This is a genomic window from Ramlibacter sp. AN1133 (genome assembly GCF_037890035.1).
In the GTDB taxonomy this organism is placed as follows: domain Bacteria; phylum Pseudomonadota; class Gammaproteobacteria; order Burkholderiales; family Burkholderiaceae_C; genus Ramlibacter.
In genome coordinates, this window is the sequence record NZ_JBBKTQ010000007.1 from 1 (window position 1) to 56,708 (window position 56,708).

The window sequence follows — 56,708 nt, forward strand, 5'->3', positions numbered from 1 at the left end:
GGGGCCCGGGGGGGGGGGGGCGGGGGCCGCGCCCCCCCCCCCCCCCCCCCCCCCCCCCCCCCCCCCCCCCCCCCCCCCGCCCCGGCGTTTGCCGCCTCCCTGGAGCGCCCCCCTCCCAGCCTCCCCCCAAAGGGGGGAGGAGCGAAACCTAGCCCGCGGCCGGGCCGAAGCGCCCTCCCCCTGCCGGCGCCTCGATCTTCCCCAGCTTGATCAGCCGCTGTTCGACCGCGAAGCCGGTGCGACCCAGTTCCTGCGCGACCTGCCTGAGCGGGATGCCGGCATCGAACGCTGTCTCCAGCGCGGAGTCTTCCTGCGGGGACCAGCGCTTGCCCGCGTTGGGCGGCGGCGCCGGCTTCGGACGGGCGCCCTCGGACGGCTCGCCGCCTGCGGACTCCAGTGCGCGCGCGACGGCGTGCAGCGCCCGGATCACCGGCGGGGCGTTGTAGGGGCTGTCTTCCGGCATGACTTCACCGGTGACGGGATGGATGCCCTGCGCCAAGGTGTCGATAATCTGGCGCGCGACCTGCAGTTCCATGCTGTCCTCCTGGTTCGTTGCTCGCTGTATTCACGTACAGTTCTTCCGCAACGCGCCGGCCCCGTTTAGGTTTCTCATCCCGATGGCCGATCCCGACCACCCCTGCCTGCGCTGCGGCGCCTGCTGCGCCGCCTTCCGCGTCGACTTCGCCGTCTACGAGCTCGACGACCACGGAGGCACCGTGCCCGCCGGGCTCGCCGTCGAAGTGACGGGCAACACCTGGCGCATGCGCGGCACCGACCACGTGCCGATCCGCTGCGCGGCGCTGAAGGGCAAGGTGGGCGAGCGAGCCTCCTGCGGCATCTACGAATGGCGGCCCAACCCCTGCCGCGAACTGGAGCCCGGCAGCCACGGCTGCGAGAAGGCCCGCGCCCGCCACGGCCTGCCGCCGCTGGATGCAGCAACCCCGGCCGGATAAGAGTCCATCCGCGGCGCCACTCCAGCAGCGTTCCGCCCCTTCCCCCCCTCGGGGGGGAAGGCTGGGATGGGGGGGTTCCTGAAGCCGCAGCCAGACGAGGCGTCCTTGCGACTACAGTCGCAAGAATGCCTCGTCTCTGGGACATTTCGCCGCCGGTGCGCCCGGGCTCGCCCGTGTTCCCCGGCGATACGCCTTACCGGCAGGAGTGGGCCGCGACCATCGCGCCCGGCTGCCCCGTCAACGTCAGCACGCTGACGCTGTCGCCGCACGTGGGCGCCCACGCGGACGCGCCGCTGCACTACGACCCCGATGGCGCCCCCGTCGGCACCCTGCCCCTTCAGCCGTACCTCGGCGCCTGCCGCGTGATCCACGCCATCGCGCGCGGCCCGCTCGTCACCTGGGACCACATCGCGCACGCCACGCAGGCCCTGCCGCCGCGCGTGCTGGTGCGAACCTACGAACGCGCGCCGGTGGACCGCTGGGACCCGGACCTCGCCGCGTTCGCGCCGGAGACGATAGAGCGGCTCGCGGATGCCGGCGTGCTGCTGGTGGGCATCGACACGGCCAGCATCGATCCGGCCGCAAGCAAGGCGCTGCCCAGCCACCAGGTGGTGCGACAGCGCGGGCTGCGCGTGCTGGAGAACCTGGTGCTCGACGATGTGCCGGAAGGCGACTACGAGCTGATCGCGCTGCCCCTGAAGCTCGTGACCGCCGATGCGTCGCCGGTGCGCGCCGTGCTGCGGGAGCTGCCATGACCAGCCTGCAGGACTGCCGCGCGCTCGATGCGCAGGACCCCTTGCGCGAACTGCGCGACCTGTTCGCGCTGCCCGCCGGCGTGACCTACCTCGATGGCAACTCGCTCGGGCCGCTGCCGAAGCACGCGGGCGAGCGCATCGCGCGCGCCGTGCGCGAGGAATGGGGCGAAGGCCTGATCCGCTCGTGGAACAGCGCCGGCTGGTTCGAACTGCCGCAGCGCGTGGGCGACCGCATCGCCACGCTGGTCGGCGCCCGCGCCGGCGAGGTGGTGGCCACCGACAGCACCTCGATCAACCTGTTCAAGGTGCTCAGCGCCGCGCTGTCCATCGTGCAGGCCGATGCGCCCGCGCGCCGCACGGTACTCAGCGAACGCAGCAACTTCCCGACCGACCTCTATATCGCCGAATCGCTGTGCCGCGAGCGTGGCTTCACCCTGAGGTTGCTCGAGGCGCAGGAGCTCGCGTCCGCGCTGGGCGAGGACACGGCGATCCTGATGCTCACGCACGTCAACTACCGCAGCGGCGCGATGCACGACATGGCTGCGGTGACGCGGGCGGCGCAGGCCGCGGGCGCGCTCGCGGTCTGGGATCTCGCGCACAGCGCCGGCGCGGTCGAAGTCGACCTGCATGCGGCCCGTGCCGACTTCGCCGTGGGCTGCGGCTACAAGTACCTCAATGGCGGTCCGGGCGCGCCCGCCTTCGTGTGGGTGCATCCGCGCCATGCGGACCGCTTCTGGCAGCCGCTGGCGGGCTGGTGGGGCCACGCCGCGCCCTTCGCCTTCGCGAGCGACTACCGGCCGGCCGCCGGCATCGCGCGCTACCTGTGCGGCACGCAGCCGGTGCTGAGCCTGATCGCGCTCGATTGCGGGCTGGACACGGTGCTGGCCGCGCAGCCCCTGGGCGGCATGCCGGCGCTGCGCCGCAAGTCGCTCGCGCTCACGGACCTGTTCATCGCGCTGGTGGAGGAGCGCTGCGCGGGCCACGGGCTCGGGCTCGTGACGCCGCGCGAGCACGCATGCCGGGGGTCGCAGGTCTGCCTCACGCGCGACGAAGGCGCCTACGCGATCGTGCAGGCGCTGGTCGCGCGCGGCGTCATCGGCGACTACCGCGCCGGTCCGCCGGACATCCTGCGCTTCGGCCTGGCGCCGCTGTACCTGCGCTTCGAGGACGTGTGGAACGCGGTGGAGCACCTGCGCGAGGTGCTGGCGGGCGGCGAGTGGCGCCGCGCGGAATTCAACCGGAAGCAGGCAGTGACATGAGCGCCGCACGGCCGCCCGAAGGCGCTCGCCCCCGCCGCTTGCGGAGGGGGGAGGCGCAGCACGCAGTGCGGAGCCTGGGGGAGGTGATCCAATGAGCGGTGAAATGAATTACGGCGACTACCTGCAGCTCGATGCGATCCTGCAGGCGCAGAAGCCGCTCTCGCCGGACCACAACGAGATGCTGTTCATCGTGCAGCACCAGACCAGCGAACTCTGGATGAAGCTGATGCTGCACGAGCTCGCCGCGGCCAGGGCCTGCATCGCGCGCGACGAACTGCAGCCGGCGTTCAAGATGCTGGCGCGCGTGTCCCGCATCATGGAGCAGCTGGTACACGCCTGGGACGTGCTGGCCACCATGACGCCGGCCGAATACAGCGCGATCCGCCCCTACCTCGCCAGCTCCAGCGGCTTCCAGAGCTGGCAGTACCGCTGCATCGAGTTCATGCTGGGGAACAAGAACGCGGCCATGCTGCGGCCGCACGAGCCGCATGGCGAGCGCCTGTCGCTGGTGCGGGCCGCGCTGGAGGCACCCTCGCTCTACGACGAGGCCTTGCGCCTGCTGGCGCGCCGCGGCCTGCCGGTGCCCGCGTCGCACCTGGAGCGCGACTGGACGCAGCCCTACCAGGCCAGCCGCGAGGTGGAGCAGGCGTGGCTGGTGGTCTACCGCGAGCCGACCAGGCACTGGGACCTCTACGAGCTGGGCGAGGAGCTCACGGACCTGGAAGACGCCTTCCGGCTGTGGCGCTTCCGGCATGTGACGACGGTGGAGCGGGTGATCGGGTTCAAGCGCGGGACGGGCGGCACGGGCGGGGTGCCGTACCTGCGCAAGATGCTGGATGTGGTGCTGTTTCCGGAGCTCTGGCAGCTGCGGACGGATTTGTGATGCGGCCCGGATTCGTAGGCTGGTGGTGAGCGCGCGAAGCGCCGAACCCCAGCGCTTCGCGCATCGCTGGGGTTCGCGCAGCTCACCGCCAGCCTACCCGACTCCGCGACCCCTAGCCCCCTAGCCCCCTAGCCCCCATACAACCACGGCTGGTCCAGCAACCCGCTCCCCAGCATCTTCATCGCCGCATTCCTCGCCATGCGCAGCGGCCCGGTCGCATGGAAGACCGTGCCGTTGCGCCGCGAGCGCTCCTGCACCCGGGCGACGCGCTCCCAGCGATTGAGCGCATAGCGCCGCAAGGCGATCGGCACGTCGATCGTGCGCTCGTCCGCCACCGCCAGCACGCGCTGCAGCTCGCGCGCATCCTCGATCGCCATGCCCGCGCCCTGGGCGAGGTAAGGCCGCATCGGATGCGCGGCGTCTCCCAGCAACGCGATGCGGCCGCGGGCCATCGCGTCCGCCGAGGCCACCGGCGGGCGATCGTGCAGGATCCACAGCCGCCACGCGGGCAGTGCCGCGACGCGCTCGCGCACCTCGTCGCACACCGGCCCCAGCGCGGCCTCGAGCTGCGCCTGCGAAGCGGCGTGGTCCCAGTCGCGCGGATCGCCGCGCTGCGTGCCCTGCACCACGCACACCGCATTGAGCCATTCGCCGCCGCGCAGGGGATAGGTCACGAGGTGCATGCGCGGCGCGAGCCACACCGTCACTTCCTCGCTGCGCAGGGACGCCGGCAGGTCCTGCTGGCGCACGAGGGCGCGGTAGGCGAGATGGCCGGTCGGCTGCGGCGGGCCGTCCGCCGCCACCATCGCGCGCAGCTGGCTCCACACGCCGTCGGCGACGACCAGCGCGTCGCCCTCCACCTGCGAGGTGCGCGTGGTCTGCAACCGCACCACGGCATCGACCGGCTCCGCCGATTTCACGCGGCAGCCCGGATGCAGCCGGGTGCCTGCGTCCTCGGCGGCCGCGAGCAGCGCGGCCTGCAGGTCCGCGCGGTGCACGGTGAGGTACGGTGCGCCGTAGCGCCGGGCGATCGCGTCCCCCAGCTCCAGCACGCCGAGCTCGTCGCCGTCGGCGCCATCGCGCACGCGCAGGCGCGGGGGCGCGACGGCCTGCCGCCCGAGCTCGCCTTGCAGCAGCTCCCATTCGCGCAGGATCCGCGTCGCGTTGGGCCCGAGCTGGATGCCCGCGCCGACTTCCGAAAAGGCCTCGGCCTGCTCGAAGAGGCGCGCCTCCCAGCCGGCGCGGCGCGCCGCCACGGCGGCAGCCAGCCCGCCGATGCCGCCCCCGGAAATCAGGACTTCCGAGCTCACCCCGCCAGCAGTTGCCGCAGCACGTAGGGCAGGATCCCGCCGTGCCGGTAGTAGTCGGTCTCGATCGGCGTGTCGATGCGCAGCGTCAGCTTGACTTCACGGCAGTCGCCGTTCGGGTGCTTGATGATCAGCGCGGCCTGGCTTTGCGGCTTGAGCAGCGGATCGACCTCGATGTCGACCAGCTCCTCGCCGGTGAGGCCCAGCGACTGCCAGCTCATGTCGCCCGTGAACTGCAGCGGCAGCACGCCCATGCCCACCAGGTTGCTGCGGTGGATGCGCTCGAAGCTGCGCGCCACCACGGCCTTGATCCCCAGCAGCTGCGTGCCCTTGGCCGCCCAGTCGCGCGACGAGCCGGTGCCGTATTCCTCGCCCGCGAAGATCACGGTCGGCCGGCCTTCGGCGATGTACTTCATCGCCGCGTCGTAGATGAACATCCTCTCGGCGTTGCCCTGCGCGTCGCGGTGGATCGTCAGGCCGCCCTCCTCGCGCGAGCCGTCCGGCCCCGTGGGCAGCAGGAGGTTGCGGATGCGCACGTTGGCGAAGGTGCCGCGCATCATCACCTCGTGGTTGCCGCGCCGCGAGCCGTAGCTGTTGAAATCGGTCTTCTTCACGCCGTGCTCCACCAGCCAGCGGCCGGCCGGCGAGTTCTCCTTGATCGAGCCGGCGGGCGAGATGTGGTCGGTGGTGATGGAGTCGCCGAACAGCGCCATGATGCGCGCATCGCGCACGGCGATCGGCGCCGCCGTGCCCGCCGCGGCGCCGGCCTCGGAGGTCGGGGCCTCCAGCGTGAAGCCCTCGAAGAACGGCGGCTCGGCGATGTAGGTGCTCGTCGGCCAGTCGTAGGTTTCGCCGGTCGCGCCCTGGATGTTCTCCCACAGCTTGCCCGGGTCGCTCTTGACCTTGCCGTAGCTGGCGCGGTAGCCCTTCGGGTTCATCGCGTACTTCATCAGCTTGTGGATCTCGTCGCTGGTGGGCCAGATGTCGCCCAGCCACACGTCCTTGCCGTCCTTGCCCTGGCCGACCGGCTCCGTCATCAGGTCGCGCAGCACCGTGCCGGCGATCGCATAGGCCACCACCAGTGGCGGGCTGGCGAGGAAGTTGGCCTTGATGTTGGGATGGATGCGCGCCTCGAAGTTGCGGTTGCCGGACAGCACCGCGGCGCACACGAGGTCGCTCTGCGCGATGGCGTCGTTGATCTCGGGCGTGAGGTCGCCGGAGTTGCCGATGCAGGTGGTGCAGCCGTAGCCCGCCACCGTGAAGCCCAGCTCCTCCAGGTAGGGCAGCAGCTTCGCGTCCCTCAGGTACTCGGTGACCATGCGCGAGCCGGGCGCCAGCGAGGTCTTGATGTGCGGCTTGACCTTCAGGCCCCGCTCCACCGCCTTCTTCGCCAGCAGGCCGGCGGCTAGCAGCACGCCGGGGTTGGACGTGTTGGTGCAGCTCGTGATGGCCGCGATCAGCACGTCGCCGTTGCCGATGGTGACGTCGCCCCCCTCCACCGGCGGCACCGCCTTGGCGTGCGCGGACGGCAGCGTGGGCTTGTTGGCCTCCATCTCCAGTTCGAAGCGCGGGGCGGCCAGCGGCGTCGGCGGGCTGGCGGGCGTGCGGTCGTCGGCCGTGTCGGGCTTGTCGATCAGGTGCCGGGTGAGCAGCATCTCCTCGGGCTGGTTGAAACCGTTCTCGGACACGGGCCTGGAGAACAGCGTCTTGAAGGTGCTGGCCACCTTGCCGATCTCGATGCGGTCCTGCGGGCGCTTGGGGCCGGAGAGGCTGGGCACCACATCGCCGAGGTCCAGCCGCACCACGGTGGAATAGTCGATCTCGCCCGGCATGGGCACGCCGAACAGGCCCTGGGCCCGGAAGTAGGCCTCGAGCATCTTCACCTGCTCCGGGGTGCGGCCGGTGCCCTCGAAGTAGTCGAGGGTGCGCTCGTCGACCGGGAAGAAGCCCATCGTCGCGCCGTACTCGGGCGCCATGTTGCCGATGGTGGCGCGGTCCGGCAGCGCGAGGCTGCGCGTGCCTTCGCCGAAGAACTCGACGAACTTGCCGACCACCTTGTGCCGGCGCAGCAGCTCGGTGATGGTGAGCACCAGGTCGGTGGCCGTGCAGCCCTCGCGCAGCTGGCCCGACAGCTCGAAGCCCACCACGTCGGGGGTGAGGAAGTACACCGGCTGGCCCAGCATCGCCGCTTCGCCTTCGATGCCGCCCACGCCCCAGCCCACCACGCCGATGCCGTTGATCATCGTCGTGTGGCTGTCGGTGCCGACCAGCGAGTCGAAGTAGCAGACGCCGTCCTCCCGCTGGTGGATGCCGCGCGCGAGGTATTCGAGGTTCACCTGGTGGACGATGCCGAAGCCGGGCGGCACCACGCCGAAGGTGTCGAAGGCCTGCATGCCCCATTTCATGAACTGGTAGCGCTCCTGGTTGCGGGAGAACTCCAGCCGCATGTTGAGTTCGAGCGCATCGCGCGTGCCGTAGTGGTCGACCATGACCGAGTGGTCCACCACGAGGTCCACGGGCACCAGCGGCTCGATGCGGTTGACGTCCTTGCCCAGCCGCGCGGCCGCGCTGCGCATGGCGGCCAGGTCCGCCAGCAGCGGAACGCCGGTGAAGTCCTGCAGCACCACGCGGGCGACCGTGAAGGGGATTTCCGTCGTGCGCTCGGCATTCGGTTGCCAGTTCGCGAGCTGCGCGACGTGCTCGGCCGTGACCTTGCGGCCGTCGCAGTTGCGCAGCACCGACTCGAGCACGATGCGCATCGAAACCGGCAGGCGTTTCACATTGGGGAAATGGTGCGCGAGCGCGGGAAGGGAATAGAACTTTCCTTCGAGGCCGCGACCGGCCTTGAAGCTCTGGAGTGTGTCGGGGAACGCGTGCGCCATGCTCGTGACCTCTCGTTGTTGCTTTGCGGCATTGTGCCGCCAGAAGAGAGGTTGAGGTAAGGACGCGTCGCCGTCAGGCGACCGGCAGGTAGCGGACCGCCAGCACGCCCTCGATCGCGCGGATCTTCTCCAGCACCGGCTCGTCCACCGCGCTGTCCACGTCCACCAGCGTGTACGCCATGTCGCCGCGCGACTTGTTCACCATGTTGTGGATGTTCAGGCCCGCCTGCGCCATCGCGGTGGAGATCTGACCCAGCATGTTGGGCACGTTCGCGTTGGCGATCGCGACGCGCCAGTTCGATCCGCGCGCCATGCCCACTTCGGGGAAGTTCACGGCGTTGCGGATGTTGCCGTGCTCCAGGAAGTCGCGCAGCTGGTCGGCCACCATGCGGGCGCAGTTGTCCTCGGCTTCGCGCGTGGAGGCGCCCAGGTGCGGAAACGCGATCACCTTCGGATGCCCGAGGATGGCGGCGTTGGGGAAGTCGCAGACATAGCAGCCAAGCTTGCCCGCGTCGAGCGCCGCGACGACGGCGGCGTCATCCACCACGCCCTCGCGCGAGAAGTTCAGCAGCACGCCGTCGGCGCGCAGCAGGCGCAGGTTCTCCGCGTTCACCAGGTGGCGCGTGGCAGCGAGCAGCGGCACGTGCACGCTGACGATCTGCGCGTTCTTCAGCACGTCCTGCACGCTCGCGGCGCGCTGCACCTGCGAGGGCAGGCTCCAGGCGGCATCGACGGTGATCTCGGGGTCGAAGCCGAGCACGTGCATGCCCAGCTTGATCGCCGCGTCGGCGACCAGGCAGCCCACCTTGCCCAGGCCGATGATGCCCAGCGTGTGGTTGCACAGCTCGAAGCCGGCGAAGGGCTTCTTGCCCTCCTCGATCAGCTGGTCGAGCCCGGGCTGCTTCGCATCGAGCTGGGCGACGAAGCGCTGCGCGCCACCCAGGTTGCGCGCGGCCATCAGCATGCCCGCCAGCACCAGTTCCTTGACGGCGTTGGCGTTGGCACCGGGCGCGTTGAACACGGGAATGCCGCGGGCGTCGAGCGCGCGCACCGGGATGTTGTTGGTGCCCGCGCCCGCGCGGCCGATGGCCTGCACGGAAGCGGGAATCGTCATCGCGTGCATGTCCGCGGAGCGGACCAGGATCGCGTCGGGCTGCGCGATGTCCTTGCCGACGACGTAGCGGCCCGCAGGCAGCCGCTCCAGACCCGCCTTCGAGATCTGGTTGAGCACCAGCACCGCGAAGGCGGCGGCATCAGCCATGCTGGGACTCGAATTCCTTCATGTACTGCACCAGCGCCTGCACGCCCTCGATGGGCATCGCGTTGTAGATCGAGGCGCGCATGCCGCCCACGGAACGATGGCCCTTGAGCTGCAGCATGCCGCGCGCCTCCGCGCCCTTGAGGAAGGCATCGTTCTTCGATTCGTCCTTCAGCCAGAACGGAACGTTCATGAGCGAGCGGTCCTCCTTCGCGATGCCGTTGCGATAGAAGCTGCTGGCATCGAGCAGGTCGTACAGCAGCTTCGCCTTGGCGCGGTTGTGCGCCTCCACGGCCTTCAGGCCGCCCATCTTCTTCACATGCTGGAACACCAGGCCCGCGATGTAGATGGCGTAGGTCGGAGGCGTGTTGTACATGGAATCGGCCTCGGCCTGCAACTTGTAGTTGAAGGCCGAGGGCGTGATGGGCAGCGCGTGGCCCAGCAGGTCCTCGCGCACGATCACCACCGTGAGGCCGGAGGGGCCCATGTTCTTCTGCGCGCCGGCGTAGATCAGGCCGTACTTGCGCACGTCGATCGGGCGCGAGAAGATGTCCGAGGACATGTCGGCCACCAGCGGCACGCTGCCCGTGTCCGGCGTCCAGTGGAACTGCACGCCGCCGATGGTCTCGTTGGAGCACATGTGCACGTACGCCGCGCCGGGGTCGAGCTTCCACTCGGACTGCTTGGGGATCGCGGTGAACTTGCTGGCTTCGGCGGTCGCGGCCACGTTGATCTGGCCGTAGGTCTTCGCTTCCTTGAACGACTTCTTCGACCAGTCGCCGGTCAGCACGTAGTCGGCGCGGCCGCTGCGGCCGATCAGGTTCATCGGCACGATCGCGTTCTCGCCGATCGCGCCGCCCTGCATGAACAGGACCTTGTAGTTGGACGGGATGTCCATCAGCTCGCGGAAGGTCGCCTCGGCCTCGGCATGGATGGCGATGAACTGCTTGCCGCGGTGGCTCATCTCCATGACGGACATGCCGCTGCCGTGCCAGTCCAGCATTTCGTCGGCGGCCTGGCGCAGGACGGGTTCGGGCAGCACGGCGGGACCGGCACTGAAGTTGAAAACGCGGCTCATGGGGGTCTCTTCTCTCTCGCTCTCGCAGGGGCAGGCGGGCGCGGGCGCGCCCGGACCTGCCAGCATACAAGATGCGGCCCCGGGCTCAGGCGAAGGCAGTCCGACCCACCCGGCGCAGGGCCAGCCATTCGAGTTCGGCCAGCACGCCCACGGCAACGGCCTGCAGCACCAGCCAGCCCGTTCCCAGCGCCGTGAGCGCCCCGCCCGAGAGCAGCAGCTCGAGGCAGCCGAGGACCCAGGCGGCGTTGAGGCCCACGAGTGTGAGCACACCGCCCCGCCGGGGCGAGCGCGCCAGCCACGCAGCGAACGCGGCGACGGCCAGCAACACGCCTCCGGAGGCGAGGACCAGCGCCGGCGGCAGGCCGAACCAGCGGGCCAGGGACGGCGCGGCGACGACCTGCAGCGCTCCGCTGGCAGCGGCGGAGGCGGCGTCGGCCCACAGCAGCAGGAAAAGGAATCGGGACGGATCGGTGCTTCGCATGGCAACTCCTGGTGGAAAGGAGCCGCACTTTGGCGGCCGCCGCGCCGGCGGTCCATGACCTGGGAGGTCATGGCCGGCACGACCTGCCGCGTCTACCATGCGCGCCATGGACCTCCGCGTCGCCCCACTCGCCGCCGCCAGCGCGATGCGCCCGTTCGGCGAACACCTGCGCCACTGGCGCCTGCGCCGCCGCATGAGCCAGCTGGAGCTGGCCAACGAGGCGGACATCTCCACCCGCCATCTCAGCTTCGTCGAGACCGGCCGCTCGGCACCCAGCCGCGAGATGGTGCTGCGCCTGGCCGAACGCCTGGACGTGCCGCTGCGCGAGCGCAATGCCCTGCTCGTGGCGGCCGGCTACGCGCCGATGTACCGCGAGCGGCCGCTGGACGATCCGGCCCTGTCCGCCGCGCGCGAGGCCGTGCAGTGCATCCTGCGCAGCCACGAACCGTACCCGGCGCTGGCGGTGGACCGGCACTGGAACCTGCTGGCCGCCAATGCGATGGTCTCGCACCTGCTGGCGGGGGTCGATCCAGCGCTGCTGCAGCCGCCGGTGAACGTGCTTCGCCTGAGCCTGCATCCGCAAGGCGTGGCGCCGCGCATCGTGAACCTGGGGCAATGGCGGCACCACCTGTTCGAGCGCCTGCGGCAGCAGATCCAGGCGACGGGCGATCCGGTGCTGCAGGCGCTGGAGGAGGAACTGCGCGGCTATCCGGTGCCACCGGAGGCGGAGAGCCCGCACCTGGCGGGCGAGGTGCTGGGGGTGGCGATGCCGCTGCAGATCCGCACGCCGTCGGGCGTGTTGAGCTTCATCAGCACGGTGACGGTGTTCGGCACGCCGATCGATGTCACCCTGCAGGAGCTGGCGCTGGAAACCTTCTTTCCGGCGGACGAGGCGACGGGACAGGCACTGCGCGCGCTCGCCTGACCGCTCTTGCTCCCTCCCGCTGCGGGAGAGGGCTGGGGTGGGGGCACTCCCTCTCCCGCTTGCGGGAGAGGGTCGGGGTGAGGGAGATGTTTCTCGCGCAGAGCGCTGGGCTTCGCGCGCTTCGCGGCTCAGCGCCAGCCTGCGAACAGCCCGCGAATGCCTTCACGTCCGCGCCGGAATCGCCCCTCCCGGCGGTTCCACGTCCGGCCCGTCATGGATCCGGCTCTCGAAGGCGCGCAGGCGCTTGTAGACCGAGATCAGCTCCACGATCGTGCTCCAGCTGTACACGAGGTACTGGAACGATTCCGTCACCTTGTCGAACGCGCGCGAGATCTGCTGCATCACGCCCAGCGTGATCACGCCGGCGACCACCGTGGGGCCGAGGGCGATCAGCGGCACCAGCACGCTCACCTGCAGGTACGACCACTTCACCACGTCGAAGTACAGGTAGTGGAAGAACAGCCGGAAGTAGTTGCGCCGCACTTCCTGGAACAGCGAGCTCACCACCGGCGGCTGGGCGCGCGACGCGTCGTCCTCGCCGTACACCAGCTCCTTGCGGTAGGCCGCCTCGCGCCGCTGGTTCTGGAACTGCAGGCCGGGCAGCAGGATGCCGGTGAACGCCAGCACCACGGTGCCGAACACCGCCCAGCCGATCGACACCCACACCAGCGAATGCGGGATCGACCCGACGATCGGCAGCTGCGTGATCTGGTCCGACAGCGTCCACAGGATGGGCACGAACGCCGCGAGCGTCATGACGCTGCGCACCAGGTCCACGCCCAGGCCTTCCATGATGCTGGCGAAGCGCATCGTGTCCTCCTGCACGCGCTGCGCCGCGCCCTCGATCTTGCGCAGCCGCTCCCAGTACTGCATGTAATAGTCGTTCATCGCCTGGCGCCAGCGGAAGATGTAGTGCTTGACGAAGAAGTCGACGAACACCGCGACGATCACGTAGATCATCGCGATGTGCAGGAAGGTCGAGAGCTGGCTCCAGAACTGCGGCAGCGTCACGCTGCCCTTGGTGCCCAGCGCCTTCTGCACCAGGTCGTAGAAGGTGCCGAACCAGTCGTTGATCTGCACGTCGAGCTGCACCCGGTACCAGGTCGTGAAGAGGATCAGGACCGTGCCGAGGATGGACCAGGGCCACCAGCGGCGCAGCAGGAAGAAGGAGCGGAACATGTTGTTGTTTCCTTTGGGCGAATGCCGCCGTCGGGCATGCTACAAAGAAAACGGCCGTCCTGTGGGCATTGGTGTGACGCAGGCCCAGGGGCGGACAAGGCCGTCCTGGGCCGGCACGGCCCAAGGAACGCGGCGGACGCAAAAGAAAAGCGGCCCCGCGGGGCCGCTCACTGGGTCCCCGCCTGCGCGGGGATGACGAATACAGCGCTTAAACCGCCACTTCCTTGGCCGTCTGCGCGTACTCCTCGATCTGGTCGAAGTTCATGTAGCGGTAGACCTTGTCGCCCTGCTGGTTGATCACGCCCATGTCGGCGTGGTATTCGGCCACCGTCGGGATGCGACCCAGCTTGGAGGCGATCGCGGCCAGTTCCGCCGACGCCAGGAACACGTTGGTGTTCTTGCCCAGGCGGTTGGGGAAGTTGCGGGTCGAGGTCGAAACCACCGTCGCGCCTTCGCGCACCTGCGCCTGGTTGCCCATGCACAGGGAGCAGCCGGGCATCTCGGTGCGGGCGCCGGCGCCGCCGAAGTTGGCGTAGTGGCCTTCCTTGGTCAGCTGCTCGGCATCCATCTTGGTCGGCGGGGCGACCCACAGCTTGACCGGGAGGTCACGCTTGCCTTCCAGCAGCGTGGAGGCCGCGCGGAAGTGACCGATGTTGGTCATGCACGAGCCGATGAAGGCCTCGTCGATCTTCGTGTTCTGCACCACGGACAGCGGCTTGACGTCGTCCGGGTCGTTCGGGCAGCACAGCAGCGGCTCCTTGATGTCCGCCAGGTCGATCTCGATCACGGCGGCGTACTCGGCGTCCTTGTCGGCTTCCAGCAGCTGCGGCTTGGCCAGCCACGCTTCCACGGCGCGGATGCGGCGTTCCAGCGTTCGCTTGTCGGCGTAGCCCTGCGCGATCATGTTCTTCATCAGGACGATGTTCGAGCGCAGGTACTCGGCGACCGGTTCCTGGTTCAGCTTGACCGTGCAGGCGGCGGCGGACCGCTCGGCCGAGGCGTCGGACAGCTCGAACGCCTGTTCCACCTTCAGGTTCGGCAGGCCCTCGATCTCCAGCACGCGGCCGGAGAAGATGTTCTTCTTGTTCTCCTTGGCCACGGTCAGCAGGCCCTGCTTGATCGCGTAGAAGGGAATCGCGTGCACCAGGTCGCGCAGCGTGATGCCGGGCTGCATCTCGCCCTTGAAGCGCACCAGCACGGATTCGGGCATGTCCAGCGGCATCACGCCGGTGGCGGCGGCGAAGGCCACCAGGCCGGAGCCGGCCGGGAAGCTGATGCCGATCGGGAAGCGGGTGTGGCTGTCGCCGCCGGTGCCCACGGTGTCGGGCAGCAGCAGGCGGTTCAGCCAGGAGTGGATCACGCCGTCGCCGGGGCGCAGGGCCACGCCGCCGCGGTTGGAGATGAAGGCGGGCAGCTCGCGGTGCGTCTTCACGTCCACCGGCTTCGGGTAGGCCGCGGTGTGGCAGAAGGACTGCATCACCATGTCGGCACTGAAGCCCAGGCAGGCCAGGTCCTTCAGCTCGTCGCGCGTCATCGGGCCGGTGGTGTCCTGCGAACCCACGGTGGTCATGCGCGGCTCGCAGTAGGTGCCGGGACGCACGCCCTTGCCTTCGGGCAGGCCGCAGGCGCGACCGACCATCTTCTGCGCCAGCGTGAAACCGCGGCCGGAGTCGACCGGCGGCTTGGGCAGGCGGAAGGTGGTGGACGCGGGCAGGCCCAGGAAGGTGCGCGCGTTGGCCGTGAGCGAGCGGCCGATGATCAGGTTGATGCGGCCGCCCGCGCGCACCTCGTCGAACAGCACGTCGGACTTCAGCGCGAAGCGCGAGACCACCTTGCCGTCCTTCTGGATCGTGCCTTCGTAGGGGAAGATGTCGATCACGTCGCCCATCTCGAACTGGGCCACGTCGACTTCGATCGGCAGCGCGCCGGAGTCTTCCTGCGTGTTGTAGAAGATCGGGGCGATCTTGCCGCCCAGCGTGACGCCGCCGAAGCGCTTGTTCGGCACGAAGGGGATGTCCTGGCCGGTCATCCAGATCACGCTGTTGGTGGCGGACTTGCGCGAGGAGCCGGTGCCGACCACGTCGCCCACATAGGCGACCTGGTGCCCCTTGGCCTTGAGTTCGTCGATGAACTTGATCGGGCCGCGCTTGCCCTCTTCTTCCGGCTTGAACGCCGCGCCCGGGCGGCTGTTCTTCAGCATCGCCATGGCGTGCAGCGGGATGTCGGGACGCGACCAGGCATCGGGCGCGGGCGACAGGTCGTCGGTGTTGGTCTCGCCGGGCACCTTGAACACGGTGACCGTGATCTTCTGCGCCACTTCGGGACGCGAGGTGAACCATTCGGCGTCGGCCCACGACTGGATCACTTCGCGGGCGAACCTGTTCCCCGCCTTCGCCTTCTCGGCGACGTCGTGGAAGAAGTCGAACATCAGCAGGGTCTTCTTCAGGCCGTCGGCGGCGATCTGCGCCACCTGCGGGTCGTCCAGCAGGTCGATCAGCGGCTTGACGTTGTAGCCGCCGACCATGGTGCCGAGCAGCTCGGTCGCCTTGGCCTTGCTGATCGCCGCGACGGCGAGATCCCCATGGGCAACCGCGGAAAGGAAGCTGGCCTTCACCTTCGCGGCGTCGTCCACGCCCGGCGGCACGCGGTGGGTCAGCAGGTCCAGCAGGAAGGCTTCTTCCTTGGCCGGCGCGGACTTGATCATCTCGATCACGTCAGCGGTCTGCTTGGCCGACAGCGGCAGCGGCGGGATGCCCAGCGCGGCGCGCTCGGCAACGTGTTCAACGTAGGCTTGCAACATGGGGGTCTCTCTCTCCGATCAAGGGGTCGTCATTTGCCCGGCTCCAGCAGGTTGACGGGCTTCATGTTCTTGGCGAAGTCGGCCTGCTCGGGGCTGACGCATTCGTCGGCCAGGCGCTTGCCTTCCTTCTGGTTCATCAGCATCGACTTGTTCCCGAGCTGCAGCCACAGGGCGCCGCGCTTGGAGTCTTCGAGGCGCAGCGCGCCGGTGCGGCTTTCCACCGGATGCATCACGTACTTGTAGATGCCGCGCGAGACGAAGAAGTACCCTTCGCGCTTCATCGCCTTGACGCTCACCTTCTGGCCCAGCTCGCACTGGATCTCGCCGGTGTGCACGCGCTTGGCAATCTCGAGTTCCGCCGCCGAGAGCTTGTCGGTCGGGTCGTAGTCCTCGGTCGGCGTGGCTTCCTCGATGGCCTGGCGCTTGCTCGCGGGCGGCACCTTCTTGACCGACACCGGCTTCTTGTTCGCGTGCGCCTTGTCGGCGGGCGCTGCCGGCGCCTGCGCGAAGGCGCCGGCGGCGAACAGGGCGGTGACGATCGAGGCAATCAGCAACTTCATGGAGTCTCTCCGTTGGACTGGGAGCGCGCGAACCATTCGCGCGCTTCGTCGGGGAGCGGCCGCCCGGTCTGGTGGGCCCGTTCCAGGACCTGCCAGTAGTAGCGGTAGCTCGCCCTGTCCTCGAGTTTGCCGTCGAAGCTGATCGGCGCCCAACCTGCTTGCTCTGCAGTCCGCAGAAGTTGTGACGCCTTGTGTATTTCGTTTTTCGTGGGTGCGAACAATTCCACGATCGACCGGATCTGGTCGGGGTGGATGCTCCACATGCGCGTGTAACCGAACTCGTTGGCTGCACGCGACGCCGCGGCCCGGAAAGCGGCCTGGTCGCGGAATTCCGTGACGACACCATGCGACGGCACCTTGCCGTGGGCATGGCAGGCCGACGAAATCTCGAGCTTGGCGCGCACCACCAGCGGGTGCGTGAACTGGCCCTGCACGCCCATCCCTTCGGACGGGATCGCGCCGCCATGCGCCGACACGAAGTCCATCAGCCCGAAGCTGAGGGACTGGATGCGGGGATGGGCCGCGATGTCGAAGGCGCGGTGCACCGCGGCCGGCGATTCGATCAGGCCCTGCAGCGGCAGCCCCATCGCGCCGGCGGCATCGACCGCACGCGCGGCCCGCTCGACGTCCTCGGGGCGCTCCACCTTCGGCAGCATGATGTGCACCAGCCGGTGGCCGGCCTTGCCGGCGATCGTGGCGACATCGCCCTCGAAGGCGGGATGGTCCACCGGATGCACGCGCACGGCGACGCGCGCATCGGGCCTGGCACCCAGCGCCAGTTCGACCACCAGCGCCGCATGCTCCTTCTCGCCACCCACCGGCGCGCCGTCCTCGCAGTCGAGGGTGACGTCGAACACGCACGCGCCGAACTCCTGCGTCATCTCCTCCTGGAGCTGCAGGCTCTTGCGCATGCGCGCCTCCACGCCGCTGTAGTGGTCGCACACCGGAATGGATCCGGTGCGCGCCTGGGCGCCGAGGAGGATGTCGCGGGGGTGGCTCATGTCTTGGCTCCCTCCCCGTCGGGGGAGGGCTGGGGTGGGGACGCTCCGTCGCTCCCTTACAGCAGGTGCGCGACGCCCTGCTGCTCTTCCTGCAGTTCCTTGAGCGTCAGGTTGATGCGCTCCTGCGAGAAGGCGTCGATCTCCAGGCCTTCGACCAGCTTGTACTCGCCGTTCTGCGTGGTGACCGGGAAGCCGAACATCGTGTCCTTCGGGATGCCGTACTGGCCGTCCGACGGGATGCCCATCGTGACCCACTCGCCGCTGGAGCCCAGGGCCCAGTCGCGCATGTGGTCGATGGCGGCATTGGCGGCCGAGGCGGCGGACGACAGGCCGCGCGCCTCGATGATGGCGGCGCCGCGCTTGCCCACCGTGGGCAGGAAGGTGTTCTTGTTCCACTCCTGGTCGTTGATCAGGTCCTTGACCGGCTTGCCGTCGATGGTGGCGAAGCGGTAGTCGGCGTACATGGTGGGCGAGTGGTTGCCCCACACCGTGAGCTTCTTGATGGCGGCCACCGGCTTGCCGGTCTTGGCGGCGACCTGCGACAGCGCGCGGTTGTGGTCCAGGCGGAGCATGGCGGTGAAGTTCTTGCGCGGCAGGCTGGGCGCGCTCTTCATCGCGATCCAGGCGTTGGTGTTGGCGGGGTTGCCCACCACCAGCACCTTCACGTTGCGCGAAGCGACCTTGTCGAGGGCCTTGCCCTGCGCGGTGAAGATCTGCGCGTTGGCGGACAGCAGGTCCTTGCGCTCCATGCCGGGGCCGCGCGGACGCGCGCCGACCAGCAGCGCGTAGTCGGTGTCCTTGAAGGCGGTCATCGGGTCGGCGTGCGCTTCCATGCCGGCCAGCAGCGGGAAGGCGCAGTCTTCCAGTTCCATCATCACGCCCTTGAGGGCCTTCTGCGCCTTCTCGTCGGGGATCTCCAGCAGCTGCAGGATCACGGGCTGGTCCTTGCCCAGCATCTCGCCGGAGGCGATGCGGAACAGCAGGGCATAACCGATCTGGCCGGCGGCGCCGGTGACGGCGACGCGAACGGGCTTCTTGCTCATGGAAATCTCCGAATGGAAGTTGCGAGTTGGGGGGTCGAGAGGGGTGCTTGACGGTGATGCAGGTGCCCTGCGGGACAGCGCAAGAGTTTACCCGGGGAAACCCGGGGGAGTCAATTTGTCTTATGTCTTATATAAGATATGATTGCCCTCGGCGTTGCAGTCCCGCAGCGCCCCGAAGCCCATGGCCTTCCCGACCTCCCCTTCCGCCGACACGCTGCCCGCGGCCGACCCCGCCGCGCCCGGCGCGACCCCCGCGTTCAGCCCGCTGTACCAGCAGATCAAGGGGCTGATCCTGCAAAGCCTGCAGGCCGGCGAATGGAAGCCCGGCGAGGCGATCCCCAGCGAGATGGAACTGGCCGCGCGCTTCCGCGTGAGCCAGGGCACGGTGCGCAAGGCCATCGACGAACTCGCGGCCGAGAACCTCGTGGTGCGCCGGCAGGGCAAGGGCACCTTCGTGAGCACGCATGCCGAGCAGCACGTGCGCTACCGCTTCCTGAAGCTGGTGCCGGACAGCGGCGCGCCCGAGGACCAGCCGGCCGAGCGCAAGGTGCTCGAGTGCCGGCGCGTGCGCGCGAGCGCCGAGGTCGCGCGCGCATTGCAGCTGCGCACCGGCGACGCGGTCGTGCAGGTGCGGCGCACGCTGTCGTTCTCCGGCCGGCCCACCATCCTCGAGGACATCTGGCTGCCGGGCAACACCTTCAAGGGCCTCACGGCCGAACAGATGGCGGGGCACCAGGGGCCGACCTACGCGCTGTTCGAACTCGCGTTCGGCGTGCGCATGGTCCGCGCCGAGGAGAAGATCCGCGCCGTGGCCGCCGACGAGCAGCAGGCCGCGCTGCTCGCGACCAGGACCGGCGCCCCGCTGCTTTCGGTGGAACGCCTCGCGTACACCTACAACGACGTGCCGATGGAGCTGCGCCGCGGCCTCTATCGCACCGACTCGCATCACTATCGCAACGACTTGAGCTAACGCAAGCGCACGCGCATCAGGGAGCATCCCAATTGCAACCTCCGAGTCAGCTTGTTGCGTTGAAATAGAATTTTGGGTTGTCCGCGCCTTCTCCCCCACCTCTCCCCCCTCTTCCGCCCATGCGCCATCCTGAAAGAAACAGACATATGACAGAAGCCGACGGGAAGCGTCCTGAGTTCCGGAACATCCACGCGTTCAGGGACCTGCCGTCGTACCGCTGGCCCCTCGCGGCCATCGTCTCGGGGATGCACCGCGCGAGCGGGGTCCTGATGTTCGTGCTGCTGCCGCTGGTGATGTGGATCTTCGACAAGTCGATCTCCTCGGAGATCTCCTTCGCGCGCCTGCGCAGCGCGCTCAACACCGGCGCGGGCGGCGTGCTGCTCAAGCTGGTGGTGCTGGCGCTGATCTGGGCCTACCTCACGCACTTCATCGCGGGCCTGCGCCACGTCTGGAGCGACGTCAGCCACGCCGCGGTGACCAAGCAGCGCGGCGCGACCACGGCGAAGTTCACGCTCATCGCCAGCCTCGTGCTCACGGTGGTGCTCGGCGCCAAGCTGTTCGGCCTGTACTAAGCCTTCCAGGAGTCAAATCAATGGCAGTCAACTACGGCTCCCGCCGCACCGTCGTCGGTGCCCATTACGGCGTGCGCGACTGGCTCGCGCAGCGCGTCACCGCGGTGCTCATGGCGCTGTTCACGGTCGTCGTGCTCGCGCAGCTGATCTTCTTCCGCGGCGAGATCGGCTACGACAAGTGGGCCGGCATCTTCGTGCCGCAGCCGATGAAGATGCTGACCTTCGCGACCATCGTCGGCCTGCTGTTCCACGTGTGGGTGGGCATGCGCGAGGTGCTGATGGATTACGTGAAACCGGTGGGGGTGCGCCTGGTGCTGCAGATCCTCGTCATCGTCTGGCTCGTCGGCTGCGCCGGCTGGGCGATCCAGGTCCTGTGGAGGGTTTGAAGAACATGGCTTCCTATACCAAGAGCAACATCGCGACGCGCAAGTTCGACGTCGTCATCGTGGGCGCCGGCGGCTCCGGCATGCGCGCCTCCCTCCAACTGTCCCTGGCCGGCCTGAACGTGGCCGTGCTGTCCAAGGTGTTCCCCACCCGCTCGCACACGGTGGCGGCGCAGGGCGGCATCGGCGCCTCCCTGGGCAACATGTCCGAGGACAACTGGCACTACCACTTCTACGACACGATCAAGGGCTCCGACTGGCTCGGCGACCAGGACGCGATCGAGTTCATGTGCCGCGAGGCGCCGAAGGTCGTGTACGAGCTCGAGCACTTCGGCATGCCGTTCGACCGCAACCCCGACGGCACGATCTACCAGCGCCCCTTCGGCGGCCACACCGCCAACTACGGCGAGAAGCCGGTGCAGCGCGCCTGCGCCGCGGCCGACCGCACCGGCCACGCGATGCTGCACACGCTGTACCAGCAGAACGTGCGCGCCAAGACCTCCTTTTTCGTCGAGTGGATGGCGCTCGACCTGATCCGCGACGCCGAGGGCGACGTGGTCGGCGTGACGGCGCTGGAGATGGAAACCGGCGACCTGCACGTGCTGCACGCCAAGACCGTGCTGCTGGCCACCGGCGGCGCGGGCCGCATCTTCCAGGCCTCCACCAACGCCTTCATCAACACCGGCGACGGCCTGGGCATGGCGGCGCGCGCCGGCATCCCGCTGGAAGACATGGAGTTCTGGCAGTTCCACCCCACCGGCGTGGCCGGCGCGGGCGTGCTGCTCACCGAAGGCTGCCGCGGCGAAGGCGCGATCCTGTTGAACAGCAAGGGCGAGCGCTTCATGGAGCGCTACGCCCCCACGCTGAAGGACCTGGCGCCGCGCGACTTCGTCTCCCGCTCGATGGACCAGGAGATCAAGGAAGGCCGCGGCTGCGGTCCCAACAAGGACTACGTGCTGCTCAAGCTCGACCACCTCGGTGCCGAGACGATCCACAAGCGCCTGCCCTCCGTCTATGAGATCGGCGTGAATTTCGCCAACGTCGACATCACGCGCGAGCCGATCCCGGTCGTGCCCACCATCCACTACCAGATGGGCGGCATCCCGACCAACATCCACGGCCAGGTCGTGCTGCAGAAGAACGGCGAGGACAACAGCCCGCTCAACGGCCTGTACGCCGTGGGCGAGTGCTCCTGCGTCTCGGTGCACGGCGCCAACCGGCTGGGCACCAACTCGCTGCTGGACCTGCTGGTGTTCGGCAAGGCCGCGGGCAACCACATCGTCGAATTCGCCAGCCGCAGCAAGTCGCACAAGCCGCTGCCGCTGGACGCCGCCGAACGTTCGCTCGAGCGCCTCAACCGCCTCGAGAACGCGACTGCCGGCGAGTACTCGCAGGATGTCGCCAACGACATGCGCAACACGATGCAGACGCATGCCGGCGTGTTCCGCACGCAGGCCATGATGGACGAGGGCGTGCGCAAGGTCGCAGCGCTGCGCGATCGCGTCAACGCCATCACACTGAAGGACAAGTCGCGCGTGTTCAACACCGCGCGCATCGAGGCGCTGGAAGTCGAGAACCTGATGGAAGCCGCGCAGGCCACCATCGTGTCCGCCGCCGCCCGCAAGGAATGCCGCGGCGCCCACACGGTGAGCGACTACGAGCGCCCGGCCGACGATCCGGTCTCGCCGCTCGGCCGCGACGACGCCAACTGGATGAAGCACTCCCTGTGGTACAGCGAAGGCAGCCGCCTCGCCTACAAGCCGGTGAAGCTCAAGCCCCTCTCCGTCGAGTCGGTGCCGCCCAAGGTGCGCACCTTCTAAAGCAGTTCCGAAAGACCCAGACATGCAAAAGCGCACCTTCCACATCTACCGCTACGACCCGGACCAGGACGACAAGCCGTACATGCAGACGGTGGAGATCGAGCTCGAGGGCAACGAGCGCATGCTGCTCGACGCCCTGATGAAGCTCAAGGCGCAGGACCCGACGATCGCCTACCGGCGCTCGTGCCGCGAGGGCGTGTGCGGCTCCGACGCCATGAACATCAACGGCAAGAACGGCCTGGCCTGCCTGACCAACCTGCGCCAGCTGGGCGACAAGCCGATCGTGCTCAAGCCGCTGCCCGGCCTGCCCGTGATCCGCGACCTGATCGTGGACATGACGCAGTTCTTCAAGCAGTACCACTCGATCAAGCCCTACCTCGTCAACGACAGCATCAAGCCGGACCGCGAGCGCCTGCAGTCCCCCGAGGAGCGCGAAGAGCTCAACGGGCTGTACGAGTGCATCCTGTGCGCGAGCTGCTCGACCAGCTGCCCGAGCTTCTGGTGGAACCCCGACAAGTTCGTGGGCCCGGCCGGGCTGCTGCAGGCCTACCGCTTCATCGCCGACAGCCGCGACGAGGCCACCGGCGAGCGCCTGGACAACCTGGAAGATCCCTATCGGTTGTTCCGCTGCCACACCATCATGAACTGCGTCGACGTCTGCCCCAAGGGCCTCAACCCGACCATGGCCATCGGCAAGATCAAGGAGCTGATGGTCCGGCGCGCTGTCTGACGCAGGTCAAAAGACAGTACGCCATAACCGGAGCGACAATGGACGACGAGCTGCTGGATGAGCGGGGCTTGAGCAAGCTGCGGTGGCGCTGCCGCCGGGGACTGCTGGAGAACGATCTCTTCATCGAGCGCTTCTTCGACCGATTCGCGTCGCGCCTGACCATGGTGCAGGCCCGTGCGCTGGGGGAACTGATGGACCTCGCGGACAACGACCTGCTCGACCTCCTGCTCAGGCGCAAGGAGCCGGCGGATGCGCTCGACCGCCCGGACATCAAGGAAGTACTGGAGATGCTGCGCCTGCCCGCGGCCGCATCGCCGGGACGTGGGCATTGAAACCTGAGACAGGAACTACTATGAAACTCGCTGACTACAAGGCCTCTCTGTCGTTCAGCAACGGCAGCCCCAGCGTCGAGATGCCGGTCTACAAAGGCACGATCGGCCCGGACGTCATCGACATCCGCAAGCTGTACGCCCAGACCGGCATGTTCACGTACGACCCCGGCTTCATGTCCACGGCGTCGTGCCAGTCCACCATCACCTACATCGATGGCGACAAGGGCGAACTGCTGTACCGCGGCTACCCGATCGAGCAGCTCGCCACCAAGTGCGACTACCTCGAGACCTGCTACCTGCTGCTGTACGGCGAACTGCCCAACGAGCAGCAGAAGAAGGACTTCGTCTCGCGCGTGACCAACCACACGATGGTCAACGAGCAGATGCAGTTCTTCCTGCGCGGCTTCCGCCGCGATGCGCACCCGATGGCGGTGATGACCGGCCTGGTGGGCGCCCTGTCGGCCTTCTATCACGACAGCACCGACATCAACAACCCGGAACACCGCGAGATCTCCGCGATCCGCCTGATCGCCAAGATGCCGACGCTGGTGTCCATGGCGTTCAAGTACAGCTCCGGCCAGCCGTACATGTACCCGAAGAACTCGCTGGGCTACACGGCGAACTTCATGCGCATGATGTTCGCCACGCCGTGCGAGGACTACGAGCCCAACGACGTGCTGGTGCGCGCGATGGACCGCATCTTCATCCTGCACGCCGACCACGAGCAGAACGCCTCCACCTCCACGGTGCGCCTGTGCGGCTCGTCGGGCACCAACCCGTTCGCCGCGATCGCGGCCGGCGTGGCCTGCCTGTGGGGCCCCGCGCACGGCGGCGCCAACGAGGCCTGCCTGAACATGCTGGAAGACATCCAGAAGATGGGCGGCGTGGCCAAGATCGGCGAGTTCGTCGACAAGGTCAAGGACAAGAACTCCGGCGTCAAGCTGATGGGCTTCGGCCACCGCGTGTACAAGAACTACGACCCGCGCGCCAAGCTGATGCAGGAAACCTGCAAGGAAGTGCTGGGCGAGCTGGGCCTGCAGAACGACCCGCTGTTCAAGCTGGCGATGGCCCTCGAGAAGGTGGCGCTGGAAGACGAGTACTTCGTCTCCCGCAAGCTGTACCCGAACGTGGACTTCTACTCCGGCATCGTGCAGCGCGCCATCGGCATCCCGGTGTCGCTGTTCACCGCGATCTTCGCGCTGGCCCGCACGGTCGGCTGGATCGCGCAGCTCAACGAAATGATCGGCGACCCCGAGTACAAGATCGGCCGCCCGCGCCAGCTGTTCACGGGCTCGGTCAAGCGCGACGTGAAGCCGATCGCGCAGCGCTGATCGCTTTTTCGCGTGAGGCATGAGGCCCGCTTCGGCGGGCCTTTTGCATGGTCGGCCTTCGTCGGAACCGTAGGCTGGCGGTGAGCCTTGCGAACCCCAGCGATGCGGCGAGCGCAGCGAAGCGCTGGGGTTCGCACGGCTCACCACCAGCCTACAGCACCGCCCCCGCGAATCACGGCTTCGCCAGTTCGTACTTCGCCCTCTCCCCCGTCCCCACCATCAGCCAGTTCACCACCCCCATCACATCGTCCACCAGCGGCACCGCCCGCTCCATTTCTTCCTTCTGCGCCGCCGTGCGCACGCAGCCCATGAGCGTCACGATCCGCCGCTCGCCCAGGATCCAGACGCTCGTGTCGTCGAAGCGGCCGTCCAGCCGCAGGTACTGCTGCACCCGCGGGATGATTTCCTGGTCGTACAGGTAGGAGTTCGGCAGCCGGCAGCGGCCGGACCGGTAGCAGCTGGTGCCGTGCTGGGCGCGCACGTGCGCCTCCCTGCGGACCTCCTCCGGCGTGAACCCGGGCGGCCGCGGCACCGGGCAGCCCGGCATGGCCGCCATGACCTGCAGGAAGGGATCGCCGAAGGGGTTGCGCCGCTCCTGCGCCGGCGCGGGGAGCGCCAGCAGGAGCCCCGCCAGCGCAGCGAGACACAAGCGTTGCATGGCCGCGATGCTGGCGCCCGCCGCAGCCCGCCGCAAGCCCCTCGGCACCTTCGGAACTGGACGGTACCGCCCCCGTCAGGTATGGTTGCTTGCTCCTTAAGTAGTTTACTTACTGCAAATGAATGAAGCCTCCCCCGCCCGGGCGCGCAGTCGGCTGGCGTCGACCGCTGCGGGGGTGGCGATGGCGGTCGGTGCGGCCGTCCTGCTCGGGTGGGCCCTCGGCATCGACGCGTTGAAGAGCGTGGTGCCCGGGGCGGTCGAGATGAAGGCGAACACGGCCGTCGGCCTGCTGGTCGCCGGCGCCGCGCTGTGGTTGCGGATCCGCGGGCGTGAATGGGCGACCGCCGCCGCGGCCGGCGCGGCCGGCCTGGTCACTGCCCTGGGTGCCGCCACGCTGGTGGAATACCTGACCGGCGTCGACCTCGGCATCGACGAGCTGCTGTTCCGCGACGGCGCCAGCGCCGTCAGCGGCGCGCCGGGGCGCATGTCCCCGTACACCGCCTGGGCCTTCGTGCTGCTCGGCCCCGGCATCGCGCTGCTGCACCGCAGGCGGGGCAGCTGGATCGTGCTGCTGTGCGCCGCGCAGGTGATCGCCATCGGCGCGCTGTCGGCCCTGCGCCACCTGTGGAACGCGGGCGAATTCGTCACCGACAGCTGGCTGCCGCCGGTGGCCCTGAACACGGCGCTTGCGCTCGCGCTGCTGGGCGCCGGCATCCTGGTGCAGCAGCGCCGGGCCGACCGCCAGCGGCATTCGCGTTCGCGGCGCGGGGAGCGCGCCGTCAGCGCCTTCTTCTGGGCCATGGTGCTGGTGCTGCTCGCCTCCACCGGCTTCACCTACCGCTCCAACGTGCGCTTCGCGGCCGCCACGCAGGACATGGACCGGCTGCAGCAGGCCCGGCTCGAGCTCGCGGAGGTTCGGGCCTGCCTGCGCTCCGGCCGCAACCTGCAGGAGTGCCGCGGCCTGCTCGAGCCGCTCGCGCGCAGCGCCGGCGCAGGCGCGCAAGCCCGCCTGCTCGCGCAGCTCGACGACGCGATGCACGACGAACGCGGCGCGGCCGGCCGCGCGCTGGCCGCCGGCGGCCAGCTGGAACGCGCCCTGCAGGACGCACTGGAGCAGCGCAGGTCCACCCTGGCGAGCGACCGCGCCGCCATGCTGGTCTCGCTGCTGCTCACGCTGGGGCTGTGCGTGCTGATCGTCTCGGTGCTGTCGATCAACGTGCGCACGCAGCTGCGGCGCAGCACCGGCGCACGCGACGAACTGCAGCGCCAGCAGGCCCTGCTGCAGGCCGTGATCGCCTCCAGCCCCGACCTGATCGCCTACCGCGATGCCGACGGCACCTTCCTGGGCTGCAACGACGCCTACGGGGAACTGGTGGGCATGCCCGCCGAAGCGGTCGCGGGGCGCACCGTCGAAGAGGTGCTGGCGCCCGCGGTGGCGCAGCGCGTGCGCGAGGAGGACGTGCAGGTGCTGCAGCACAACGAGGGCTCCACGACGGAGGCCTGGTTCGACTACCCGGACGGGCGGCGCGCGCGGCTGGAGTTCGTGCGCAGCCCGATGCGCGATTCGGACGGCAGCGCCATGGGCGTCGTGGCCGTGGGCCGCGACGTCACGCGCCGGCGCGAGGCGGAGGAGGAGCTGCGCCGGGCCCGCGCGCTGGCCGAGGAGGCCACCGAGATGAAGACGGCCTTCCTCGCCAACATGAGCCACGAGATCCGCACGCCGATCAACGCGATCCTGGGCATGTCGCACCTGGCGCTCAACACCGAGCTCACGCCGCGCCAGCGCGACTACCTGGCCAAGGTGCAGGCGGCCGGCGAGCACCTCGCCGGCATCGTGGACGACATCCTCGACCTGTCCAAGATCGAGGCCGGCAAGCTGGCGCTCGAAAAGGAGGTGTTCGCCCTCGACGCCGTGCTGGAGCAGGTATCCGACGTCGTGGCGGAGAAGGCGCAGGACAAGGGCCTCGAGCTGGTGTTCGACGTCGATGCGCAGGTCCCGCCGCAGCTGGCCGGCGACCCGCTGCGCGTGCGCCAGGTCCTGATCAACTACCTGAACAACGCGATCAAGTTCACCGAGCGCGGCGAAGTCGTGCTGCGCGTGGCGGTGGAGCGGCGGGACGGCCAGCGCGTGCTGCTGCGCTTCGCGGTGCGCGACACCGGCATCGGCCTGACGCCCGAACAGGCCGCCCGCGTGTTCCAGCACTTCGAGCAGGCCGACCGCTCCACCACGCGCAAGTACGGCGGCACCGGCCTCGGCCTGGCGATCTCGCGCAGCCTGGCGGAGATGATGGGCGGCGCGGTGGGCGTGGACAGCCGCTTCGGCGAAGGCAGCACCTTCTGGTTCACCGCCTGGCTGGACGTGGCGCCGCACGCCGCCCGCCCGACCCTGCCCTGGCCGGACCTGCGCAACCTGCGCGCGCTGGTCGCGGACGACAACGCGAGCGCGCGCGAAGCGCTGGGCGAACTGCTGCGGGGGCTCACCTTCCAGGTGGAGGAGGCCTCGTCCGGGGCCCAGGCGCTGGCCCTGCTGCGCGCGGCGAACGAAGCCGGCCGGCCCTTCACCTTCTTCTTCGTGGACGGGCGCCTGCCCGACCTGGAGCCGGCCGATGCGCCGCGCCGCCTGGGCGAAGCGCAGCTGCAGCCGGTGCTGATCGTGACCGCGGGGCACCACGCCGCGGAGGCCGCCGGGCGCGAGCCGGGCGCCTGGGTGCTGCGCAAGCCGACCAGCGCCTCCGCCGTGTTCGACCTGGCGGTGGATGCGCTGCGGGCCCTGCGCGGCGAGCGCCCCGCATCCGCGCCACGCAGCGCGGGACTGGCCGCGTCGGCGCCGCCCGCGCTCGAAGGCGCGCGCGTGCTGCTGGTGGAGGACAACCTCATCAACCAGCAGGTGGCCGGCGAGATCCTGCAGGAGGCCGGCGTCACCGTGCAGATCGCGGAAAACGGCGCGCAGGCCGTGCAGCGGGTGCAGGACGAGCGGTTCGACCTGGTGCTCATGGACATGCAGATGCCGGTGATGGACGGCGTGACGGCCACCGAGCGCATCCGCGCGCTGGGCCTGGACGTCCCGGTGATCGCGATGACGGCCAACGCGATGGCCAGCGACCGCGAACGCTGCCTGGCGGCCGGGATGAACGACTTCCTGAGCAAGCCCATCCACCCGCAGGAGCTGTACCGGGTGGTCGCGGCCTGGCTGCCGGCGGCCGCGCCGGCGCCTGCCCCGGAACCCTCCGCGCCCACGGCGCACGACCCGATGCTCGCCGCGCTCGCTGGCGTTGCCGGGCTCGACGTGGCGCGCGGCCTGGAGTTCACGCCCAGCACGGACCCCGGCTTCTACCTGCAGATGCTGGGCATCTTCGTGGACTCCTACCGCGACTGCGAGGAGCGGCTGGCCGAGTTCCTGGCGACCGGCGACCGCGGCAGCGCGGAGCGCCTGGTCCACAACTGCAAGGGCGCCGCGGCGACGCTGGGGGCCATGCCCCTGGCGGGCCTGGCAGCCGACCTGGAACAGGCCTTGCGCTCGGGGCGCGATCCCGGGGAGATCCGCGGCCCGGTGGAGGCTTTCGGGCGCGAAGTGAGCCGCTTCACCCGCGCGCTGGTGCAGGTGCTTCCCGGCTAGCAGGCGGGCCATCGCGGATCGCGATGGCATCACCCCCGGATTCGGTGGAAAATCGCGTCCTGCCATCGTGCACCGCGATGGCTGCACCCACCGCATGCGCCCCACCGAACGCTCCTTCGCCCGCCGGATCGACCTCACCTCGCTGCAGCTGTTCGTGGCGGTGTGCGAGCTCGGCTCGATCGGCCGCGCCGCCGAACGCGAGTTCATCGCGGCCTCGGCGGTGAGCAAGCGCCTGTCGGACCTGGAAGCGACGCTGGAGACACCCCTGCTCTATCGCCACACCCGCGGCGTGAAGCTCACGCCCGCCGGCGAAAGCCTGCTGCACCACGCGCGCTCGGTGCTGTTCAGCCTGGAGAAGATGCAGGCGGAGCTGTCCGAGTACGCCGACGGCGTGAAGGGCCACGTGCGCATCCACGCCAACATCTCCGCGATCGTGCAGTTCCTGCCCGAGGACCTGGGCGCGTTCAGCCAGCAGCACCCGCAGGTGAAGATCGACCTGGAGGAACACCTGTCCACCGAGGTGATCCGCGCGGTGCAGGAGGGCGCGGCGGACCTGGGCATCTGCAACGTCGGCGCGGTGGCCGCGCACGAGCTGCAGGCGCTGCCGTACCGCACCGACGAACTGGTGCTGATCGTGCCGCGCGGCCACGCGCTGGCCAGGCGCCAGTCGCTCGCCTTCGAGGAGACGCTCGATTTCGACCACGTGGGCCTGCACGCCAACAGCTCGATCCAGCTGGCGATGCGCGAGGCCGCGGCCGCGGCGGGCCGCACGATCCGCCTGCGCATCCACGTCACGGGCCTGGACGCGATGTGCCGCATGATCCACAACGGCCTGGGCGTGGGCGTGATGCCGCGCCGGGCCTTCACGCTGATGCACGGGGTGGGCGACCTGGAGTGCGTGCGCCTGGCCGATGCGTGGGCCACGCGCGACATCCGGCTCGTCGCCCGCGACTTCTCCACGCTTCCCCTTACTGCGCGGCTGCTGGTGGACCACCTGCGCGCCCGCGCCGAAGGGCCGGAAACGCTCGCCGCATAGAATTTCACGCCAAAGGAAAGCCCCCATGGGACGCACCCTGTACGACAAGATCTGGGACGAGCACGTCGTCCACACCGAGGAAGACGGGACCGCCGTCCTCTACATCGACCGCCACCTGGTGCACGAGGTGACCAGCCCGCAGGCCTTCGAGGGGCTGCGCGAGACGGGAAGGAAAGTGTGGCGGATCAGCTCGATCGTGGCCACTGCCGACCACAACACGCCCACCACCGGCTGGGAGCGCGGCTACGACGGCATCACCGACCCGATCTCCAAGGAGCAGGTCACCACGCTGGACAAGAACATCGCGGAGTTCGGCGCGGCGGCCTACTTCCCCTTCCTGTCGAAGCGCCAGGGGATCGTGCACGTGATCGGCCCCGAGGAAGGCGCGACGCTGCCCGGCATGACGGTGGTCTGCGGCGACTCGCACACCTCCACGCACGGCGCCTTCGGCGCGCTGGCGCACGGCATCGGCACCTCCGAGGTGGAGCATGTCATGGCCACCCAGACGCTGCTGGCGAAGAAGGCGAAGAACATGCTGGTGCAGGTGGACGGCAAGCTCGCCCCCGGCGTGACCGCCAAGGACATCGTGCTGGCCATCATCGGCCGCATCGGCACCGCCGGCGGCACCGGCTACACGATCGAGTTCGCCGGCCCGGCGATCCGTTCGCTGTCGATGGAAGGCCGCATGACGGTGTGCAACATGGCCATCGAGGCCGGTGCGCGCGCCGGCATGGTGGCCGTGGACGAGAAGACGATCGAGTACGTGCGCGGCAAGCCGCTGGCGCCCACCGGCGTCGAGTGGGACCAGGCGGTGGCCTACTGGCGCACCCTGCAGTCGGACCCGGACGCGAAGTTCGACACCGTGGTCAAGCTCGATGCCACGCAGATCGTGCCGCAGGTGACCTGGGGCACCTCGCCGGAGATGGTGACCTCCATCGACGCCCGCGTGCCCGATCCCGACAAGGAAAAGGATCCGAACAAGCGCAACGCGATGGAGCGCGCGCTGCAGTACATGGCACTGCAGCCGGGCAAGCCGATGAACGACATCACCGTCGACAAGGTGTTCATCGGCTCCTGCACCAACAGCCGCATCGAGGACATGCGCGAGGCCGCCGCGGTGGTCAAGAAGCTCGGTCGCAAGGTCGCCTCCAACGTCAAGCTCGCGATGGTCGTGCCCGGCTCCGGCGTGGTGAAGGAGCAGGCCGAGCGCGAGGGGCTGCACGAGATCTTCAAGGCCGCCGGCTTCGAGTGGCGCGAGCCCGGCTGCTCCATGTGCCTGGCGATGAACGCCGACCGGCTGGAGCCGGGCGAGCGCTGCGCCTCCACCAGCAACCGCAATTTCGAAGGCCGCCAGGGCGCCGGCGGCCGCACGCACCTGGTGAGCCCCGCGATGGCGGCGGCGGCCGCGGTGCATGGGCATTTCGTCGACGTGCGCCAGTTCGCTTGATACAGCTTTACCAGAGGAGTCCCGCCATGCTGAAAACGATCGCCACCCTGCTCGCCGCCGCTTTCGTGCTGGCCGGCTGCAACACCATCAAGGGCGCCGGCCAGGACCTGCAGAAGGCGGGACAGACGATCGAGGACGCGGCGGCGAAGAAAAAATAATGACCAGGGGACAGACCACAAGCGAAGCGGTGCTCTGTCCCCTCTGATCAGGCTCCCTCTCCCCCTGGGAGAGGGTCGGGGTGAGGGCACTCCGCCCTTCATTCCCGCGCCGAGCTTCGCCGACATCTTCTTCAACAACTGCTTCAAGAACGGCCTGCTGCCGATCGTGCTGCCCGAGACGACGGTGGCGAAGCTGTTCGACGAGGTCCTGGCCTTCCCCGGCTACGCGCTGACGGTGGACCTGGACCGGCAGGTGATCGTCAAGCCGCAGGGCGAGGAGATCCCCTTCGACGTCCAGCCCTTCCGTCGCTACTGCCTCATGAACGGCTTCGACGACATCGGCCTGACCCTGCGCCACGCCGACAAGATCAAGGCCTACGAAGCCGAGCGCCTCGCGAAGAAGCCCTGGCTGGCGCATACGCTGTAAGTACCAAGCCAGACAGTCAAAACAAGACAGCCGAACGCAGAGGGCGCAAAGGATACGCAGAGGACGCAGAAGAGAGACAAGGAAAGAAAGCCGATCTTTGGTTTTCTTCTGCGTCCTCTGCGTACTCTCTGCGCCCTCTGCGTTCGGCTGTTCGGTTGATAGGAAAGACCCCGAATGAAGATCGCAATCCTCCCCGGTGACGGCATCGGCACCGAGATCGTCGACGAGGCCGTCAAGGTCCTGAAGGTCCTCGACCTGAAGTTCGAGATGGAAGTCGCCGACGTCGGCGGCATCGCCTACGACCGGCACGGCCACCCGCTGCCGGAGGCGACGCTCAAGCTCGCCAAGGAGGCCGACGCCGTGCTGTTCGGCGCCGTCGGCGACTGGAAGTACGACAAGCTGGAGCGCCAGTTCCGCCCCGAGCAGGCCATCCTGGGCCTGCGCAAGAACCTGGGCCTGTTCGCCAACTTCCGCCCCGCCATCTGCTACGAGCAACTCACGCACGCCTCCAGCCTGAAGCCGGAACTGGTCGCGGGACTGGACATCCTCATCATCCGCGAGCTCACCGGCGACATCTATTTCGGCCAGCCGCGCGGCCGCCGCGCCGCCCCCGATGGCGCCTTCCAGGGCGCCGAAGAGGCCTTCGACACCATGCGCTACGCCCGTCCGGAGATCGAGCGGATCGCCCACGTCGCCTTCCAGGCGGCGCGCAAGCGCAACAAGAAGGTGACTTCCGTCGACAAGGCCAACGTGCTGGAGACCTTCCAGTTCTGGAAGGACGTCGTCACGGAAGTGGGCCAGCAATACCCCGACGTGAAGCTGGACCACATGTACGTGGACAACGCCGCCATGCAGCTGGTGAAGTCGCCCAAGTCCTTCGACGTGGTGGTCACCGGCAACATGTTCGGGGACATCCTCTCCGACGAGGCGGCCATGCTCACCGGCTCGATCGGCATGCTGCCCTCGGCCAGCCTGAACGCCGCCAACCAGGGCCTGTACGAACCGTCCCACGGCAGCGCGCCCGACATCGCCGGTAAGGGTATTGCAAACCCGTTGGCTACAATACTGTCAGCCGCCATGATGCTCCGCTTCTCCCTCAACCAGCCCGCCGCCGCCGACCGGATCGAGTCCGCGGTGAAGGACGTGCTGTCGCAGGGCCTGCGGACGGCGGACATCTGGTCCGAAGGCACGCGCAAGATCGGCACCCGCGAAATGGGCGACGCCGTCGTTGCGGCCCTCACCACGAAGACGATTACCAAGAGCTAGACCAGCTCCGGTTCGTCGCGTGCCTCCCCCGGCCCCGAGACGAGCCGGGGGAACCAGATTCACCCTGAACTGAAAGGCGCGCACCGATGACTCTCTCCAACGCACAACAACCGCTGGTCGGCCTGGTCGGCTGGCGCGGCATGGTCGGCTCGGTCCTGATGGACCGCATGCAGGCCGAAGGCGACTTCGCCCTGATCGAGCCGCTGTTCTTCTCCACCTCCAATGCCGGCGGCAAGGCCCCGAAGCAGGCGAAGAACGAGACCACGCTGCGCGACGCCTTCGACATCGAGGCGCTGAAGAAGTGCGACGTCGTCATCACCTGCCAGGGCGGCGACTACACCACCGAGGTGTTCCCCAAGCTGCGCGCGGCCGGCTGGAACGGCCACTGGATCGACGCGGCCTCCAGCCTGCGCATGAAGGACGACGCGATCATCGTGCTCGACCCGGTGAACCTGCCCGTGATCAGGAACGCCCTTTCCAAGGGCGGCAAGAACTGGATCGGCGGCAACTGCACCGTCAGCTGCATGCTGATGGGCGTGGGCGCGCTGTACAAGGCCGGACTGGTCGAGTGGATGACCACGATGACCTACCAGGCCGCCTCCGGCGGCGGCGCCCAGCACATGCGCGAGCTGCTCACGCAGTTCGGCACGCTCAACGCCGAAGTGCGCAACCTGCTGGACGACCCGAAGTCCGCGATCCTCGAGATCGACCGCAAGGTGCTGGCGCGCCAGCAGGCCATGACCGCCGAAGAGACGGCCAACTTCGCCGTCCCGCTGGGGGGCTCGCTGATCCCGTGGATCGACAAGGACCTGGGCAACGGGGTTTCGCGCGAGGAGTGGAAGGGCGGCGCCGAAACCAACAAGATCCTGGGCCAGGGCGAGGGCTTCGGCACCGCAGCCACGCCGGTCGATGGTTTCTGCGTGCGCGTGGGCGCGATGCGCTGCCACTCGCAGGCGCTCACCTTCAAGCTGAAGAAGGACGTGCCGGTCGCCGACATCGAGGCACTGATCGCCGGCGACAACCAGTGGGTGAAGGTGGTGCCGAACACGCGCGAAGCGACGCTGAAGGACCTCACGCCGGTGGCCGTCACCGGCACCCTGGGCATCCCGGTCGGCCGCATCCGCAAGCTGGCGATGGGCCCGGAGTACGTGGGCGCCTTCACGATCGGCGACCAGCTGCTGTGGGGCGCGGCCGAACCGCTGCGCCGCATGCTGCGCATCCTGCTGGACGCGTAAGGGCCGTCCCCCGCGCGCTTCCCTGCGTAACCGCGCCCTTGCCTCCGTCACCCCCGCGCAGGCGGGGGCCCAGAACAAAGCGCCGCCTGCGGCGCTTTGCTCCTTGTCGGCCGCCGTGGGTTGCCGCCTGCGCCGGAATGACGGAATCGAGGTCTGTATCGCCCGGTAACGGCGCGTTGCCACGCGACAACAAGGCGAGCGCCCACACGCCCTGCGCAGGAGGCTCGCGGACATTAAGAGGTGTCTCAGCTTGTCAGCCTAAGACGTTGCTGCTATGGTCCTTTTTCGAATATAGCCTCCGGGCAACCTGGCCGCATGAAGAGAACAAAACTGCCTCCCGACCGAGCAGTGGGGACGTCGCCACAGAAGAGCCTGCCGAAGTTACGCCTGTCCACGCTCGCACTCGCGGCAGCGGTGACCTTCGGCCTTGCCTCGCCCGACGCGCTGGCACTCGCACTCGGGCGCGTCTCCGTGCAATCCGCGCTGGGCGAGCCCCTGCGGGCGGAAATCGAGCTCCCCGAGATCACCCCCGAGGAAGTCTCTTCGCTCAAGGCCAGCATCGCCTCGCCCGCGCAGTTCCGCGCCGCCGGCGTCGAATTCAGCCCCGCCCTCAGCAACGTGCAGATCACGCTGCAGCGGCGCCCCAACGGCAGCTTCTTCCTCCAGCTCACGAACGACCGCCCGGTCAACGATCCCTTCGTCGACGTGATCCTGGAGGCCACCTGGGCCACCGGCCGCGTCCAGCGCGATTTCACGCTGCTGCTCGATCCGCCCACCCTGCGCCAGCAGGCGCCGCTGCAGGCCCAGACCGCACCGTCCACGCAGCCCGTGCCCGCGCGGCCGGCCGCGACGCCCGGCGCGATCCCCGCGCCCACGCCGCGCAGCACCGCCCCCGGTCCGCGTTCGCCGGCCCGTGCCGCCGCCGCGCCCGCGCCGTCCGGTGAAGGCAAGCGCGTCACGGTCCGGCCCGGCGACACCGCCGGCAAGCTCGCGTCCGCCGCCAAGCCGGCCAGCGTGTCGCTGGACCAGATGCTGGTCGCGATGCTGCGCACCAACCCCGATGCGTTCGTGGCCGGCAACGTCAACCGCCTGCGCGCCGGTGCCGTGCTCGACATGCCCAGCGGCGAGCAGGCCGCCGCCGTGCCGCAGGAGGAAGCGCACCAGACGCTGGTGGCGCAAAGCCGCGACTTCAACGAATTCCGCCGCCGCCTGGCCGAAGGCGTGCCCACCGCCGCGGCCCCTGCCGCGGGCCGTGCGGCCTCCGGCCGCGTGCAGGCCGAAGTCGAGGACAAGAAGGCTCCCGCCGGCCCCGGCGACCGGCTGACGCTCTCCAAGGGCGCCGTGCAGGGCCGCAGCGCCAACGCCGACCGGATCGCGCGCGAGCGCCAGTCCAGGGACCAGGCGACCCGCGTGGCCGAATTGAACAAGAACCTGTCGGAGCTGAACAAGCTGGCCGGCAGCACGCCGGGCAGCGCGGGCGGCACCGGCGCGCGTCCGGCCGCCGGCATCGCGGCCCCGCCGGGCGTGACCGCACCGCAGCGTGGCGCTTCCGCGCCGGCAGCTTCGACGGGTCCCGTGGTGGGGACGGCACGGCCGGCCTCCGCTCCGGCGGCGGCCACGACTCCTGCCACGGCGGCGCGCCCGGCTTCGGCTCCGGTGGCGACGACGCGCCCGGCCGCCGCTCCGACGGCGGCGACGCCTGCACCGGCCCCCGCCGCGGCGACGGCGGCACGGCCCGCTTCGGCGCCGGCCACGACCGCGCCCGCCGCGACGGCGGCGCGCCCGGCCCCCTCCGCGCCAGCGCCTGCGGCGGCGACAGCCACCCCGACGCCGGCGCCCGCGCCGGCGCCGGTGCCTGCGGCCACCACGGCCACGACGGCCGCCGCACCGACGACACCAGCACCTGCCGCGGCCACCGCATCCAGCCCCGCCGCCACCGCTTCGGCCCCTGCCGCGACAGCGGCTTCCGCCGCGGCCGCCGGCACCGCGCCCGCTGCCAGCGGCGCCGCCGCAGCCGCCAAGCCGCCGGTGCGCAAGCCCGCGCCGCCCCCGCCGCCCGAGCCGAGCCTGGTCGACGACCTGCTCGAGAACCCGCTGGTGCCTGCGCTCGTCGTGGGCCTGCTGGCGGTGCTCGCCGGCTTCGGCTTCTACAAGTTCCGCCAGAAGCGCAAGACGGCCGCCGTCGACAGCTCCTTCCTCGAAAGCCGCCTGCAGCCCGATTCCTTCTTCGGCGCCAGCGGCGGCCAGCGCATCGACACCGCCGAGGCCAACAACCCCACCGGCTCCTCGATGGTCTACTCGCCCAGCCAGCTCGATGCCGCCGGCGACGTCGACCCGGTGGCCGAGGCGGACGTGTACCTGGCCTACGGCCGCGACCTGCAGGCCGAGGAGATCCTCAAGGAAGCCCTGCGCATCAACCCGCAGCGCGTGGCGATCCACGCCAAGCTGCTGGAGATCTACGCCAAGCGGCGCGACATCAAGGCCTTCGAGACCGTCGCGGCCGAGGCCTACAACCTCACGGGCGGCAACGGCCCCGAGTGGGAACACATCTGCGACCTCGGGCGCGAGCTCGATGCGACCAACCCGCTGTACCGCCCGGGCGGCCAGCCCGGTGCCGGCATGGCCGCCGCGGCCGCCGGAGCCGTCGCAGCGCAGGCCTTCACCAGCACGCATCCCAGTGGAGCGCAGGCGGCCCCCGCGCCGGACGTCGACCTGGACCTGGACTTCTCGCTCGGCGACGAACCCGACACCCTCCAGCCCACCTCCGCCGCACCGCTGATGCCCCCGCCGGGTCGCCCCGAACCGGTGGCCGCACCCGTCGTCGCGCGTGCCGAGCCCGAACCGCTGAACATGAACTTCAGCGCGCCGGCGCCCGCTGCCGTGCTGGCGCCGGAGCCGGTGCGCATGGAGGCGCCTCCGGTCATCGAAGACAACAGCCTGGACTTCACGCCGCCGCCGCCGATCATGCCGCCGCCGGTGGCGCAGGCCCCCGCCACGGTGCCCGACAGCGGCATGCTGGAATTCGACCTGGGAGGCCTGAACCTCGACCTGCCCGCCGCCCAGGCGCCGGCGCCGGCCGCGGTCACGCCCGTGCCGCCCCCGCCGGCCGACATCGACATGCCGCCGCTGGCCTTCGACCTGGACCAGCCCTCGACGCAGGGCCCGGACCTGTCCGCCCCGGCCGGCGGCGACGCCGACAGCCCGCTGGCGACCAAGCTGGCGCTGGCCGAGGAATTCAATGCCATCGGCGATGCCGACGGCGCGCGCAGCCTGGCCGAGGAAGTGCTGGCCGAGGCGTCGGGCGACTTGAAGTCGCGGGCGCAGCGCCTGCTGGCGGAGATCGGCTAAGTCGCGGTGAATCCTGTAGCCTGGCGGTGAGCGCCGCAGGCCGACCCCAGCGCTTGCACGCATCGCTGGGGTTTCGCTGCGCTCCACCACCAGCCTACGAAACCCTGACCCTGGCCCCCCCGTGAGGCTCGCCCTCGGCATCACCTACAACGGACAAGCCTACGACGGCTGGCAGAGCCAGCCCTCGGGCCGCACCGTGCAGGATCACCTCGAGTCGGCCCTGCAGCGCTTCGCCACCGTGCCGGTCTCCACCGTCTGCGCCGGCCGCACCGACGCCGGCGTGCACGGCGTGATGCAGGTCGTCCACTTCGACACCGACCTCCGCCGCGAGGACTTCTCCTGGGTCCGCGGCACCAACACCTTCCTGCCGCCGGACATCGCGGTGCAGTGGGCCCGCCCCGTCCCCGACGCCTTCCACGCCCGCAACAGCGCGCGGGCCCGGCGCTACGCCTACGTGCTGCTGCAGGCGCCCGTGCGCCCCAGCGTGGAGGCAGGCCGGGTCGGCTGGGTGTTCCGCCCGCTCGATGGCGAGGCCATGCGCGAAGCCGCGGCCTACCTCGTCGGCGAACACGACTTCACCTCCTTCCGCGCCTCCTCCTGCCAGTCTCCCACGCCGGTCAAGACGCTCGCGCCGGTGCACATCGGACAGCGCGGGCCCTACTGGCGCTTCGAGTTCCAGGCCAACGCCTTCCTGCACCACATGATCCGCAACATCATGGGCTGCCTCGTCCACGTCGGCCAGGGCTCCAGGCCGCCCGGGTGGATGCGCGAGGTGCTCCAGGCGCGCAGCCGCGACGCCGCGGCGCCCACCTTCTCCCCCGACGGCCTGTACTTCCTCGGCCCCGTGTACGACCCCGGGTGGGGGCTGCCGGCGCAGGCGGCTGCGTATGATTGGCTGCCATGAGCCATAGTCCGCTGGAGCACCGCACCCGCATCAAGATCTGCGGCCTGACGCGCGAGCAGGACGTCGATGCGGCCGTGGCCGCCGGCGCCGACGCGATCGGCCTGGTGCTGTACCCGAAGAGCCCGCGCTTCGTGAGCGCCGAGCGCGCCGGCGAACTGGCGCGGCGGCTGCCGCCCTTCGTCACGCCGGTGCTGCTGTTCGTGAACGAACCCGTGGAGGTCGTGCGCGCCGCCTGCGAGCGCGTGCCCAACGCCCTGCTGCAGTTCCACGGCGACGAGACGCCGGAGTTCTGCCGCGAGGCGAGCGCGGGCCGGCCCTGGATGCGCGCCGCGCGCATCCCCGCCGACGAGGCGGTCGCCTTCGACTTGCTAGAATTTGCCGCTCGCCACTCACAGGCGACCGCCATCCTCCTCGACACCCACGCCGAGGGCTACGGCGGCGCCGGACGGACATTCCCTTGGTCACGCCTGCCACCAAACGTCAGCTGTCACGCCGTTTTGTCTGGTGGGCTCACACCTGCAAACGTGGCCGATGGCATCGCGCAGGTGCGGCCGCGCTTTGCCACGCTGGCCGTTGATGTGAGTTCCGGCGTCGAGTCCGCCAAGGGCATCAAGGACGCCGGGTTGATCCATCAGTTCGTGGCCGCCGTGCGCGCGGCCGACGTGCTCCTTTCAAGGTCCCGGAATGCCCTCCTATCAGCAGCCTGACGCCACCGGCCACTTCGGCATCTACGGCGGCAGCTTCGTCAGCGAGACGCTGACCCACGCCATCGCGGAACTGCGCGAGGCGTACGCGAAGTACCGGAACGACCCCGAATTCCTGCGCGAATTCAACTACGAGCTCAAGCACTTCGTGGGCCGGCCCTCGCCCGTGTACCACGCCGAGCGCATGAGCCGCGAGCAGGGCGGCGCGCAGATCTACCTCAAGCGCGAAGACCTCAACCACACCGGCGCCCACAAGATCAACAACGTGATCGGCCAGGCGATGCTCGCCCGGCGCATGGGCAAGCCGCGGGTGATCGCCGAGACCGGCGCCGGCCAGCACGGCGTGGCCACCGCGACGATCTGCGCCCGCTACGGCCTGGAATGCGTGGTCTACATGGGCAGCAACGACGTGCAGCGCCAGAGCCCCAACGTCTACCGCATGAACCTGCTGGGCGCCCGCGTGGTGCCGGTGGAGTCCGGCAGCAAGACGCTCAAGGACGCCCTGAACGAGGCGATGCGCGACTGGGTGACGAACGTCGAGAACACCTTCTACATCATCGGCACGGTGGCGGGCCCGCATCCCTACCCGATGATGGTGCGCGACTTCCAGAGCGTGATCGGCAAGGAGTGCCTCGAGCAGATGCCCGAGCTGGCCGGCCGGCAGCCCGATGCCGTGGTCGCCTGCGTGGGCGGCGGCAGCAACGCCATGGGCATCTTCCACCCCTACATCCCGTTCGAGAACACCCGCCTGATCGGCGTGGAGGCGGCGGGCGAAGGGCTGGACTCCGGCAAGCATTCGGCCTCGCTGCAGCGCGGGGCGCCCGGCGTGCTGCACGGCAACCGCACCTACATCCTGCAGGACGACAACGGCCAGATCATCGAGACGCACAGCGTGAGCGCGGGTCTCGACTATCCGGGCGTGGGCCCCGAGCACGCGTGGCTGAAGGACACCGGCCGGGCCGAATACGTCGGCATCACGGACAAGGAAGCGCTGGAGGCGTTCCACTACCTGTGCCGCACGGAGGGCATCATCCCCGCGCTGGAATCCAGCCACGCGATCGCCTACGCGATGCGGCTGGCCAGGACGATGCGGCCCGACCAGCACATCCTGGTCAACCTCTCGGGCCGGGGAGACAAGGACATCGGCACGGTGGCCGACCTCGCGGGCGTCGATTTCTACGACCGCCCCTCGATGCGCGGCCTCACGCTCAAGGGAGGGCCCAGGGCATGATGAACCCCCACGCTCCGCACTGCGTGTCGTCGCTGCCCCCCGAGGGGGCGTCTGCCTCCCTGGAGGCGGCTCGTCGGGAGGCAGAATGAGCCGCATCGCCGCCACCTTCGAGCGACTGGCCCGGGAAAAGCGCAAGGCGCTGATCCCCTACGTCACCGCCGGCTTCCCGTTCGCCGACATCACGCCGGACCTGATGCAGGCCATGGTGGACGCCGGCTCGGACGTGATCGAGCTCGGCGTGCCCTTCTCCGACCCGATGGCCGACGGCCCCGTGATCCAGAAGGCGGGCGAACGCGCGCTGGCGCTGGGCATCGGGCTGCACCAAGTGCTGGACATGGTGCGCAGCTTCCGCCAGCGGAATGCGGAAACGCCGGTCGTGCTGATGGGGTACGCCAACCCCGTCGAGCGCTACGAGCTCGCGCACGGCCAGGGCGCCTTCGCGCGCGACGCCGCGGCGGCGGGCGTGGACGGCGTGCTGATCGTCGACTACCCGCCGGAGGAGTGCGAGGCCTTCGCCGCGCAGCTGAAGTCGCACGGGCTGGACCTGATCTTCCTGCTCGCCCCCACCAGCACCGACGAGCGCATCCAGCAGGTCGCGCGGGTGGCGAGCGGCTACGTCTACTACGTGTCGCTCAAGGGCGTGACCGGGGCCGGCCACCTCGACACCGCCGCCGTGGAAGAAGCGCTGCCGCGCATCCGCAGGCACGTGAAGATCCCGGTCGGGGTCGGCTTCGGCATCCGCGATGCCGTGACGGCGAAGGCGATCGGCCGCGTGGCCGATGCGGTCGTCATCGGCAGCAAGGTCATCCAGATCGTGGAAGACCAGCCGCGCGACCAGGTCCTTCCTGCGATTTCGTCCTTCCTGCGCGAGATCCGCGCGGCGCTAGACTCCTGAGGGATTGGCCCACCCCCGAAGCGCCTTCGGCGCCTCCCCCTCAAGGGGGCGCCACCCGCGGCCCGGCAAAGCCGGTTCCGCGGTGGCACTGGATGATGCCCTGCGAAAATTTGCGGCGCGCCCCGCGCAGACCGCGTTGGAGAACTGAACGATGAGCTGGTTGGAAAAACTGCTGCCCCCGAAGATCCAGCCGACGGATCCGAACGAGCGGCGCAGCGTGCCGGAAGGCCTGTGGATCAAGTGCCCCAGCTGCGAGACGGTGCTGTACAAGACCGACCTCGAGCAGAACCAGAACGTCTGCCCCAGCTGCAGCCACCACCACCGCATCGGGGCGCGCGCGCGCCTGAACGCCTTCCTCGATCCCGAGGGCCGCTACGAGATCGGCCAGGAGGTGGTGCCGGTCGATCCGCTGAAGTTCAAGGACAGCCGCAAGTATCCCGAGCGCCTGAAGGAGGCGATGGAGAACACGGGCGAGACCGACGCGCTGGTCGTGATGGGCGGCGCCGTGCACAGCATCAACCTGGTGGCCGCCGCCTTCGAGTTCGACTTCATGGGCGGCTCGATGGGCAGCGTGGTCGGCGAGCGCTTCGTGCGCGGCGTGGAAACCGCCATCGAGCAGAAGGTGCCCTTCCTGTGCTTCACGGCCACCGGCGGCGCGCGCATGCAGGAGGGCCTGCTGTCGCTGATGCAGATGGCCAAGACCAATGCCTCGCTCACGCGCCTGGCCAAGAAGGGCCTGCCCTACGTCAGCGTGCTGACGGACCCGACCATGGGCGGGGTGAGTGCCGGCTTCGCTTTCGTGGGCGACGTGGTGATCGCCGAGCCCAAGGCACTGATCGGCTTCGCGGGGCCGCGGGTGATCGAATCGACGGTGCGCGTGAAGCTGCCGGAGGGCTTCCAGCGGGCCGAATTCCTGCAGGAAAAAGGCGCCGTCGACCTCATCTGCGACCGCCGCGAACTGCGCAAGACCGTGGCGAACGTGCTTGCGATGCTCACGCGCCAGGCCGCGGACGCTGTGGAGTAATCAAAAACCAAACGGCCGGACGCAGAGGACGCGAAGGGTACGCAGAGGGCGCAGAAAAATCCAAGAAAACTTGAAAGGGTTTTCTTTTGCGTCCTCTGCGTACCCTTTGCGTCCTCTGCGTCCGGAAGTCCGGTTTTTCGGATTTACCTGATCACCGCATCCTGCAGATGCGCCACGATGATCGCCGCGATTTGCAGCACCACCAGCAGCGCCAGCGGGCTCAGGTCGAAGCCACCGATCAGCGGGATCATGCGGCGGAAGGGGCGCAGGACCGGGGCGCACAGGCGGTCGATCACGTCGGCGATGGGGGAGTCCGCCTGCACCCACGACAGGATCGCGTAGACGATCACCAGCCCGATCAGGCCGGAAATCACCAGCCGCACCAGCCCGAACACTGCCAGCACCGGCACCAGCAGGCCGCCGCTGCGGCCGGCCAGCAGCCACAGGAGCCCGAACTGCGCCAGTTCGATGAGATAGGCGGCGATGATGCTGGCCGTATCCCATTTGCGGTAGGAAGGCAGCACCTTGCGCAGGGGCAGCACGATCCAGTCCGTCAGCGCAAAGATGAAGCGGCCGACCGGGTTGCCGAAGGGAATGCGCTGCACCTGCATGTAGAGCCGCAACAGGCAGGCGCCGCCCAGCAGGCCGGCGACGACGTCGAGCAGGAAGGAAATGATCTGGAAGAACATGGATCAGGTGAGTCGTGGGATCATAGCGGCAGCCACTGGAATCGCCCGTGCCCGCAACCCTGACCCTGCAATCGCTGCCCCTGTTTCCGCTCAGCGCGGTGCTCTTTCCCGACGGTCTGCTGTCGCTGCGCGTGTTCGAGGTGCGCTACCTCGACATGATCTCCAAGTGCCGCAAGGCTGGCGCGCCGTTCGGTGTGGTTTCCCTCACGAAAGGCAACGAGGTCCGGCAGCCCGGCGCCCAGGAAGCCTTCTCGCAGGTCGGCACCCTGGCCACCATCCACGACTACGAGCAGCCCCAGGCGGGCCTGATGCTGGTGCGCGCCACCGGCACGCAGCGCTTTCGCATCACCGCCAGCGACCAGCTCCGGCACGGCCTGTGGGTGGCCGACGTCGAGCGGCTGCCGGCCGACATGAGCGTGCCCATCCCGGAGGACCTGCAGGGCACGGCGGAGGCGCTGCAGCGCCTGATCCAGTCGCTCCAGCTCAAGGCTGACCAGCCCGGCCCGATGCCGCTGCTGCCGCCCTGGCGGCTGGACGACTGCGGCTGGGTCGCCAACCGCTGGTGCGAGCTGCTGCCGCTACCGGTGGCGCTGAAGCAGCGGCTGATGGAGCTGGACAACCCCCTGGTCCGGCTGGAGCTGGTGAGCGACGTGCTCACGCGGACCGGGATCACGACCTGAACCCTCGGCCGCGGGGGTGAACTCCGGCACGCGCCGGCGCAGCCAGGCGCGCACCTCCGTCGGCGCCGGGTGCGCCCCGGCCTCCTCCAGCCAGCCCAGCACCTCGCCCACCTCGGGCAGCGGCCCGCCGGTCTTGGCGATGCGCAGCTTGGGATGCGGCGTGGGCTCGGTGGTCTCGTCGTCGGCGAGCAGTTCCTCGTAGAGCTTCTCGCCCGGGCGCAGTCCCGTGAAGGTGATCGGGACGTCATCCTCGGTCTTGCCCGAGAGCCGGATCAGCATGCGCGCCAGCTCGACGATCTTCACCGGCTCGCCCATGTCCAGCACGAAGATCTGTCCCGAGCGCCCCATCAGGCCGGCCTGCAGCACCAGTTGCGCGGCCTCGGGAATGGTCATGAAGTAGCGCACGATCTCCGGGTGCGTCACCGTGACCGGCCCGCCGCGCGCGATCTGCCGCGTGAACAGCGGCACCACCGAGCCGCTGGAGCCCAGCACGTTGCCGAAGCGCACGGACACGAATTCGGTGCCCGGTTCCTGCGCCGCGATGGCCTGCACCATCAGCTCCGCCAGGCGCTTGCTCGCCCCCATCACGTTGGTGGGATTCACCGCCTTGTCAGTGGAGATCATGACGAAGCGCCGCGCCCCGCAGGCCGCCGCCGCCCGCGCCGCGTGCACGGTGCCGGCGACGTTGGTGCGCAGCGCCTCGATCGCGTTGTGGTCCTCCATCAGCGGCACGTGCTTGTAGGCGGCGGCATGGAAGACGACGGTGGGCTGGTGCTCGCAGGCGATCGCCCGCAGGCGCTCGACCTCGCGCACGTTGCATGTGTAGTACACGGCGTCCATCTGCGGATGCGCCTGCCGCAGCTCCTGTTCCAGCTCGTAGATGCCGTATTCGGAGAGATCGACGCAGACCAGCCGGCCGGCGCCGAAGCGCGCGATCTGCCGGCACAGCTCGGAGCCGATGGAGCCGCCCGCGCCGGTCACCAGCACGGTCTGGCCGGAGAACATCTCGGCCAGGCTGCCGACATCCAGCGCCACCGGGTCGCGCCCGAGCAGGTCGTCCAGTTCCACCTGGCGCGCGCCCTCCGGCTGGGGGCTCAGCCACTGGTCCGCGCGGGGCATGTGCAGCAGCGTGATCCCGGCGTCGGCGGCCAGCATCAACGCCTCCCGCCGTTCCGCCGAACCGGGCGGGCTGGCCACCAGCACGCTCTGCGCATGGACGAACTCGCAGACCTGGGGCAGTTCGCCCACGCTGCCGGCCACGCGCACGCTTTGCAGCGCGCGGCCGACTTCCGCCCGCAGCGGCGAGACGATCGCCACCGGATCCCACTGCGAAGAGCCCTTGAGCGCCCGCAGCGCGCCGGAGGCATCCTGCAGGCTTCCGACCACCACCAGCGGGCGGCGGCCGCTGCGCACCGCCCCCGGGTGTTCCGCCGCCGTGCGCCACGCCGCTCGGACCGCCCCCAGGAGCACCAGGGCCAGCACCGGGTGCAGCAGCATCACCGAGCGGGGAAAGTTCGTCAGGCGCAGCATGAGCACGCCGAAGGACGTCAGCACCGCCCCCAGCAGCACCCCGATCGCCAGCTGGCGCAGGTCCGGCAGGCCGATGAAGTCCCAGACCTGGCGATGCACCCGCAGCAGCCCCAGGCCCAGCGCGTACCCCAGCACGCACACCGGCGCCGTGACGAGCGCGACGTGCTGGAACTCCTCCGGCATGTCGAGATTGAAGCGCAGCCAGAACGCCAGCCCCCAGGCGAGCAGGAGCAGGAACGCGTCCACCAGCGCCTGCAAGGCGTTGGTCAGGACGAGGGGCGAAGGGCGGCGCAAGGGCATGGAGGTATCCTATTGTCCTTCAGGCGCGAGGCCGAGCCCTCCGCGAGACTCCGCGAGGCGCCGCACTTCCGATGTTCAACGACAAATCCATCCTCATCACGGGCGGCACCGGCTCCTTCGGCCAGCGCTACGTGCAGACCCTGCTGGCGCGCTGGCAGCCGGCCCGCGTGATCGTCTTCTCGCGCGACGAGCTCAAGCAGTACGAGATGCAGCAGCGCTTCGACGCGCCCTGCATGCGCTATTTCATCGGCGACGTGCGCGATCCGCAGCGCCTGCTGCAGGCCATGAACGGCGTCGATTACGTGATCCACGCCGCGGCGCTCAAGCAGGTGCCAGCGGCCGAATACAACCCCATGGAGTGCATCAAGACCAACGTGCACGGGGCCGAGAACGTGATCCAGGCGGCCATCGCCAACAAGGTGGACAAGGTGATCGCCCTGTCCACCGACAAGGCCGCCAACCCGATCAACCTGTACGGCGCGACCAAGCTGGCCTCCGACAAGCTGTTCGTCGCGGCCAACAACATGGTGGGCACGGCCCGCACCCGCTTCGCGGCGGTGCGCTACGGCAACGTGGTCGGCTCGCGCGGCTCCGTCGTGCCGCTGTTCGAGCGGCTGGTGCGCGAGGGTGCCAAGAGCCTGCCGATCACCGATCCGCGCATGACGCGCTTCTGGATCAGCCTGCAGCAGGGCGTCGACTTCGTGCTGGAGAACTTTGCGCGCATGCGCGGCGGCGAGATCTTCGTGCCCAAGATCCCGTCGATCCGCATCACGGACCTGGCCGAAGCCGTCGCTCCGGGGCTGCCCACGCACACCGTCGGCATCCGCCCGGGCGAGAAGCTGCACGAGATCATGTGCCCGTCGGACGACTCGCACCTCACGCTGGAATTCCCGAAGCATTTCGTGATCCGGCCGACGATCCGGTTCTTCACGGTCGAGACCGACTACACCGAGGACGGCCTGGGCGAACGCGGTGAGCCGGTCACCACCGGCTACGAATACAACTCGGGCAACAACACGCACTTCCTCACGCCCGCCCAGATCCGCGACTTCCACCGGGCGGCGCAGGCGAGCGCGGCATGATCCAGTACGGCCGCCAGCAGATCGCTCCCGAGGACATCGAGGCGGTCCGAGCGGTGCTCGCGTCGGATTTCCTGACGCAGGGACCCGCCGTGCCGGCATTCGAGCAGGCGGTGGCGCGCTACGTGGGCGCGCCGCACGCGGTCGCGGTGAACAGCGCGACCTCGGCCTTGCACGTCGCCTGTATCGCACTGGACGTGGGCCCCGGCGACGTCGTCTGGACCAGCCCCAACAGCTTCCTCGCCTCCGCCAACTGCGCGCGCTACTGCGGCGCCGACGTCGACTTCGTCGACATCGACCCCGTCGACCTGAACATGTCCGTGCCCGCGCTGCGCGAGAAGCTCGCGCGCGCAAAGGCCGGCGGCCGGCTGCCCAAGGTGCTCATTCCGGTCGACTTCGCGGGCCGCTCGGCGCAGCTCGCGCCGATGCGCGAACTGGCGGACGCATATGGGTTCGCGATCGTGGAGGACGCCTCGCACGCGATCGGCGCCACCTACCATGGCGCCCACGTCGGCGGCCACGGTCTCGCGGACGTCACGGTGTTCAGCTTTCATCCGGTCAAGATCATCACCACGGCCGAAGGCGGACTCGCCCTCACGCACCGCCCGGAACTGGCGCGCCGCATGGAGCTGGCGCGCTCGCACGGCATGACGCGCGACACCGCGGAGATGAGCGGGACGCCGGACGGCCCCTGGTATTACGAGCAGCACAGCCTCGGCTGGAACTACCGCCTGACGGACCTGCAGGCGGCGCTGGGCACGAGCCAGCTGCTCCGCATCGAGGAGTTCCTGGCGCGTCGCCACGCGGTGCGCGCGCGTTACGACACGGCGTTTGCCGGCCTTCCGCTCGTGCTGCCGCCGCCGGACGCGGAAGGACGCTCCGCGCTGCACCTGTATCCCGTGCAGCTCGCTCCGCAGGTCACGCGCGATCGCCGCGCCGTGTTCGAAGGCCTGCGTGCGCGCGGCATCGGCGTCAACGTGCACTACATCCCGATCCACACGCAGCCCTATTACCAGGCGCTCGGCTTCCGACGCGGCGATTTCCCGGCGGCCGAGGCCTACTACGCCCGCGCCATCACGCTGCCGCTGCACGCGGGGATGAGCGATGCGGACGTGGAGGCGGTGATCGCCGCCGTCCGCGCGGAGCTGGCTTGAAGCAGCAGCTGGCGCTGGGTACCGCGCAGTTCGGCCTGGACTACGGGATCACGAACGCGCACGGACGCGTCGCCGCGGAGGAGTCGCTGCGCATGCTGCAGTGCGCCTGGGAAGGCGGCGTAGGCATCCTGGACACCGCGCCCGCCTACGGCGACAGCGAACGGGCGCTGGGGGAGGTGTTCACCGCCGGCCCGGCGCGGGCCTGGCGGATCGTGACGAAGACACTGCCGCTGCGCAGCGTGCAGGTCGACGCCCAGGCGGTGAGCCGGGTCGACACGGCGTTTCGCGATTCCCTCGCGCACCTGCGCGCCGCGAGCGCGGACACGCTGCTGGTGCACCACGCCGACGACCTGCTCGTGCCCGGTGGCGAGGCCCTCTACCGGTGGCTGCGCGGCGAACAGGACGCGGGCCGCGCGGCGCGCATCGGCGTCTCGGTCTACGACGGCGAACAGGTTCGGGCCCTGCTGGCTCGTTACCGGCTCGATGCCGTGCAGCTGCCGGCCAGCATCGCCGACCAGCGACTGCTGGCCGACGGAACGGTGCAGCGACTGCGGGACGCCGGCGTCGAGATCCACGTCCGCTCGCTGTACCTGCAGGGGCTGCTGCTTGCGGATCCCTCCTTCATCGCCCGGCGCTTTCCGGACCATGGGGCTTGGGCGCAACGCCTGCATGAGGAATGCCGCACGCGCGGCATGAGCGCGGTGCAGGCCTGCCTGTCCTTCTTCCGCTCGCAACCCGCCTTCGATGTTGCGGTGATCGGCGCGGCTTCCGCTGGGGAAGTACGCGCCCTGGTCGACGCCTGGCAAACCATCCCCGCGATGGACTGGTCCGGATGGGCAGTGGACAATCCGTCCTTCACGGATCCCCGCCAGTGGAACCAGACCTGAATCCCCCGCCAGGCCGCACCGTGGCCGTGCTGCAGGCGCGCATGAGCTCCACCCGGCTGCCCGGCAAGGTGCTGCTGCGCACCTGCGGCAAGCCCCTGCTGCAGCACCAGATCGAACGCGTGCGCCGCTGCGGCGCGCTCGACACGCTGGTGGTGGCGACCAGCGACAGCCCGGACGATGCGCCCATCGCCTCGCTGTGCGAACAGCTCGGCGTCCCCGTCTTCCGCGGCGACCTGCACGACGTGCTCGATCGCATGGTGCGCGCGGCGCGGCCGCACGCGCCCGCTTTCTTCGTGCGCCTGACCGGCGATTGCCCGCTGGCCGACCCCGCCGTGATCGACCAGGTGGTGCAGGCCTGCCGCGCGCCGGGCGTGGACTACGCCTCCAACGCGCTGCACCCCAGCTTTCCGGACGGCCTGGATGCCGAGTGCATGCGCTTCGCGGTGCTGGAGGAAGCCTGGCGCGACGCACGCAAGACTAGCGAGCGCGAGCACGTCACGCCCTTCATCCACTCGCAGCCGCGCCGCTACGCACTGCGCGAGGTGCGGCACGCGCCGGACCTGTCGGGGCTGCGCTGGACGGTCGACGATCCGGCCGATTTCGTGTTCGTGTCGCAGGTGTACGAGCACCTGTACGCGCGCCGTCCGGACTTCGGCATGGAGGACGTCCTCGCCCTGCTGCGCGCCCACCCGGAGCTGGCCGCCATCAACGCCGGCACGCAACGCAACGAGGGCTACCTGCGCTCGCTGCGCCAGGACGCGCAGGCATGACCCAGCGCGACATTTTCCTCGCCGGTGAAGGCGATGCCTACTTCCGGCGCAACGCCGCCGGCTACGCCCCCTCGCAGGCCGCGGCAAGCCCGCTGCCGCTGGAGGTGATCCGCGGCTACGTGCGGCCGGGCGCGCGGGTGCTGGAGATCGGCTGCGCCAACGGCCTCAATCTCGAGCGCCTGCGGCGCGACCCGGGCTGCGCGGGCAGCGGCATCGATCCTTCGGCCGCCGCCGTCGAGGCGGGCCGCAAGGAATTCCCGGCGCTGGACCTGCAGGTGGCCACGGCGGACCGCCTGCCCTTCGCCGACGCAAGCTTCGACCTCGTCTGGTTCGGCTTCTGCCTGTATGTCGTCGACCGTCCGCTGCTGCCGCGCGTGGTGTCGGAGGCGGACCGGGTGCTCAAGGACGGCGGCTTCCTCGCGATCGTGGACTTCGACCCCGACGCGCCGGTGCGCCGCCGCTACAGCCACGCCGCCGGCGTGAGCAGCTTCAAGACCGACCACGCCCGCATGTTCCTGGGCTTCCCGCAGTACGTGCTTGCGGAGAAGCGCCCCTTCTCGCATGCCGCCGCGCGCTGGGACGCCGACCCCGGCGAGCGCCTCGCCGTGCAGGTGCTCGCCAAGGACAACTCGGGCGGCTACGCCCCCATCGACCCCGCATGAACCGCTACCAGAACTCCGAGGCCATGCTGGCCCGCGCCGAACAGGTGATCCCGCTCGGCGCCCAGACCTTCAGCAAGAGCCGCACGCAATTCCCGCTCGGCGTCTCGCCCTACTTCGCCACCCGCGCTCAAGGCAGCCGCGTCTGGGACGTCGACGGCAACGAATACGTCGACTTCATCAACGCCCTGTGCTCCGTCACGCTGGGCCACTGCGACCCGGACGTCACGCAGGCGGTGCAGGAGCAGTTGCACCGCGGCACCATCTTTTCGCTGAGCAGCGAGCTGGAGGTCCAGGTCGCCGAGAAGATCGTGGAGATGGTGCCCTGCGCGGAAAAGGTCCGCTTCGGCAAGAACGGCTCCGACGCGACGGCCGGCGCGATCCGCGTGGCGCGCGCGTTCACGAAGCGCGAACGCGTCGCCGTGTGCGGCTACCACGGCTGGCAGGACTGGTACATCGGTTCGACCGCGCGCCACCTCGGCGTTCCCGAGGCCGTGCGCGCCCTCACCCACACCTGGGCCTACAACGACGCGGACTCACTGCAAGCGCTGTTCAAGGCGCACCCAGGCGAATTCGCCGCCGTGATCCTGGAGCCGATGAACGTCGTGGAGCCGAAGCCGGACTTCCTGCAGGAAGTGCAGGCGCTGTGCCGGCGCGAGGGCGCGCTGCTGGTGTTCGACGAAACCATCACCGGCTTCCGCTACGCGATGGGCGGCGCGCAGGAGTTGTTCGGCGTCACGCCGGACCTGGCCACCTTCGGCAAGGGGCTGGCCAACGGCTATCCCGTGTCCGCCGTCGCCGGGCGTGCCGACGTGATGAAGATGATGGAGGAGGTGTTCTTCTCCTTCACCTTCGGCGGCGAGACGCTGTCGCTCGCCGCGGCGCTCGCCACGCTGCGCAAGCTGCAGCGCGAGCCGGTGATTCCCACCATGCGCGCGCGCGGCGAGCGGCTGCTGCGCGACACGCAGGCCGCGATCGATCGCCACGGGCTGGGCGACGTGCTGGCGCTCTCGGGCCACCCGACCTGGTCCTTCCTGCAGTTCCGGGACGGTCGCGGCCACACGCTGTGGGAGATCAAGACCCTGTTCATGCAGGAAGTCTTCCGCCGTGGGGTGCTGGCCTACGGCACGCACAACCTGAGCTACGCGCACTCCGAAGCGGACCTCGACCGGCTCGCGGCCGTCTACGACGAGGTCTTCGGCGTGATCGCCGGCGGTCTCGCCAGGGGTATCCGCCCGCTGCTGCAGTGCGAGGTGCTGCAGCCGCTGTTCAAGGTGCGCTGAGGCCATGCGGGTGGCGCTGCGCACCGACGCTTCCGTGCGCATCGGCACCGGGCACGTGCGGCGCTGCGTCTCGCTGGCCCGTGCCCTGCAGGACGAGGGGGTCGAGACGCTGCTGGTGTGCCGCGCGCACGACGCGGTGAGCGAGGACGCCATCAGCGATGGGGTGCGTGTCGCCTGGTTGCCGCGCGCCGAACCCGGCTTCGCGCCGCCTCCGGACGATCCTGCCCATGCCGCCTGGGCTGGCGTGGCCTGGCCGCAGGACGCGCGGGAGACCGCGCAGGCCCTCGCCGGCTTCGCCCCCGACTGGGTGCTCGTGGACCACTATGCGTTCGACGCGCGCTGGCAGCAGGCGATGGCGCAAGCCACGGGTGGGCGCATCGCGGCCATCGACGACCTGGCGGATCGCCCGCATGCGGTCGACCTGCTCATCGACCAGAACCTGCAGCCGCCTGCCGGGAACAAGTACGTCGGCCGCATCGCGCCGCACGCGCGCGCGCTGCTCGGCCCGCGCTACGCCCTGCTCGCCCCCGGATACGCGAGCGCGCCGCGCTACCGGTTCCGCCGCACCGTTCGCAGCATCGGCATCTTCCTCAGCGGCGCGGACGCGAACGATGCGTCCAGCGCGGCCCTGCGCGCCTGCCGGGAGGACGCCGGGTTCGCCGGCGACATCGAGCTCGTTTCCAGCGCGCGCAGCCCGCATCTGGCGCGGCAGCGGGAACTGGCGCAACGCTGGCCCGGCACGCGCGTGTCGACGGACCTGCCGGACCTGCGGGCCTTCTTCGCCCGCCACGACCTGCAGGTCGGCTCCGGCGGCGGGGCGGCGTGGGAGCGCTGCTGCATCGGCGCGCCTTCGGTGGCCGTGCAGATCGCCGCCAACCAGCAGGCGGTGCTGCCGCACCTGGCTGCGCTCGGTGCGGTCGAATGGGTGCAGGATCCGCAGCGCCTCGGCGAAGCGGTGGCGCGCCTGGTGGCGCAGCCGCGGCAAAGGCTGGCCCTGGCGCGCGCCGCCCGCGCGCTGGTGGACGGACGCGGCAGCGCCCGCGTCGCCGCCGTGCTGGCGTTGGCCGTGCAACCCACGCTGGCCTGGCGCGACGCGACCGCGGCCGACGAAGCCCTGCTGCTGGAATGGGCCAACGACCCGCAGGCGCGCGCCCTGGCCTTCCACCCGGAGCGCATCGCGCCGCGCCAGCACCACGCCTGGTTCGCGGCCCGCCTGGCGCATCCGGACGCGTGCCTGATCCTGGTCGCCACCTCGCCTGCGGGCACGCCCGTGGGCACAGTGCGCTTCGAGCGCGAGGAGGCGCAGTGGGTGATCAGCTATTCGCTCGACCCCGCGTTCCGCGGCTGGGGCCACGGCACGCGGCTGCTGGCCGGCGCCCTGGAAGTGCTAGGCCGACGCTTGGGGGCTTCGCAGGTGCTGGGCTGGGTGCGGCGCGACAATGCGGCATCGGTGCGCATCTTCCGCGCCCTCGGCTTCGAAGAGACCCGCGTGGACCGCGGCGGCGAGCTCTGTCACCTGTTCCAGCGGCACATAGGCACATAACATGGGTTTTTCGCTCGCGGGCCGGCGCATCGGCCGGGATGCCGCCCCCTTCGTCATCGCGGAGATGTCGGGCAACCACAACCAGTCGCTGGAGCGCGCGCTGCAGATCGTCGACGCTGCCGCCGCGGCCGGCGCGCACGCGCTGAAGATCCAGACCTACACGCCGGACACGATGACCATCGCGGCGCCGCAGCGGGAGTTCTCGATCCAGGATCCCGCCAGCCTCTGGGCCGGCCGCAGCTTCCACGACCTGTACAGGCAGGCGCAGACGCCGTGGGACTGGCACGCGCCCCTCTTCGAGCGCTGCCGGCAGCACGGCATGCTCGGTTTCTCCTCGCCCTTCGACGACACGGCGGTCGACTTCCTCGAATCGCTCGACGTGCCCTGCTACAAGATCGCGTCCTTCGAGAACATCCACCTGCCCCTGATCGAGAAGGTCGCGAGGACGGGCAAGCCCGTGATCATGTCCACCGGCATGGCGAGCGTCGCTGAACTCGATGAAGCGGTGCGCACCGCGCGCGCGGCCGGTTGCAGGGACCTCGTGCTGCTCAAGTGCACCAGCACTTATCCGGCCACGCCGCTGGACTCGAACCTGCTGACGATACCGCACCTGCGTGACCTGTTCGGCTGCGAGGTGGGCCTGAGCGACCACACGATGGGCATCGGCGTCGCCGTCGGCGCGGTGGCACTCGGCGCGGTGCTGGTGGAGAAACATTTCACGCTGCGGCGCGCGGACGGCGGCGTGGACAGCGCGTTCTCGCTCGAACCCGACGAACTGAAGTCGCTCGTCACCGAGACCGAGCGTGCCTGGCAGGCGCTGGGCGCGGTCCATTACGGGCCCACCGAGGCCGAGCGCCAGTCGCTCGCCTATCGCCGATCCGTCTACGTCGTCGCGGACATGACGGCAGGCGAGGCCTTCACGCCGGAGAACCTGCGCATCATCCGCCCCGGCCATGGGCTCGCACCGAAGTACCAGGCCATTGCGCTGGGCAAGAAGGCCACGCGCGACATCGAACGTGGCACGCCCCTGGGCTGGGACCTGATCGGCTGAACGGGCCATGGGAAAATCCTTCCCATGACACAACTGAGGGTCGGATTCGCCAGCGTCTATGCATGGCGGCCGCACGTGGAGCACATGATGTTCCTCGCGCGCCTGGTCGAACAGGCCGGGCATGCCGCGTTCTTCCTGGCCTGCGACGCCGATCTTCCGTCCTGCTACACGCGCGAATTGCGCGACGTCCGCCCCGACTGGATGGAATGCCTGCTGTGCCGCGCCGGCGGCGTGCGCTCGTACACCGGGCGCAACGTGGCGGCGATCGGCAGCCTCGTGGCTGCGCCGGATGCAGACGCGCTCGCGCGCGGCGCCGAGTGGGCGGCGTCGAGCGCCAGCACGCTGGGCCGCTTCGAATCCCCGGCGGATTACGCCAGTCCCGAATTCGCCCAGTTGCGCGACCGCCTTGCGCCAGGCGCGGCGATCGCGTACGAGGCGGCCAAAGCGTGGATCCGGCGCGAGCGGCTCGACGCGATCTGCCTGTTCAACGGCCGCATGGACGCCACGCGCGGCATCTTCGAGGCCGCGCGTGCCGCCGGCGTGCGGGTCGTCACTTTCGAGCGCACGTGGTTCGGCGACGGCATCCAGCTCCTGCCCGACGAACACTGCCTCGGCCTCGCGACCTGGCACGCGACCATCGCGCGCTGGAGCACCGTGCCCCTGTCGCAGGCACAGGCACGCAAGGCCGCCGCCTTCGTCGCTGCCCGCCTCACGCGCACCAACGCGAGCGAATGGCGCGCCTACAACGTCGACGCGCGGGACACCGGCTGGCCCGTGGCAGGGGGGAAGCGCCGCATCCTCGTGCTTCCCAGCAGCCTCAACGAGATCTGGAACATGCCGGGCTGGGAGTCGCCCTGGGGCGATGCGACGGCCGGCTTCGACGCCGTGATGGCGCATCTGGGCCTGCAGCCGGAGGACCTCGTCCTGCGTTGCCATCCGAACTGGTCGGAGCGCATCGGCAAGCGCGATGGCCGCCTGCCCGAGGCGCACTACACGGCTTGGGCCCGTTCGCGCGGCATCCACGTCATCGGCAGCGCCGACAAGGCCAGCACCATGTCGCTGATCGCCCACTGCGATGCGGTGCTTCTGGCCAGCGGGAGCGCGGCCCTGGAAGCGGCCGCCATGGGCAAGCAGGTGATCTCAATCGGCCCGTCGCACTACCAGGAGGCGGGCCTGCGCACCGATGCGACCACGCCCTCGGCGCTGGCGGGCGTGTCCCTCGATGTGGACCTGCCGCCGCAGGAGCGCGCCGCCGCGCAGGACCGCCTGCGGCGCGCCGTGCTGCGTTTCCTCTACACCGTCGCCTGGCGGCTGCCGCAGTACGTGCAGCACGTGAAGGCGGTCTCCACCACCTCCTATCGGTACGTGCCGGGTGCCGACCCGCATCGGCTGGTGGACCTTCTTCGCACCGGCCGCCTCGAAGCCGACGATGCCTGCGCGAGCCCCGATGCCGCCGGCGAGGACCGGGTCGTTGCGCTGCTGCAGTCCGGCGAGTGGGAGAGCCTGCGCCAGCCCGCGGCGGAAGGGCCGGCTGCCTCCGACCGCCTGCGCCGCCGCTGGTTCCTGCAGCCGGTGGACTTCATCCGCGAGAAGATGCCCGTTGGCGACCGATGAGACCGGGGCGGTGAAGACGCCTGCCATGCGCCGCCAGCTGTGGTACCTGCCCGTGCTCGGGGCGGGCATGGCGCTGCTGATGCTGCGCGTGCTGCTCATGGCACGCCTGCTCGACGTGCCGGGTTTCGCCCGCTACAGCATGGGCCTGGTGGTGGCGACCGTGTTCTGCATGCTGGGCGCCCTGGGTCTCTATCCGCTCCTGCAGCGGGAGATGCCGATCCAGCTCGCGCATGGGCAGCGGCGCCGGGCGCTGCTGCTGCTCGCGCAGGCCCTGCTGGTCGCCACGGGCTGCGCGCTCGTCGGCATGCTCGCCGCGCTGCTGCCCCGGGCGATCGCAGGCCTGTCCGGCATCGCCTTCGCGGTGGCGGTCCTCAATGGCCTGTCGCAACAGGCCTTCCTGGTTGCCACCACCGAAAGCCGCAGCGCCGGCGAGCCGCTGCGCTATGCGTGGCAGAACTTCGGGCGCGCAGTGGCGATCGTGGTGGCGAGCGGGCTCGTCGCCGAATGGACCGGCTCGCCGAACCTGGTGCTCGGGGTGGAGGCGGCGCTGTCGCTGGCGGTGTCGTTCGCGATCGTGCGACGCGCCGCCCGGCGCGCCCGCCTGCCGCTGGGCCTGCTGTGGCGCGCCGGCGCGGCGCGGCTGGGCCGAGCGCCATGGCACACGGCCCTGGTGTTCCTGGGCATTTCGATCGTCGCGAGCCTACTGACGAACGCCGACCGCTGGATCGGCGCCGAACTGCTGGCCGTGGACGGTTTCGCGCAGTACGCCTTCGCCGGGACGGCCCTCGTGCTGGCGCAGGCCGTGCAGAGCATGGTCAGCGCCGCCGTTTATCCCCTGGTGGCACGCCGCTTCGCCACGGCGGGGCTGGCAAGCGCCTTCCGCCTCGCGGCAACCACCTCGCTGGGGCTGCTCGCCGCAGCCGCCGCGGCGAGCGTGCCGGTCTATTTCGCTGCAGCCTGGGCGATCGCGCGCTGGTATCCCGCGTACCAGGCCTCCACCGCGCTGCTGCCGGTGCTG

49 protein-coding genes and 1 pseudogene (1 of these 50 running past the window's edge) are annotated in these 56,708 nt (G+C 69.7%); 36 read left to right on the top strand and 14 right to left on the bottom strand.

What is annotated here, in order from left to right:
* Positions 1-148: 148 nt before the first annotated feature.
* Positions 149-535, bottom strand: a complete 387-nt coding sequence (locus tag WG923_RS11320) for a hypothetical protein (protein ID WP_340351068.1) — start codon at positions 533-535, stop codon at positions 149-151.
* A gap of 82 nt (positions 536-617) precedes the next feature.
* Between WG923_RS11320 and WG923_RS11325 the strand changes: the two genes are divergently transcribed.
* The 4 genes from WG923_RS11325 (at position 618) to kynA (ending at position 3,850) form a co-directional block, all read left to right on the top strand.
* A complete protein-coding gene (locus WG923_RS11325; protein WP_340351069.1) occupies positions 618-953 on the top strand; it encodes a YkgJ family cysteine cluster protein in 336 nt (111 codons plus the stop codon).
* 125 nt (positions 954-1,078) lie between these two features.
* Positions 1,079-1,708, top strand: coding sequence for an arylformamidase (gene kynB, locus WG923_RS11330; RefSeq protein WP_340351070.1), 630 nt, complete (start codon positions 1,079-1,081; stop codon positions 1,706-1,708).
* Positions 1,705-2,967 (top strand): kynureninase, encoded by a 1,263-nt coding sequence (kynU, locus tag WG923_RS11335; protein ID WP_340351071.1) that lies wholly within the window; start codon positions 1,705-1,707, stop codon positions 2,965-2,967. The genes kynB and kynU overlap by 4 nt, the downstream gene beginning before the upstream one ends.
* A 91-nt stretch (positions 2,968-3,058) precedes the next feature.
* Positions 3,059-3,850, top strand: coding sequence for a tryptophan 2,3-dioxygenase (gene kynA, locus WG923_RS11340; RefSeq protein WP_340351072.1), 792 nt, complete (start codon positions 3,059-3,061; stop codon positions 3,848-3,850).
* A gap of 128 nt (positions 3,851-3,978) precedes the next feature.
* On the opposite strand, the gene WG923_RS11345 is transcribed toward kynA, so the two are convergent.
* The 5 genes from WG923_RS11345 to WG923_RS11365 all read right to left on the bottom strand — a co-directional run bounded on the left by WG923_RS11345 (position 3,979) and on the right by WG923_RS11365 (position 10,856).
* Entirely contained in the window at positions 3,979-5,160 is a 1,182-nt protein-coding gene (locus tag WG923_RS11345) for an FAD-dependent oxidoreductase (RefSeq protein ID WP_340351073.1), read from the bottom strand.
* Complete coding sequence (locus tag WG923_RS11350; RefSeq protein ID WP_340351074.1) at positions 5,157-8,039, bottom strand: aconitate hydratase; 2,883 nt, start codon at positions 8,037-8,039, stop codon at positions 5,157-5,159. The genes WG923_RS11345 and WG923_RS11350 overlap by 4 nt, the downstream gene beginning before the upstream one ends.
* 73 nt (positions 8,040-8,112) lie before the next feature.
* Complete coding sequence (locus WG923_RS11355) at positions 8,113-9,300, bottom strand: phosphoglycerate dehydrogenase (RefSeq protein WP_340351075.1); 1,188 nt, start codon at positions 9,298-9,300, stop codon at positions 8,113-8,115.
* A complete protein-coding gene (gene serC / locus WG923_RS11360) occupies positions 9,293-10,375 on the bottom strand; it encodes a 3-phosphoserine/phosphohydroxythreonine transaminase (protein WP_340351076.1) in 1,083 nt (360 codons plus the stop codon). The genes WG923_RS11355 and serC overlap by 8 nt, the downstream gene beginning before the upstream one ends.
* Positions 10,376-10,460: 85 nt before the next feature.
* Positions 10,461-10,856 carry a hypothetical protein gene (locus tag WG923_RS11365; RefSeq protein WP_340351077.1) on the bottom strand — a complete coding sequence of 132 codons (396 nt, stop codon included), beginning with the start codon at positions 10,854-10,856 and terminating at the stop codon, positions 10,461-10,463.
* A gap of 106 nt (positions 10,857-10,962) precedes the next feature.
* Between WG923_RS11365 and WG923_RS11370 the strand changes: the two genes are divergently transcribed.
* On the top strand, positions 10,963-11,781 hold the full coding sequence (locus WG923_RS11370) for an MmyB family transcriptional regulator (RefSeq protein WP_445322919.1): 819 nt from the start codon (positions 10,963-10,965) through the stop codon (positions 11,779-11,781).
* Positions 11,782-11,943: 162 nt separating this feature from the next.
* Here the strand turns inward: WG923_RS11370 and sbmA are convergent, their stop codons facing one another.
* The 5 genes from sbmA to WG923_RS11395 all read right to left on the bottom strand — a co-directional run bounded on the left by sbmA (position 11,944) and on the right by WG923_RS11395 (position 18,364).
* Positions 11,944-12,960: a peptide antibiotic transporter SbmA gene (gene sbmA, locus WG923_RS11375; RefSeq protein WP_340351079.1), complete on the bottom strand. Its 1,017-nt coding sequence runs from the start codon at positions 12,958-12,960 to the stop codon at positions 11,944-11,946.
* Between the two features lie 208 nt (positions 12,961-13,168).
* A complete protein-coding gene (locus WG923_RS11380) occupies positions 13,169-15,760 on the bottom strand; it encodes a bifunctional aconitate hydratase 2/2-methylisocitrate dehydratase (RefSeq protein ID WP_340351080.1) in 2,592 nt (863 codons plus the stop codon).
* Between the two features lie 29 nt (positions 15,761-15,789).
* Positions 15,790-16,320 carry a hypothetical protein gene (locus WG923_RS11385; protein WP_340351081.1) on the bottom strand — a complete coding sequence of 177 codons (531 nt, stop codon included), beginning with the start codon at positions 16,318-16,320 and terminating at the stop codon, positions 15,790-15,792.
* The gene (locus WG923_RS11390) at positions 16,317-17,321 is read right to left on the bottom strand and encodes an HpcH/HpaI aldolase/citrate lyase family protein (RefSeq protein WP_340351082.1); all 1,005 of its coding nucleotides are present in this window, start codon (positions 17,319-17,321) and stop codon (positions 16,317-16,319) included. Before WG923_RS11390 ends, WG923_RS11385 begins: the two co-directional genes overlap by 4 nt.
* 56 nt (positions 17,322-17,377) lie before the next feature.
* Entirely contained in the window at positions 17,378-18,364 is a 987-nt protein-coding gene (locus tag WG923_RS11395; RefSeq protein ID WP_340351083.1) for a malate dehydrogenase, read from the bottom strand.
* 181 nt (positions 18,365-18,545) lie between these two features.
* On the opposite strand from WG923_RS11395, the gene WG923_RS11400 reads away from it, so the two are divergent.
* The 7 genes from WG923_RS11400 (at position 18,546) to WG923_RS11430 (ending at position 24,502) form a co-directional block, all read left to right on the top strand.
* Positions 18,546-19,334 (top strand): GntR family transcriptional regulator, encoded by a 789-nt coding sequence (locus tag WG923_RS11400; RefSeq protein ID WP_340351084.1) that lies wholly within the window; start codon positions 18,546-18,548, stop codon positions 19,332-19,334.
* 146 nt (positions 19,335-19,480) lie between these two features.
* A complete protein-coding gene (gene sdhC, locus WG923_RS11405; RefSeq protein WP_340351085.1) occupies positions 19,481-19,906 on the top strand; it encodes a succinate dehydrogenase, cytochrome b556 subunit in 426 nt (141 codons plus the stop codon).
* Positions 19,907-19,926: 20 nt separating this feature from the next.
* Complete coding sequence (gene sdhD / locus WG923_RS11410) at positions 19,927-20,292, top strand: succinate dehydrogenase, hydrophobic membrane anchor protein (RefSeq protein WP_340351086.1); 366 nt, start codon at positions 19,927-19,929, stop codon at positions 20,290-20,292.
* Positions 20,293-20,297: 5 nt separating this feature from the next.
* Positions 20,298-22,109, top strand: coding sequence for a succinate dehydrogenase flavoprotein subunit (sdhA, locus tag WG923_RS11415; protein WP_340351087.1), 1,812 nt, complete (start codon positions 20,298-20,300; stop codon positions 22,107-22,109).
* 22 nt (positions 22,110-22,131) lie between these two features.
* Positions 22,132-22,839 (top strand): succinate dehydrogenase iron-sulfur subunit, encoded by a 708-nt coding sequence (locus tag WG923_RS11420; RefSeq protein WP_340351088.1) that lies wholly within the window; start codon positions 22,132-22,134, stop codon positions 22,837-22,839.
* A 38-nt stretch (positions 22,840-22,877) separates the two neighbouring features.
* Complete coding sequence (locus WG923_RS11425) at positions 22,878-23,171, top strand: FAD assembly factor SdhE (RefSeq protein ID WP_340351089.1); 294 nt, start codon at positions 22,878-22,880, stop codon at positions 23,169-23,171.
* 20 nt (positions 23,172-23,191) lie between these two features.
* Entirely contained in the window at positions 23,192-24,502 is a 1,311-nt protein-coding gene (locus tag WG923_RS11430; protein ID WP_340351090.1) for a citrate synthase, read from the top strand.
* 172 nt (positions 24,503-24,674) lie between these two features.
* On the opposite strand, the gene WG923_RS11435 is transcribed toward WG923_RS11430, so the two are convergent.
* Positions 24,675-25,160 carry a BON domain-containing protein gene (locus tag WG923_RS11435; protein WP_340351091.1) on the bottom strand — a complete coding sequence of 162 codons (486 nt, stop codon included), beginning with the start codon at positions 25,158-25,160 and terminating at the stop codon, positions 24,675-24,677.
* 118 nt (positions 25,161-25,278) lie between these two features.
* On the opposite strand from WG923_RS11435, the gene WG923_RS11440 reads away from it, so the two are divergent.
* The 13 genes and pseudogenes from WG923_RS11440 (at position 25,279) to accD (ending at position 42,451) form a co-directional block, all read left to right on the top strand.
* On the top strand, positions 25,279-28,776 hold the full coding sequence (locus tag WG923_RS11440; protein WP_340351092.1) for a hybrid sensor histidine kinase/response regulator: 3,498 nt from the start codon (positions 25,279-25,281) through the stop codon (positions 28,774-28,776).
* A 94-nt stretch (positions 28,777-28,870) separates the two neighbouring features.
* Positions 28,871-29,812, top strand: a complete 942-nt coding sequence (locus WG923_RS11445) for a LysR substrate-binding domain-containing protein (protein ID WP_340351093.1) — start codon at positions 28,871-28,873, stop codon at positions 29,810-29,812.
* Positions 29,813-29,837: 25 nt separating this feature from the next.
* Positions 29,838-31,259 carry a 3-isopropylmalate dehydratase large subunit gene (gene leuC / locus WG923_RS11450; protein WP_340351094.1) on the top strand — a complete coding sequence of 474 codons (1,422 nt, stop codon included), beginning with the start codon at positions 29,838-29,840 and terminating at the stop codon, positions 31,257-31,259.
* Between the two features lie 26 nt (positions 31,260-31,285).
* A complete protein-coding gene (locus WG923_RS11455) occupies positions 31,286-31,417 on the top strand; it encodes an entericidin A/B family lipoprotein (protein ID WP_340351095.1) in 132 nt (43 codons plus the stop codon).
* A 100-nt stretch (positions 31,418-31,517) separates the two neighbouring features.
* Positions 31,518-31,844 (top strand): annotated as a pseudogene (locus WG923_RS11460) (3-isopropylmalate dehydratase small subunit); the annotation flags it as partial.
* Positions 31,845-32,018: 174 nt separating this feature from the next.
* Positions 32,019-33,110: a 3-isopropylmalate dehydrogenase gene (leuB, locus tag WG923_RS11465; protein ID WP_340351096.1), complete on the top strand. Its 1,092-nt coding sequence runs from the start codon at positions 32,019-32,021 to the stop codon at positions 33,108-33,110.
* A gap of 86 nt (positions 33,111-33,196) precedes the next feature.
* Positions 33,197-34,345 carry an aspartate-semialdehyde dehydrogenase gene (gene asd / locus WG923_RS11470; protein WP_340351097.1) on the top strand — a complete coding sequence of 383 codons (1,149 nt, stop codon included), beginning with the start codon at positions 33,197-33,199 and terminating at the stop codon, positions 34,343-34,345.
* Positions 34,346-34,759: 414 nt separating this feature from the next.
* Entirely contained in the window at positions 34,760-37,693 is a 2,934-nt protein-coding gene (locus tag WG923_RS11475; protein ID WP_340351098.1) for a FimV/HubP family polar landmark protein, read from the top strand.
* A 121-nt stretch (positions 37,694-37,814) separates the two neighbouring features.
* On the top strand, positions 37,815-38,597 hold the full coding sequence (truA, locus tag WG923_RS11480; protein WP_340351099.1) for a tRNA pseudouridine(38-40) synthase TruA: 783 nt from the start codon (positions 37,815-37,817) through the stop codon (positions 38,595-38,597).
* Positions 38,594-39,304: a phosphoribosylanthranilate isomerase gene (locus tag WG923_RS11485; RefSeq protein ID WP_340351328.1), complete on the top strand. Its 711-nt coding sequence runs from the start codon at positions 38,594-38,596 to the stop codon at positions 39,302-39,304. Before truA ends, WG923_RS11485 begins: the two co-directional genes overlap by 4 nt.
* Positions 39,282-40,532 (top strand): tryptophan synthase subunit beta, encoded by a 1,251-nt coding sequence (gene trpB, locus WG923_RS11490; RefSeq protein WP_340351100.1) that lies wholly within the window; start codon positions 39,282-39,284, stop codon positions 40,530-40,532. Before WG923_RS11485 ends, trpB begins: the two co-directional genes overlap by 23 nt.
* 85 nt (positions 40,533-40,617) lie before the next feature.
* Complete coding sequence (gene trpA, locus WG923_RS11495) at positions 40,618-41,427, top strand: tryptophan synthase subunit alpha (protein ID WP_340351101.1); 810 nt, start codon at positions 40,618-40,620, stop codon at positions 41,425-41,427.
* A gap of 151 nt (positions 41,428-41,578) precedes the next feature.
* Positions 41,579-42,451, top strand: a complete 873-nt coding sequence (gene accD / locus WG923_RS11500; protein WP_340351102.1) for an acetyl-CoA carboxylase, carboxyltransferase subunit beta — start codon at positions 41,579-41,581, stop codon at positions 42,449-42,451.
* A gap of 143 nt (positions 42,452-42,594) precedes the next feature.
* On the opposite strand, the gene WG923_RS11505 is transcribed toward accD, so the two are convergent.
* Positions 42,595-43,140 (bottom strand): YggT family protein, encoded by a 546-nt coding sequence (locus tag WG923_RS11505; protein WP_340351103.1) that lies wholly within the window; start codon positions 43,138-43,140, stop codon positions 42,595-42,597.
* Between the two features lie 47 nt (positions 43,141-43,187).
* Here WG923_RS11505 and WG923_RS11510 point away from each other — a divergent pair, with 47 nt between their 5' ends.
* Positions 43,188-43,820: an LON peptidase substrate-binding domain-containing protein gene (locus WG923_RS11510; RefSeq protein WP_340351104.1), complete on the top strand. Its 633-nt coding sequence runs from the start codon at positions 43,188-43,190 to the stop codon at positions 43,818-43,820.
* Here the strand turns inward: WG923_RS11510 and WG923_RS11515 are convergent.
* Positions 43,719-45,650, bottom strand: coding sequence for a polysaccharide biosynthesis protein (locus WG923_RS11515; RefSeq protein ID WP_340351105.1), 1,932 nt, complete (start codon positions 45,648-45,650; stop codon positions 43,719-43,721). The genes WG923_RS11510 and WG923_RS11515 overlap by 102 nt on opposite strands.
* A 71-nt stretch (positions 45,651-45,721) precedes the next feature.
* Here WG923_RS11515 and pseB point away from each other — a divergent pair, with 71 nt between their 5' ends.
* The 10 genes in view from pseB to WG923_RS11565 are tightly spaced (at most 24 nt apart) and all read left to right on the top strand, a layout consistent with a single transcriptional unit that may run on beyond the window.
* Positions 45,722-46,732, top strand: coding sequence for a UDP-N-acetylglucosamine 4,6-dehydratase (inverting) (pseB, locus tag WG923_RS11520; protein WP_340351106.1), 1,011 nt, complete (start codon positions 45,722-45,724; stop codon positions 46,730-46,732).
* On the top strand, positions 46,729-47,883 hold the full coding sequence (gene pseC, locus WG923_RS11525; RefSeq protein WP_340351107.1) for a UDP-4-amino-4,6-dideoxy-N-acetyl-beta-L-altrosamine transaminase: 1,155 nt from the start codon (positions 46,729-46,731) through the stop codon (positions 47,881-47,883). Before pseB ends, pseC begins: the two co-directional genes overlap by 4 nt.
* On the top strand, positions 47,880-48,770 hold the full coding sequence (locus tag WG923_RS11530; RefSeq protein ID WP_340351108.1) for an aldo/keto reductase: 891 nt from the start codon (positions 47,880-47,882) through the stop codon (positions 48,768-48,770). Before pseC ends, WG923_RS11530 begins: the two co-directional genes overlap by 4 nt.
* Positions 48,755-49,540, top strand: a complete 786-nt coding sequence (locus WG923_RS11535) for a glycosyltransferase family protein (protein WP_340351109.1) — start codon at positions 48,755-48,757, stop codon at positions 49,538-49,540. The genes WG923_RS11530 and WG923_RS11535 overlap by 16 nt, the downstream gene beginning before the upstream one ends.
* Entirely contained in the window at positions 49,537-50,202 is a 666-nt protein-coding gene (locus WG923_RS11540; protein ID WP_340351110.1) for a class I SAM-dependent methyltransferase, read from the top strand. The genes WG923_RS11535 and WG923_RS11540 overlap by 4 nt, the downstream gene beginning before the upstream one ends.
* A complete protein-coding gene (locus WG923_RS11545; protein WP_340351111.1) occupies positions 50,199-51,482 on the top strand; it encodes an aminotransferase class III-fold pyridoxal phosphate-dependent enzyme in 1,284 nt (427 codons plus the stop codon). The genes WG923_RS11540 and WG923_RS11545 overlap by 4 nt, the downstream gene beginning before the upstream one ends.
* A 4-nt stretch (positions 51,483-51,486) precedes the next feature.
* Positions 51,487-53,025 (top strand): UDP-2,4-diacetamido-2,4,6-trideoxy-beta-L-altropyranose hydrolase, encoded by a 1,539-nt coding sequence (gene pseG, locus WG923_RS11550; protein ID WP_340351112.1) that lies wholly within the window; start codon positions 51,487-51,489, stop codon positions 53,023-53,025.
* A 1-nt stretch (position 53,026) separates the two neighbouring features.
* Positions 53,027-54,076, top strand: a complete 1,050-nt coding sequence (gene pseI, locus WG923_RS11555; RefSeq protein WP_340351113.1) for a pseudaminic acid synthase — start codon at positions 53,027-53,029, stop codon at positions 54,074-54,076.
* A gap of 24 nt (positions 54,077-54,100) precedes the next feature.
* A complete protein-coding gene (locus WG923_RS11560) occupies positions 54,101-55,690 on the top strand; it encodes a hypothetical protein (protein WP_340351114.1) in 1,590 nt (529 codons plus the stop codon).
* Positions 55,677-56,708, top strand: the 5' portion of a protein-coding gene (locus tag WG923_RS11565; protein WP_340351115.1) for a lipopolysaccharide biosynthesis protein. The gene runs 291 nt beyond the window's last position; the window shows 1,032 of its 1,323 coding nt (coding positions 1-1,032); it begins with the start codon at positions 55,677-55,679; its stop codon lies beyond the right edge, outside the window. Before WG923_RS11560 ends, WG923_RS11565 begins: the two co-directional genes overlap by 14 nt.

What these genes read in the sequence shown, in the direction of transcription:
- pseC (WP_340351107.1), top strand. Translation starts at nt 46,729, where the DNA reads ATGATCCAGTACGGCCGCCAGCAGATCGCTCCCGAGGACATCGAGGCG.
- WG923_RS11350 (WP_340351074.1), bottom strand. Translation starts at nt 8,039, where the DNA reads ATGGCGCACGCGTTCCCCGACACACTCCAGAGCTTCAAGGCCGGTCGC.
- WG923_RS11370 (WP_445322919.1), top strand. Translation starts at nt 10,963, where the DNA reads ATGGACCTCCGCGTCGCCCCACTCGCCGCCGCCAGCGCGATGCGCCCG.
- pseI (WP_340351113.1), top strand. Translation starts at nt 53,027, where the DNA reads ATGGGTTTTTCGCTCGCGGGCCGGCGCATCGGCCGGGATGCCGCCCCC.
- WG923_RS11455 (WP_340351095.1), top strand. Translation starts at nt 31,286, where the DNA reads ATGCTGAAAACGATCGCCACCCTGCTCGCCGCCGCTTTCGTGCTGGCC.
- sdhA (WP_340351087.1), top strand. Translation starts at nt 20,298, where the DNA reads ATGGCTTCCTATACCAAGAGCAACATCGCGACGCGCAAGTTCGACGTC.
- asd (WP_340351097.1), top strand. Translation starts at nt 33,197, where the DNA reads ATGACTCTCTCCAACGCACAACAACCGCTGGTCGGCCTGGTCGGCTGG.
- WG923_RS11505 (WP_340351103.1), bottom strand. Translation starts at nt 43,140, where the DNA reads ATGTTCTTCCAGATCATTTCCTTCCTGCTCGACGTCGTCGCCGGCCTG.
- WG923_RS11515 (WP_340351105.1), bottom strand. Translation starts at nt 45,650, where the DNA reads ATGCCCTTGCGCCGCCCTTCGCCCCTCGTCCTGACCAACGCCTTGCAG.
- WG923_RS11365 (WP_340351077.1), bottom strand. Translation starts at nt 10,856, where the DNA reads ATGCGAAGCACCGATCCGTCCCGATTCCTTTTCCTGCTGCTGTGGGCC.
- WG923_RS11420 (WP_340351088.1), top strand. Translation starts at nt 22,132, where the DNA reads ATGCAAAAGCGCACCTTCCACATCTACCGCTACGACCCGGACCAGGAC.
- WG923_RS11320 (WP_340351068.1), bottom strand. Translation starts at nt 535, where the DNA reads ATGGAACTGCAGGTCGCGCGCCAGATTATCGACACCTTGGCGCAGGGC.
- kynA (WP_340351072.1), top strand. Translation starts at nt 3,059, where the DNA reads ATGAGCGGTGAAATGAATTACGGCGACTACCTGCAGCTCGATGCGATC.
- leuB (WP_340351096.1), top strand. Translation starts at nt 32,019, where the DNA reads ATGAAGATCGCAATCCTCCCCGGTGACGGCATCGGCACCGAGATCGTC.
- WG923_RS11390 (WP_340351082.1), bottom strand. Translation starts at nt 17,321, where the DNA reads ATGAGCCACCCCCGCGACATCCTCCTCGGCGCCCAGGCGCGCACCGGA.
- trpB (WP_340351100.1), top strand. Translation starts at nt 39,282, where the DNA reads ATGCCCTCCTATCAGCAGCCTGACGCCACCGGCCACTTCGGCATCTAC.
- WG923_RS11540 (WP_340351110.1), top strand. Translation starts at nt 49,537, where the DNA reads ATGACCCAGCGCGACATTTTCCTCGCCGGTGAAGGCGATGCCTACTTC.
- trpA (WP_340351101.1), top strand. Translation starts at nt 40,618, where the DNA reads ATGAGCCGCATCGCCGCCACCTTCGAGCGACTGGCCCGGGAAAAGCGC.
- sdhD (WP_340351086.1), top strand. Translation starts at nt 19,927, where the DNA reads ATGGCAGTCAACTACGGCTCCCGCCGCACCGTCGTCGGTGCCCATTAC.
- WG923_RS11485 (WP_340351328.1), top strand. Translation starts at nt 38,594, where the DNA reads ATGAGCCATAGTCCGCTGGAGCACCGCACCCGCATCAAGATCTGCGGC.
- kynU (WP_340351071.1), top strand. Translation starts at nt 1,705, where the DNA reads ATGACCAGCCTGCAGGACTGCCGCGCGCTCGATGCGCAGGACCCCTTG.
- WG923_RS11385 (WP_340351081.1), bottom strand. Translation starts at nt 16,320, where the DNA reads ATGAAGTTGCTGATTGCCTCGATCGTCACCGCCCTGTTCGCCGCCGGC.
- WG923_RS11545 (WP_340351111.1), top strand. Translation starts at nt 50,199, where the DNA reads ATGAACCGCTACCAGAACTCCGAGGCCATGCTGGCCCGCGCCGAACAG.
- serC (WP_340351076.1), bottom strand. Translation starts at nt 10,375, where the DNA reads ATGAGCCGCGTTTTCAACTTCAGTGCCGGTCCCGCCGTGCTGCCCGAA.
- WG923_RS11325 (WP_340351069.1), top strand. Translation starts at nt 618, where the DNA reads ATGGCCGATCCCGACCACCCCTGCCTGCGCTGCGGCGCCTGCTGCGCC.
- pseB (WP_340351106.1), top strand. Translation starts at nt 45,722, where the DNA reads ATGTTCAACGACAAATCCATCCTCATCACGGGCGGCACCGGCTCCTTC.
- WG923_RS11400 (WP_340351084.1), top strand. Translation starts at nt 18,546, where the DNA reads ATGGCCTTCCCGACCTCCCCTTCCGCCGACACGCTGCCCGCGGCCGAC.
- kynB (WP_340351070.1), top strand. Translation starts at nt 1,079, where the DNA reads ATGCCTCGTCTCTGGGACATTTCGCCGCCGGTGCGCCCGGGCTCGCCC.
- WG923_RS11355 (WP_340351075.1), bottom strand. Translation starts at nt 9,300, where the DNA reads ATGGCTGATGCCGCCGCCTTCGCGGTGCTGGTGCTCAACCAGATCTCG.
- WG923_RS11435 (WP_340351091.1), bottom strand. Translation starts at nt 25,160, where the DNA reads ATGCAACGCTTGTGTCTCGCTGCGCTGGCGGGGCTCCTGCTGGCGCTC.
- WG923_RS11395 (WP_340351083.1), bottom strand. Translation starts at nt 18,364, where the DNA reads ATGAGCAAGAAGCCCGTTCGCGTCGCCGTCACCGGCGCCGCCGGCCAG.
- WG923_RS11425 (WP_340351089.1), top strand. Translation starts at nt 22,878, where the DNA reads ATGGACGACGAGCTGCTGGATGAGCGGGGCTTGAGCAAGCTGCGGTGG.
- WG923_RS11445 (WP_340351093.1), top strand. Translation starts at nt 28,871, where the DNA reads ATGCGCCCCACCGAACGCTCCTTCGCCCGCCGGATCGACCTCACCTCG.
- accD (WP_340351102.1), top strand. Translation starts at nt 41,579, where the DNA reads ATGAGCTGGTTGGAAAAACTGCTGCCCCCGAAGATCCAGCCGACGGAT.
- pseG (WP_340351112.1), top strand. Translation starts at nt 51,487, where the DNA reads ATGCGGGTGGCGCTGCGCACCGACGCTTCCGTGCGCATCGGCACCGGG.
- WG923_RS11380 (WP_340351080.1), bottom strand. Translation starts at nt 15,760, where the DNA reads ATGTTGCAAGCCTACGTTGAACACGTTGCCGAGCGCGCCGCGCTGGGC.
- WG923_RS11430 (WP_340351090.1), top strand. Translation starts at nt 23,192, where the DNA reads ATGAAACTCGCTGACTACAAGGCCTCTCTGTCGTTCAGCAACGGCAGC.
- leuC (WP_340351094.1), top strand. Translation starts at nt 29,838, where the DNA reads ATGGGACGCACCCTGTACGACAAGATCTGGGACGAGCACGTCGTCCAC.
- sbmA (WP_340351079.1), bottom strand. Translation starts at nt 12,960, where the DNA reads ATGTTCCGCTCCTTCTTCCTGCTGCGCCGCTGGTGGCCCTGGTCCATC.
- WG923_RS11440 (WP_340351092.1), top strand. Translation starts at nt 25,279, where the DNA reads ATGAATGAAGCCTCCCCCGCCCGGGCGCGCAGTCGGCTGGCGTCGACC.
- WG923_RS11560 (WP_340351114.1), top strand. Translation starts at nt 54,101, where the DNA reads ATGACACAACTGAGGGTCGGATTCGCCAGCGTCTATGCATGGCGGCCG.
- sdhC (WP_340351085.1), top strand. Translation starts at nt 19,481, where the DNA reads ATGACAGAAGCCGACGGGAAGCGTCCTGAGTTCCGGAACATCCACGCG.